Annotated in this window: 40 protein-coding genes; 16 read left to right on the top strand and 24 right to left on the bottom strand. The window is 40.3% G+C overall.

Annotated features, from left to right (window positions below; all coding sequences use genetic code 11):
- Positions 1–88 precede the first annotated feature (88 nt).
- Positions 89–2,674, bottom strand: a complete 2,586-nt coding sequence (gene cphA / locus ACKPEB_RS06200; RefSeq protein ID WP_408963964.1) for a cyanophycin synthetase — start codon at positions 2,672–2,674, stop codon at positions 89–91.
- A 704-nt stretch (positions 2,675–3,378) separates the two neighbouring features.
- Between cphA and ACKPEB_RS06195 the strand changes: the two genes are divergently transcribed.
- The 4 genes from ACKPEB_RS06195 to ACKPEB_RS06180 all read left to right on the top strand — a co-directional run bounded on the left by ACKPEB_RS06195 (position 3,379) and on the right by ACKPEB_RS06180 (position 6,392).
- Entirely contained in the window at positions 3,379–4,563 is a 1,185-nt protein-coding gene (locus ACKPEB_RS06195) for a hypothetical protein (protein WP_408963963.1), read from the top strand.
- A gap of 104 nt (positions 4,564–4,667) precedes the next feature.
- Positions 4,668–5,261, top strand: coding sequence for a TIGR04376 family protein (locus ACKPEB_RS06190; protein WP_408963962.1), 594 nt, complete (start codon positions 4,668–4,670; stop codon positions 5,259–5,261).
- 405 nt (positions 5,262–5,666) lie between these two features.
- On the top strand, positions 5,667–5,975 hold the full coding sequence (locus ACKPEB_RS06185; RefSeq protein ID WP_408963961.1) for a BMC domain-containing protein: 309 nt from the start codon (positions 5,667–5,669) through the stop codon (positions 5,973–5,975).
- Between the two features lie 72 nt (positions 5,976–6,047).
- Positions 6,048–6,392: a carbon dioxide-concentrating mechanism protein CcmK gene (locus tag ACKPEB_RS06180; RefSeq protein WP_408963960.1), complete on the top strand. Its 345-nt coding sequence runs from the start codon at positions 6,048–6,050 to the stop codon at positions 6,390–6,392.
- Between the two features lie 179 nt (positions 6,393–6,571).
- Here ACKPEB_RS06180 and ACKPEB_RS06175 read toward each other — a convergent pair whose 3' ends face one another.
- From ACKPEB_RS06175 to petC, 3 genes are all read right to left on the bottom strand, one after another.
- Positions 6,572–7,417: an alpha/beta fold hydrolase gene (locus tag ACKPEB_RS06175; protein WP_408963970.1), complete on the bottom strand. Its 846-nt coding sequence runs from the start codon at positions 7,415–7,417 to the stop codon at positions 6,572–6,574.
- Positions 7,418–7,571: 154 nt separating this feature from the next.
- Positions 7,572–8,531, bottom strand: a complete 960-nt coding sequence (gene petA, locus ACKPEB_RS06170; protein WP_408963969.1) for a cytochrome f — start codon at positions 8,529–8,531, stop codon at positions 7,572–7,574.
- Positions 8,532–8,660: 129 nt separating this feature from the next.
- Positions 8,661–9,200 carry a cytochrome b6-f complex iron-sulfur subunit gene (petC, locus tag ACKPEB_RS06165; protein WP_408963959.1) on the bottom strand — a complete coding sequence of 180 codons (540 nt, stop codon included), beginning with the start codon at positions 9,198–9,200 and terminating at the stop codon, positions 8,661–8,663.
- Between the two features lie 301 nt (positions 9,201–9,501).
- On the opposite strand from petC, the gene ACKPEB_RS06160 reads away from it, so the two are divergent.
- Positions 9,502–10,377 carry an ABC transporter permease gene (locus ACKPEB_RS06160; protein ID WP_408963958.1) on the top strand — a complete coding sequence of 292 codons (876 nt, stop codon included), beginning with the start codon at positions 9,502–9,504 and terminating at the stop codon, positions 10,375–10,377.
- Between the two features lie 86 nt (positions 10,378–10,463).
- Here the strand turns inward: ACKPEB_RS06160 and ACKPEB_RS06155 are convergent, their stop codons facing one another.
- The 6 genes from ACKPEB_RS06155 to ACKPEB_RS06130 all read right to left on the bottom strand — a co-directional run bounded on the left by ACKPEB_RS06155 (position 10,464) and on the right by ACKPEB_RS06130 (position 15,953).
- A complete protein-coding gene (locus ACKPEB_RS06155) occupies positions 10,464–10,661 on the bottom strand; it encodes a hypothetical protein (RefSeq protein WP_408963957.1) in 198 nt (65 codons plus the stop codon).
- Positions 10,662–10,944: 283 nt separating this feature from the next.
- Positions 10,945–11,364: a tetratricopeptide repeat protein gene (locus ACKPEB_RS06150; RefSeq protein ID WP_408963967.1), complete on the bottom strand. Its 420-nt coding sequence runs from the start codon at positions 11,362–11,364 to the stop codon at positions 10,945–10,947.
- Between the two features lie 327 nt (positions 11,365–11,691).
- Entirely contained in the window at positions 11,692–12,015 is a 324-nt protein-coding gene (locus tag ACKPEB_RS06145) for a hypothetical protein (RefSeq protein ID WP_408963971.1), read from the bottom strand.
- A 331-nt stretch (positions 12,016–12,346) separates the two neighbouring features.
- A complete protein-coding gene (locus tag ACKPEB_RS06140) occupies positions 12,347–13,117 on the bottom strand; it encodes a PP2C family serine/threonine-protein phosphatase (RefSeq protein WP_408963956.1) in 771 nt (256 codons plus the stop codon).
- A 79-nt stretch (positions 13,118–13,196) separates the two neighbouring features.
- Positions 13,197–13,859, bottom strand: coding sequence for a vWA domain-containing protein (locus ACKPEB_RS06135; protein ID WP_408963955.1), 663 nt, complete (start codon positions 13,857–13,859; stop codon positions 13,197–13,199).
- A gap of 84 nt (positions 13,860–13,943) precedes the next feature.
- The gene (locus ACKPEB_RS06130) at positions 13,944–15,953 is read right to left on the bottom strand and encodes an FAD-dependent oxidoreductase (protein ID WP_408963954.1); all 2,010 of its coding nucleotides are present in this window, start codon (positions 15,951–15,953) and stop codon (positions 13,944–13,946) included.
- Positions 15,954–16,145: 192 nt separating this feature from the next.
- On the opposite strand from ACKPEB_RS06130, the gene ACKPEB_RS06125 reads away from it, so the two are divergent.
- A complete protein-coding gene (locus ACKPEB_RS06125; RefSeq protein WP_408963953.1) occupies positions 16,146–16,736 on the top strand; it encodes a DUF4126 domain-containing protein in 591 nt (196 codons plus the stop codon).
- A gap of 112 nt (positions 16,737–16,848) precedes the next feature.
- Here ACKPEB_RS06125 and hemH read toward each other — a convergent pair whose 3' ends face one another.
- On the bottom strand, positions 16,849–18,012 hold the full coding sequence (gene hemH, locus ACKPEB_RS06120) for a ferrochelatase (RefSeq protein WP_408963966.1): 1,164 nt from the start codon (positions 18,010–18,012) through the stop codon (positions 16,849–16,851).
- A gap of 102 nt (positions 18,013–18,114) precedes the next feature.
- On the opposite strand from hemH, the gene ACKPEB_RS06115 reads away from it, so the two are divergent.
- On the top strand, positions 18,115–18,762 hold the full coding sequence (locus ACKPEB_RS06115; RefSeq protein WP_408963952.1) for a class I SAM-dependent methyltransferase: 648 nt from the start codon (positions 18,115–18,117) through the stop codon (positions 18,760–18,762).
- On the opposite strand, the gene ACKPEB_RS06110 is transcribed toward ACKPEB_RS06115, so the two are convergent.
- From ACKPEB_RS06110 to aroF, 5 genes are all read right to left on the bottom strand, one after another.
- Positions 18,759–21,518: a family 10 glycosylhydrolase gene (locus ACKPEB_RS06110; RefSeq protein ID WP_408963951.1), complete on the bottom strand. Its 2,760-nt coding sequence runs from the start codon at positions 21,516–21,518 to the stop codon at positions 18,759–18,761. The genes ACKPEB_RS06115 and ACKPEB_RS06110 overlap by 4 nt on opposite strands.
- Positions 21,519–22,039: 521 nt before the next feature.
- On the bottom strand, positions 22,040–22,969 hold the full coding sequence (gene thrB / locus ACKPEB_RS06105) for a homoserine kinase (RefSeq protein WP_408963950.1): 930 nt from the start codon (positions 22,967–22,969) through the stop codon (positions 22,040–22,042).
- A 69-nt stretch (positions 22,970–23,038) separates the two neighbouring features.
- The gene (locus tag ACKPEB_RS06100; protein ID WP_408963949.1) at positions 23,039–23,293 is read right to left on the bottom strand and encodes a hypothetical protein; all 255 of its coding nucleotides are present in this window, start codon (positions 23,291–23,293) and stop codon (positions 23,039–23,041) included.
- 283 nt (positions 23,294–23,576) lie between these two features.
- A complete protein-coding gene (locus ACKPEB_RS06095) occupies positions 23,577–23,774 on the bottom strand; it encodes a heavy-metal-associated domain-containing protein (RefSeq protein ID WP_408963948.1) in 198 nt (65 codons plus the stop codon).
- A gap of 78 nt (positions 23,775–23,852) precedes the next feature.
- Positions 23,853–24,707: a 3-deoxy-7-phosphoheptulonate synthase gene (gene aroF / locus ACKPEB_RS06090; protein ID WP_408963947.1), complete on the bottom strand. Its 855-nt coding sequence runs from the start codon at positions 24,705–24,707 to the stop codon at positions 23,853–23,855.
- A gap of 521 nt (positions 24,708–25,228) precedes the next feature.
- On the opposite strand from aroF, the gene def reads away from it, so the two are divergent.
- The 5 genes from def (at position 25,229) to ACKPEB_RS06065 (ending at position 29,641) form a co-directional block, all read left to right on the top strand.
- Positions 25,229–25,792: a peptide deformylase gene (gene def / locus ACKPEB_RS06085; RefSeq protein WP_408963946.1), complete on the top strand. Its 564-nt coding sequence runs from the start codon at positions 25,229–25,231 to the stop codon at positions 25,790–25,792.
- Between the two features lie 15 nt (positions 25,793–25,807).
- Positions 25,808–26,011 carry a hypothetical protein gene (locus ACKPEB_RS06080; RefSeq protein ID WP_193867600.1) on the top strand — a complete coding sequence of 68 codons (204 nt, stop codon included), beginning with the start codon at positions 25,808–25,810 and terminating at the stop codon, positions 26,009–26,011.
- Between the two features lie 484 nt (positions 26,012–26,495).
- Entirely contained in the window at positions 26,496–27,713 is a 1,218-nt protein-coding gene (ispG, locus tag ACKPEB_RS06075) for a (E)-4-hydroxy-3-methylbut-2-enyl-diphosphate synthase (RefSeq protein WP_408963945.1), read from the top strand.
- 142 nt (positions 27,714–27,855) lie between these two features.
- Positions 27,856–29,142, top strand: a complete 1,287-nt coding sequence (ctpC, locus tag ACKPEB_RS06070; protein WP_408963944.1) for a carboxyl-terminal processing protease CtpC — start codon at positions 27,856–27,858, stop codon at positions 29,140–29,142.
- 124 nt (positions 29,143–29,266) lie between these two features.
- Positions 29,267–29,641 carry a diacylglycerol kinase gene (locus tag ACKPEB_RS06065; RefSeq protein ID WP_408963943.1) on the top strand — a complete coding sequence of 125 codons (375 nt, stop codon included), beginning with the start codon at positions 29,267–29,269 and terminating at the stop codon, positions 29,639–29,641.
- On the opposite strand, the gene ACKPEB_RS06060 is transcribed toward ACKPEB_RS06065, so the two are convergent.
- The 4 genes from ACKPEB_RS06060 to ACKPEB_RS06045 form a co-directional block, all read right to left on the bottom strand.
- Entirely contained in the window at positions 29,620–31,035 is a 1,416-nt protein-coding gene (locus tag ACKPEB_RS06060; protein ID WP_408963942.1) for a DUF2079 domain-containing protein, read from the bottom strand. The genes ACKPEB_RS06065 and ACKPEB_RS06060 overlap by 22 nt on opposite strands.
- Positions 31,036–31,039: 4 nt before the next feature.
- Positions 31,040–31,795: a polysaccharide deacetylase family protein gene (locus ACKPEB_RS06055; RefSeq protein ID WP_408963941.1), complete on the bottom strand. Its 756-nt coding sequence runs from the start codon at positions 31,793–31,795 to the stop codon at positions 31,040–31,042.
- A 15-nt stretch (positions 31,796–31,810) separates the two neighbouring features.
- On the bottom strand, positions 31,811–32,572 hold the full coding sequence (locus ACKPEB_RS06050) for a YbaY family lipoprotein (RefSeq protein WP_408963940.1): 762 nt from the start codon (positions 32,570–32,572) through the stop codon (positions 31,811–31,813).
- 61 nt (positions 32,573–32,633) lie between these two features.
- Positions 32,634–33,959: a mannosyltransferase family protein gene (locus ACKPEB_RS06045; protein WP_408963939.1), complete on the bottom strand. Its 1,326-nt coding sequence runs from the start codon at positions 33,957–33,959 to the stop codon at positions 32,634–32,636.
- A 57-nt stretch (positions 33,960–34,016) separates the two neighbouring features.
- Here ACKPEB_RS06045 and ACKPEB_RS06040 point away from each other — a divergent pair, with 57 nt between their 5' ends.
- Together ACKPEB_RS06040 and ACKPEB_RS06035 are read left to right on the top strand one after the other, a co-directional pair.
- Complete coding sequence (locus ACKPEB_RS06040) at positions 34,017–35,138, top strand: AI-2E family transporter (protein ID WP_408963938.1); 1,122 nt, start codon at positions 34,017–34,019, stop codon at positions 35,136–35,138.
- An 82-nt stretch (positions 35,139–35,220) separates the two neighbouring features.
- Entirely contained in the window at positions 35,221–36,288 is a 1,068-nt protein-coding gene (locus ACKPEB_RS06035; RefSeq protein WP_408963937.1) for an ABC transporter permease, read from the top strand.
- 95 nt (positions 36,289–36,383) lie between these two features.
- On the opposite strand, the gene ACKPEB_RS06030 is transcribed toward ACKPEB_RS06035, so the two are convergent.
- Positions 36,384–36,578: a twin-arginine translocase TatA/TatE family subunit gene (locus tag ACKPEB_RS06030; RefSeq protein WP_408963936.1), complete on the bottom strand. Its 195-nt coding sequence runs from the start codon at positions 36,576–36,578 to the stop codon at positions 36,384–36,386.
- Between the two features lie 94 nt (positions 36,579–36,672).
- On the opposite strand from ACKPEB_RS06030, the gene ACKPEB_RS06025 reads away from it, so the two are divergent.
- Positions 36,673–37,413, top strand: a complete 741-nt coding sequence (locus tag ACKPEB_RS06025; protein ID WP_408963934.1) for a phycocyanobilin:ferredoxin oxidoreductase — start codon at positions 36,673–36,675, stop codon at positions 37,411–37,413.
- Positions 37,414–37,427: 14 nt separating this feature from the next.
- Here the strand turns inward: ACKPEB_RS06025 and ACKPEB_RS06020 are convergent, their stop codons facing one another.
- A complete protein-coding gene (locus ACKPEB_RS06020) occupies positions 37,428–38,285 on the bottom strand; it encodes a hypothetical protein (RefSeq protein ID WP_408963933.1) in 858 nt (285 codons plus the stop codon).
- Between the two features lie 517 nt (positions 38,286–38,802).
- On the opposite strand from ACKPEB_RS06020, the gene ACKPEB_RS06015 reads away from it, so the two are divergent.
- Entirely contained in the window at positions 38,803–40,791 is a 1,989-nt protein-coding gene (locus ACKPEB_RS06015; protein WP_408963932.1) for a DNA polymerase III subunit gamma/tau, read from the top strand.
- Positions 40,792–40,836: 45 nt separating this feature from the next.
- Here the strand turns inward: ACKPEB_RS06015 and glyQ are convergent, their stop codons facing one another.
- The gene (gene glyQ / locus ACKPEB_RS06010; protein WP_408963965.1) at positions 40,837–41,703 is read right to left on the bottom strand and encodes a glycine--tRNA ligase subunit alpha; all 867 of its coding nucleotides are present in this window, start codon (positions 41,701–41,703) and stop codon (positions 40,837–40,839) included.
- 211 nt (positions 41,704–41,914) lie between these two features.
- Positions 41,915–42,331, bottom strand: coding sequence for a DUF29 domain-containing protein (locus ACKPEB_RS06005; RefSeq protein ID WP_408963931.1), 417 nt, complete (start codon positions 42,329–42,331; stop codon positions 41,915–41,917).
- Positions 42,332–42,521 lie beyond the last annotated feature (190 nt).

Below are 42,521 nucleotides of genomic sequence, written 5' to 3'. Positions count from 1 at the left end.
GGGGAATGAACCAGGATATAGAGTTTAAATCCCTAATTAGCCTTCATCTCGTCAACCCTATATCCTTTTTTTCTTCTGTTTCCGTCTTCTATTGCTTCAACAAAGCCAGGACTTGTTTAACACTTTCAGGGAAAATTACGACTAAACTCCCTGAAGTTGCTTCTTTCAAAGCGGTTTCAATAGCTATTGGTTCTTTGAGAATAATTTCATAGTCAAACTTAGGATTTTCTTGGGTAACTCCAATCTCAATATATTTAGCGACATCTCCCCGTTCTCGCCCTCGATTATCCTCATCTTCTTTAATAATAATGCGCTCAAACATTTGGGCAGCTAATCGTCCTAATTCAATAAAATCTTCATTGCGGCGATCGCCTGGAGCACAAACGACCCCAATGCGTTTACCATCGGGCCAATTGCGAACAAATTCTAAAATGGCTTGAAAACTCGCGCGATTATGGGCATAATCTAATAACACATGGAAGGATTCATAAGGAATTAAATTCATCCGTCCAGGGGTTTGTTTCACCGACATTTCAAAGGTTCGTAACCCTTGAGTAATTTCACCAATGGTGACACCTTGGACATAAGCCGCTAAACTCGCCGCCAGCGCATTCGCAATCATAAACGGAGCTAATCCCCTTAAAGTGAGAGGAACATTCGCCATTTGTTCAACGCGGATGATTTGATCTCCTTTTAAAAAGGATAAATAACCTGATTCATAAATAGCAGCAACGCCTCCCTGGGCAACGTGCTGATTGACAATAGGATTATCGCTGTTGAGGGAAAAATAAGCGACTTGTGCTTTCACTTGGGATGCCATCGCGGCTACTAAGGGATCATCGGCATTTAACACCGCATACTTTTGGGCGACTTTTGCCACCACACTTTTAACTTCTGCCATTTCTTCAACGGTGTTAATATCCTGTAACCCAAGATGGTCTTCAGACACATTCAACACCACTCCAACATCACAGCGATTAAATCCTAAGCCAGACCGGAGAATTCCCCCCCGTGCGGCTTCTAATACGGCGATTTCAACCGTTGGGTCATTTAAAATTAAGGCTGCGCTTTGTGGCCCGGTATTATCTCCGGCTTCAGCCATAAAATCTCCGATATAAGTCCCGTCTGTCGTTGTATAACCCACAACTTTTTTAGTTTGTTTCATGATATGGGCAATTAAACGGGTTGTGGTGGTTTTGCCGTTGGTTCCGGTAATGGCGGTAATGGGAATTTGGGGGGAGGTTCCAGGGGGAAACAGCATATCCACAATGGGGGCGGCGACGTTACGAGGTTTACCTTCGTTGGGTTGAATGTGCATCCGTAACCCTGGCGCGGCGTTCACTTCCACAATCACTCCATCCACTTCCCGCAGGGGGCGACTAATATCGGGGGCGGTAATATCAATTCCGGCAATATCTAAACCAATAATTTGAGCCGCTCGTTCTGCAATCCAAATATTTTCCGGGTGAATTTCATCGGTGCGGTCAATGGCAATACCTCCGGTGCTTAAGTTTGCCGTTGCTTTAAGATAACAAATTTGCCCGGATTTAGGAATACTATCTAAACGATAGCCTTGTTGTTCTAAAAGATCAATACTTTGGCGATCAATTTCAATACGAGTTAACATATTTTCGTGACCCATTCCTCGACGGGGATCACGGTTTGTTTCTTCTACTAATTCTACTAAAGTTGAACGACCATTCCCCACAACATGAGCCGGAACTCGTTGGGCAACAGCCACAACTTTTCCTTGTACGACTAATACGCGATAATCATTGCCTTTATAGTAACGTTCAACAATAATACTTCCCATTTTAGATTCTTGTTTGGCAAATTCATAGGCATTTTCTGCTTCATGCCACGTTTGAATATCCAGGGTAATTCCTCGACCATGATTACCATCGAGGGGTTTTAAAACAATCGGAAATCCTCCAATATCATCGATAGCTGGTTCTAAATCATCTAAACTTTGAATAACGGTTCCTTTAGGAACAGGTAAACGGGCTGCATCTAAAAGGGTTTTTGTTCCTTCTTTATCGCAAGCAAATTCAATGGCTAAAACATTACTACCATCGGTTTGTGAAGCTTGAATGCGTCGTTGATTTTTACCATAACCGAGTTGAATGACATGGCGGGCGGGTAATTCTTTCCAAGCAATACCGCGAGATTCGGCTTCTCGGACAATGGCCTCCGTTGTGGGGCCCAGTTGAGCGTCTAAGAAGATTTCTTGTAAATCTTGTAAATCTTTTTGGAGTTCTGTTTCTCGATAATATCCATCATCAATCAAACGATGGCATAACCTCACGGCGGCACGGGCGGCATAGCGTCCGGCTTCGGCGATTTTATATTCAAAAATGACTCGATAGACACCAGGTTGAGAACTCGGACGAGTACACCCAAATTCTACGGGCATTCCGGCTAAGGTTTGCAATTCTAAAGCAATGTGTAACACCACATCACTCATCAAGATTCCGTTTTTTACTTTTGTCATGAAATCTTGATATTTTGGCTGCGTTAAGTTGGGTAAGATTTCCCGTAATCCTTCGTAGAAGTCTGGAATTTCATCGCTATAGCGATTATCCTTTTCTAAATCGAGATGAATAATAATCAGGTGAGGATGATCAATACTCCAATAATTCGGCCCGCATAAGGTCTGGGTTTTTAGAATTTTCATTGTTATTACCTCCTAAACGTTTGAATCTGTCAGGTGCATTCTTTTTATAAAGGGATTTTAGGCAACTCAGATTCACAATTTCAGCTTCGGGTAAATTATCTCACAATTTCAGAAAGTAGGAGCAGCAAATCCTTGAAAAATTAGTGAATAATCTAAAAATTTAAGAAAAATATTAGATTCTGTCCTTGCTTCAGAATCAGCCGTAAAACGTTCTGAAGCAAGGAGGAACTATTATGGGCTTCTGTCCAGCCTGATATTAACTTTTTTCTGGAGAGAATTGCTCACGATGATAGATTTTTTGACTACAATTGATCAAGATTTATGGATCTATAATCGGTTTGTTTCATTAACGGTTAAACTCTGGATTGATGGGGCACAAAGCCAGCCAATTCATATCCGGGTTTCAACTTCAAAGGGAAATCAGTTGTCCGGCTTTTAAATTTATTATTGATATCGGGTCTGTAAAACCCCAGAGTTTCTCAGTTTTTTTGATCATCTGAGGTTGACAAAAATCAAAATTTGTGTAGATCAATGAAGATCAAAACGAATGCAGCAAACCAGACTGTGAGGAATAATCTAAAATTGACCTAAAATTTCTGAGGATAGAGATCAGATTTCTGGCAACGAATGATATAAAAATATCTATAAAATAGCTGTATCATCAATAAATCGAGGTTAACGATTGATAGGGAGAGGAGCGATTAATGGCTCAAGAAACCATGAATAAAACCCGATTGGAATTCTCGGAAATCCCAATCGCCAAAGAACCGATCTCGGTAGAAGCCTATGCTGATGAACTCATGGACGACATTTTTTCCGATGTCGAACGAGTCATTCAGGGGGAATCTCGGCTACCGAAAGAACCTGTCCAAGCGGAATTTATTTCCCTAAAATCGATTAAAGTTCCTCAAATTATTTTACCTCCAATGCCCGGTCAGGAGGAAGAAGAGGACAAAGAAAAATTACGGGATGCTAGTGCAGAAAAATCCTCTCTATCTTTGGATCGGATTCTGTTAATCGCTGCATTTTCATCGTTATTAATTACGGTATTATTATGGTTAGCAACCCGGGGCGGTTTAGGGCGCTTATTTGCCCCAGAACCTGTCGCTGTTTATCCCGAACCGGTTTTAGATGCAAAAACAAAAGCAGATATTCAATTTTCCAATTATATTGAGCGATCGCTCACCAATATTGAACAACAAAATCAACAAACGCCGTTAGGGTTGCCTTTATTGCCTCCTCCGGTTCCTAATGCTGCATTACCGATTCTTCCAGTTCCTGGGACTCCTACGGTAGCTCCAGTAGCTCCATCAACTCCAGTGATGGATACTAATAATTTGGTTGCGGCGATTAACCGAGTGGCAGGGGCCATTCAAGATGCCTCTAATCAAACGGCATCCCTGTCTCAACAAGTGATGAATAGTTTGGCGAAGGTACAACCCACATCTCCCCCTTCAACGGCGGTTCCTGACGGTCGGAATTCGGGTTCTGTACCCGCACCTACACCCAAAACAACATCCCAAACACCCCAAACCCCAGCGCAACCTCAATCTGCCATCCCTCCGGTTGCGGTTCCATCTGCACCCCAAACTCAGGGAGTTGTACCTGAAAACACTTCCGTACCTCCTGCGCCTGCGGAAAATACGGCTCCTCCAGAACAGTCCACCGCCACCAACCCACTTCCAGCCACAAACCATACGTTAGTGGGGATTTTGGAATTAGGAGATCGCTCGGCGGCACTGTTTGAAATTAACGGAGTGGCTCGTCGGATTTATGTCGGTGAAACCATCGGTGCCAGTGGTTGGTCACTGGTAGAAGTGGCGAACCAAGAAGCGGTCATTCGTCGCAATGGAGAAGTTCGCACGATCTTCGTCGGACAACAATTCTAAAGACTGAGGCAGAAACCGGGTTTTTCAATTGATAAGAGTTAGAAATCCGGTTTCTTAAATTTTGTAAAATTGTTATTTTTATCGTTTAAATTTCATCAAAAATCATGGGTTTATTTGAAGATTTTAGTCGGTTTTTAGAAACTCGTTTAGAGGAATTTATCAAAGATAATCCTCATTTAGAATTACAAGCTTTAGAAGAACAATTGCGGGAACAAGAAGAAGATACTTTACGGTTAATTGCTGAGTTAAACCAAGAAGAAAAAAAGCTGGAAACGGAAATTCTTAATATTGCTCAGGATATTCAAAAATGGCATACTTGGGTACAAAAAGCTCAAGCAGCTAATCGATTAGATTTAGCCGCACAAGCGCAAGAACGAGAAGCGACGTTACTGCGTCAAGGAAATCAACGTTGGGGACAAATGCAAGGGGTTAAAGAACGGATTCAAAAATCTAAAGAACTTTATTATCAAGTACAGCAGCGCCATCAAGAAGTTAAAGCAAAAGCCGCTGAATTGGAAGCAAACCGCGCGAAAGCCAAATCTCAACCCACCCCTCAGAATTCTTGGGAAACTCAAGGTTGGAATCAAAGTCAATTCTATAGCAGTTCGGATTCCTTTAATGACTCGTTAGAAGCAAAATTTAGACAATGGGAAATGGATGATGAATTAAACCAGTTAAAGCGGAATATGGGGCGTTAATCCATTATTCTTCTGAGGGATCAAAATTCACGTACTCGTAAAGAGCGGCTAAATTCATCTGAAATTCAACGGTACTTAAGGTTAAAATCGACTCAGCAGACTCATGAAAATGGACTGCTCAACACACCATCGAACCTAGCACACCATTTTTGACTCGCAGGGTGGCATAGCAGAGGGAGTGTCAACGAAGCCTCTCAACGTAGAATACTTACCCTGTTGCAATTATAGCCGTTTTATTTCTATTTTTTTTGTTGAAGTCTCGTTAATCCAGTGATTGACAAAGACGGATGCAGCCAACCCAGACAGTAACTTTATATTCCCTATTCCTAGTTCTGTGTTGTTTCTTGGTATACCATTGAGTCGTACAATGGGTTTGATGCGTTCCGTTCTTACTAGGAGACTTCAATGCCAGAGGCAGTTGGTGTCATACAAACCCTGGGTTTTCCAGGGGTTTTAGCCGCAGCAGATGCGATGGTCAAGGCTGCGCGAGTCACCCTTGTTTACTATGATTTAGCAGAACGGGGTGAATTTATTGTCGCAGTTCGTGGCCCGACATCGGAGGTGGTTCCTGCTGTCCAAGCTGGTGTTGAAGCGGCGGAAAAGACGTTTGGTTGTTCAATTATTACTTACTACATCGTTCCTAACCCCCCTGAGAACATTGTAGATGTTATGTCAATTGGCTACACAGAACTCAGTGAACGCTTTCGCACTTAACATAACTTCTAATTTTGCGAATACGATTCAATCGCAACAGTTTTAGAGTCTAATAAATTCAGGAGAAATTAAATGTCACAGCAAGCTGTTGGAGCTTTAGAAACCAAAGGTTTTCCGGGTGTTTTAGCCGCCGCCGATGCCATGGTTAAAGCCGGTCGGGTAACCTTAGTGGGCTATATTCGCGCAGGAAGTGCACGGTTTACCATTATGATTCGGGGAGATGTTTCCGAAGTCAAAACCGCAATGGATGCCGGAATTGCAGCCGTCGAAAAAGCCTATGGCGCAGCATTAGAAACTTGGGTGATTATTCCTCGTCCCCATGAAAATGTGGTCGCGGTTTTACCAATTGATTTTAATGATAATGTAGAACAATATCGGGCTGCAGCAGAAGGCTTAACTTTACCCGGAAGTCGTTAATTGAGTTAGGCATTATCGGTTGGGTTTAGTCTGGACTCAACCCAACATTGTTTCTATTAATATATAAATCTCCAGTTTAAACCTAATATTTGAACCTGAAAAAAGCCCTCCATGTTTTTAACTTGGAGAGCCGTTTTTTAGGTTAATTTTGATGAAAGTTGCCTGTTATTGCTCTAAATTTAAACAACTTTTTTCCTTAAAAATAATAGCAAGGCTTCACTAATTTCTTGGGGCCAATGTTCTTGGGGGTAATGTCCGGCTTGTTCTAAGGTGACAATTTCTGCCCCAGAAATGCCTTTAGCAAACGCTTCAACCTCGGCAAAATCTAACCAAGGATCGATTAATCCCCAAATAATTTGAGTCGGTTGATGCCAATTTTTAAACCCAGATTCAATTTCAGTCATGGCATCTTTTAAGCGTAAATTTTTTAAGGTGGCTAAGAGCGATCTCCCCGCAGCAGAAGTCTTTAAAAACGGACTCCGATACACTTCTAAAACTTTATCTTCAATCACATATTTACTTCCCCCTTCTAAGGTTCGATCCACTAATAACGGATCTTGAGTCATCATATCGCCGACAAACGGTAACGCCATTTGTTGTAATTTCCAGGGAAGTTTAGCGGAGGTGGAAATAGGGGTATTGAGAATTATTAATTTTTCAATTTGTTCAGGATGACGCAGGGCATATTGTAACCCGGTTGAACCTAAAAACCCTTGCACCACTAAATAAAATTTTTCCAAGTTTAACTGTTCAAAAAAACCTGCTAACCCTTGAATAAACCCATCAGGAGTATAGGAAAAATCCCGTTGATCGGGTTTTCCTGAATATCCCGATCCAATCCAATCCGGTGCGATCGCTTTATATCCCTGTTTTTCCAACTCCTCCATAATCACCAACCAACTATAACTTTGAGACACTAACCCATGCAAAAACACCACAGGAAGTTTATCAGTCGTTTCCGGGTTATTTTCCCGATAAAACCAATTTAAAGAACCAACTTTAATCTCGTTTTTCGTAATTGACATGATAGTTTTAAACCCTAAATAAATTGCCGATTCCCCATTCGTAATTCGTAATTCGTGATTCGTAATTCGTAATTCGTAATTCCCTAAAAACAGTTGTAGAGACGCTGCATTCAACGTCTCTACAAAAGTTGATATCATGAAAATGACTCAAAATTTAGAAGTTCATTTCAGCCGCTTGAACTTTCTCAATTTGTTTCTTCTTCATCACCAGCATGACTTGAGCTAACATCACCAAAGCGATAAAGGCAATTAACCCGGTCACACGAGTAGAGCTTTGCAGAACAATTTCTGTATCATGCTGACCAAACCCACCGACATTGGGGTTATTGGTTAAAGCATCACCAGCAGCAACAGTTTGACCTTCAGAAACAATCAAAGAAGGGCCAAGGGGGATTTCATCCACAACGGTTTGACCATCGGCCGTTTGAATGGTGACTTGAGAACCTGATTCCTCTTGGGTTGTAATCTGGGTAATGGTTCCAGCAACAGAAGCTTTATAAACAGTATTATTGCTAGAATTTCCTGCCGGATAAACTTGGCCACGACCCCGGTTTCCACCGACATGAATCGCAAATTTTCCATAGTGAATGGATTTATCCGTTTCTGGGTTCGGAGACAACACAGGGAAGACGATTTCTTGATGCTCTTCACCCGGTAACGGCCCGACAATCACCACATTTTCTTGATCTTCCCGATAAGGTTGGAAGAACAGATCGCCAATTTCTTCTTTCCATTCTTCAGGAATGCGATCTTCAGGAGCAATTTTAAAGCCTTCGGGCAGCATTAACACTGCACCGACGTTTAAACCGCCTTTGCTACCATCTCCCAGAACTTGCTGAACGCTGGTATCGTAAGGAACTTTAACAACCGCTTTAAAAACTGTATCCGGTAGAACAGAATGGGGAACCTCAATTTCTGTCGGCTTGGACGCTAAGTGACAGTTGGCACAAACAATTCGTCCTGTCGGTTCACGGGGAGTCAGAGGTGCCGTTTCTTGCGCCCAAAATGGATAAGCCGCAGCAGACTGGGGGAGTGCAAAATCACTGGTTAGGAAGAAAGCAACCGTTGCTACGGCAACCCAAACGATCTTCCAAGTCGCCCGGAAACGAGGCATTTTTACTAATTGATCAATTGGTTGCATTACTAATGTTCTATTTCGGGTCAAAATCAACAGAATCAATCATCAGAGAATTTAGATTTCAGAGATTGATCTAAAATCCAAAATCTTTGTATCTAAAATTTATTAAGCCCACCAGGGATTTTCGCCTGTGCGGAAGTCAGTTTCTGTCCAAGGTGTAAAGCTTAGTTTGTCATCCACAACGGTGGCGTGAACCAATGCTAAGGATAGAGGTGCTGGCCCCCGAACAACTTTACCTGTCGCGTTATATTGAGAACCGTGACAGGGACACATAAATTTGTTTTCGCTGGCGTTCCAAGGCACAACGCAACCTAAGTGGGTACAAACGGCATTGATGCCATAGTCCGCTAAGGTAGAATCGTTTTCAACCACCATATAGGTTGGATCGCCTTTTAAACCTTGGGCTAAAACCCGGTCGCCCGGTTTATGGGTGGATAAAAATTCACTGACGATAACATCGTTACCCAGAGCATCTTTAGCCGTAACGCCACCGCCAGCCGCACCACTAGCAGGGGGCAGAAAATATTTGACCACCGGATACAGCGCACCGACGGCAACGCCTGTGACACTACCGAAGGTGAGTAAGTTCATGAATTGACGACGCCCCATACTGGGAGCATCAGCGTTAGAAGAAATTTGAGTCATAATTGACGCAGCTTGTCTGTGTGATTTTTACTTTACTGGGCAAAGAAGCCGTCAATCTAGGGATATCAATCGCTGAACCGATTGCATCTGATTTACAGGGAAAATCTGACTCACTCCGTCTGGCAACGGCAAGCCCGATATGAGTTCACTAAGCATTATCACATTATTTGCACCCTTGTTTATTATCCATTGAGGGTTGGTTGTTGACTCTCAGCCAGGGTTCTTTTGGCACTCTTCCTGTTCCCCTGCTTTCCTAGCCCTGTTTTTGGTAATCTAATCTACATACAATATCCAAATTTTCATGAGTGTTACATCTTTTAAGCCTTTGGGGAGATTTCGGGTTCCTTCAGTGTCAACGGCAATGACCTTTTGTGGGTTAGTGATCACCGTTTTATTCTTATTAATTGCCCTATTATCACCTTTATTTTTAAATTGGGGATGGATACAAAGTCCTACGGAATTTCTGTCTAATCCTATTCATCAACCCCCTTCTCCTCAACATTGGTTCGGAACCAGTCGCTTAGGATATGATGTCTTTTCTCGGACATTATTTGGAACTCAAGTGGCTTGGCAAGTGGTTTTATTAGCCACCCTTTTGAGTGTAGGAATTGGGGTTCCTTTGGGAATGCTGAGTGGATATTTAGGGGGAAAAATAGATCGGGTTTTATTATTTTTAATGGATACGATTTATACCTTACCCGGATTATTACTTTCTATTACTTTAGCGTTTGTAGTAGGTAAAGGAGTTTTGAATGCTGCAATCGCCTTAAGTGTGGCTTATGTTCCCCAATATTATCGAGTGGTTCGTAACCATACCACGTCTGTTAAAACTGAGTTATTTATTGAAGCGGCTCAAGCTTTAGGAGCTAATACTGGGAGGATTTTAACTCGGTATTTATTTTTAAATGTTATCCAAAGTGTTCCTGTTTTATTTACATTAAATGCGGCGGATGCCATTTTAACGTTAGGGGGATTAGGATTTTTAGGTTTAGGTTTACCGGATGAAGTGCCCGAATGGGGTCATGATTTAAGAATTGCTTTAGAAGCATTACCGACCGGAATTTGGTGGACAACCTTATTCCCCGGTTTAGCATTAACTATTATGGTCGTCGGTTTATCTTTATTAGGAGAAGGATTAAACGATTTTCTCAATCCTCGCCTTCGCAATCAACGTTAACTTGTGTTGACTCTAACTACAAAGCCCCCCTGTCAAGGTTGTTAGGGGGGATTATTTGTAGCACGGATCATTGATGTCATATTAGATTAGGATTCGGTTGTTTCCTCCGAATCTTGTGTATCTAAGTTATCTGGATCAACGTAATAACAAACGGTATCATCAACACAGATCAAAGCCCAGCCTGATTCATCAATATTTTTCAGTTTGTAGGCTCCTTGTTTCACAAAAAAGCCTTTGTGATTGCGGGTTTCGGGTTTGACAAAAACTTGGCTATCCATAGTCATCTCATCTCCTGGGTTTAATGATTCAGTTTTTTGGGAACGGCTGATTATGATTGTTAATGACTGAAGTTTCCAAATCTTATCACTATTTTTTGGATTTGTTTGTTAATTTATGTAATTTTTTGTTGCGTTTTCTCAATAATTTCTCTGAGATCGTCGATTTTCAGTCATTAACAGCCATTTTTAGTTGATCCCCGGAAACCCTACTTACTCAAATATCTCTTGAGTGTCTGTGAACAATTACCTATTTTATCCGATCTGATTAACAAAAATAGGTAAATATTCTCTAACCTTCAAACAACCATTTTTGAACTTTTGTTAAGGATTTCCAATCGGGTTTACGAGTTAATCCCTCTTCAAAATTTTTGACAATTTCCTTTTGCCAATCTGCATCAACTAACACCAGTTGACTCGCGAGTTCAACGTGGGAACGCACCCCCGGTTTCCCTAACTCTAACATTGCGGTTGCTAGATTGACTCTAGCTTGGGGATCATGAGGGTTGAGTTTAACGGCTGATTTCGCGGCGTTATAAGCTGATTTGGGTTTATCGGCTAACAAATATAACCAGGCTAAACTTGTCCAAGCGTTACTATTTTTCGGGGCGCGATCGCAAATTTCTTTAAACACTGGAATCAGTGTTTCTGGATCTTCACCTGCTTGATACCGTTCATAACCGTCCTTAAATAATTCTTCAGGAGTTGCCATAAGTTGTTGTACATTCAAAAGAGCGCGATCAGTTATAAACTCATGTATTTCTACCGGGTTTATGACTGATCGCCAATTGCCAACCTTTAATTATAGCAGGAAACGGGGAGCAAACACAGAAAACGATTCATTCCCCGTAGGGGCGGGGTCTTCCCGCCCAAAATAATTTTATAAGAATAGGATGGGAGTTTGAAAACGAGCGTGTCTTCAGACCTGAGATGAAAAACGACACTTCTACAAGACAGATTACCTTGACCGATAAAAACGGGATTAGGAAACTAAAATTATTGGGTAAATGGGGTATCCATACTTACAATCTTAAAGATATCAAACGGGTGCGTTTAATTCATCTCTCTCTGGTTTTTTCACGAATACACTCGCTGTAAAAAATAACGGATATTTTAAAAATATAAACCCTCTCTCGTTACTTTGCTGCGCTTTATATTCGGTTAATATCTTTTCATTACTCACCTCTTTATCTTCTAATCCTGGGCTTACGGCTTCTTTTGATCTTAATCCCACTTTTTTATTCACTTCTTCTACTAATTCCATCTCATCTATTACGCCTGCTACTATAGTGCTACGCGCAAGGGAACAGGGAACAGTAAGAATTGAAAGGGTTTTAGAGTTTAAAAATGTCCTAACCGTCATGGGTAGCGCTATATTCCTAAATGGTCTAAATTTACGATTTCTATCGCTTCTAAAGGGTTTTTCATATTTTTATTTGTTCAGCTACTCTAATTATTATTCTACATTAAAAACGTCCGAAATGATTACACGGCAATGATTTTGGCTTTGATTTAAGCTAATTTAATTAGAAATTAAATTGGCTTAAATATTTGCGGAATGTGGGTTTGAGGGGATCTTTCAAAATTAATGCGTATTTTCACTGATGTAGTTTAACTTCAATTGTGCATCACAGCTAATTTGCAACTTTCATGTAACTTTCAGTCATTAACCCTGATGAATTAGATTAACATAATTAAGAGTTAAAACTAGCTAAAATTAAGGTTAAATCATCATCGGTTCGTTCAGTAACGCGAGGCGATCGCAAAAACCCCATTAATTGTTTTTTAGCATCCGTTTCATCCGTGATACTTTCAACAAATTTAAACAAAGGAGAAAAGAAAGGATGATGGGGTTTTCCTTCCGGCATTTTTAACGCTAACATTTGTAACCCATCGGAAAAAGCCGCTAAATATTTCGGTTGTCCTTTCCAGAGGTTAATTTGTGCTGTTTCAATCGCATTTGGAGCAATTAAAAATACTGTTTCATTCAAATATTCTCCACTGGTAGGAATCGTTAATTCCAGAATATTTCCGGTTTTATCCTCCACAACAATGGCTCCATCTCCCACTTGAGCAACGGCGACTAATTCCGGTGTTGCAATTCCTAGAATTAAAGTCGTTGCTAACTCTCGGATTTCCGTTTCTTGGGTCACAGCTTCAGCTTCAATGGCCGTTTTAGCAGCCGTTAAAGCGGCTTTGAGATAATCTTGCCAAGGCAGAATTTCAGCATCCTGAACACCCATTGTTATTTTTTCTTCCAAGGTTATCAATGCCATTTTGACCGCAAGATTTGCTCCTAAATCTGATAATTTTGATGAACCTGCGCCATCTGCTACGGCAAAAATTAACTGATGATCAGATAACCGCTTATAACCCTGAGCATCCTGACAGGGAATATTTTGTTTTTCATGGCTTTTTCCGGTAACTGATGCTGAGATCACCTGCCAAAAACCGATTGAATTCATGGTTATATTTTACATTAATTTAGGATTAAAAGCTCACCCATTCCCGATTAAGGGTTGCCTAGGTTTGATGATTTTTTCCTTAAACAGTTCCCCACCCTGGAGGCGGTAAAGCCACCTGTTCATCGATTTTAGAATGAGAAACGGTTTGCATACTTGCTGATAACCAAATAAACATTTCTCGAAAGTCTAAACCCTTCAATTTTAACGGCGTTCTTTGAACAATTTGAGCTAATCGATCTAAATTTGCTCCTTCTACACCAACAGCAAAAAATGCGACTTGTTTTTTCAATTCTTCTTCTTGAATACGTCTAGCAGCTTGTTCTGTCACCCGGTCAGCTTCTCCTTGAGGTTCACCATCAGTAATCATAAACACCCAAGGACGATAATAGGTAATGCCATTATTTCGATATTCCGATTTTCTAGCCGCAATTAAATCTAACGCTTGACTAATAGCAGTTCCCATAAAAGTTTGACCTTGTGCGGTTAAAACCGGAGGTTCAAACTGATCAGCCGTGACAAAATCTTGTACAATTTTGACTTGATTATCAAAGGAAATAATCGCCACTTCCACTCGTTTTTTAGCGAGTTCATCCCGAATTAAATCATTTCTAAAGGTCATTAGTCCATCGTTTAAGGCTTCAATGGGCACTCCTTGCATCGATGCGGAGGTATCCAACAACAGCACGCAGGGACAGCGAGGTTCAGGATTTTCTGCAAATTCAACGGCTTCTTCTAGTCTCATGATCAGGCTCAAATTTCGTTATAACTACTAGGATACTAGATAGATGAATAATTTATGATTGAGAACGGGACAACCTGTAAAATCTTATTTCCAATCTTCCCAAGATTGATTAAAAATCGACATTCCGGGGAATAAAATCGGATTGTTATTTTTTTCTAATAATCGTTGTAACTCTTCTAATAAAGGTTCACGATAAGGTAAATTATCCACTAATTCATAGGGAAAAACTTGTTTTTCTAAGCTAAAAATTGCGGTGGTTCCTGCTGCTGCACCGACTGACCATTCAAAGGAATGAACCCGATAAGCAGCGGCTGCAATATGGCTGGTGGCGATACTTTTTCCGGCGACTAATAGATTATCAATTTGTTGAGGAATGAGTGCTCTTAAAGGAATTTGAAACGGGTAAGCTTGTCCTTGTCCTCGACGTTCTCCCTCTCGTTCTGTATTCCCTGGAAGTTCCGGGGGACTGTTGGTTAAACAGGGATGAAAATCGATGGCATAATGACCTATTCCGACGGTATCAGGATAAATGGTTGCCCTAGAACGAGGTTGAATATCAGCAATGGTTTCTTGTCCTGAAAGTACAGGTAAACTATCTAACCCGCCTAAGTTTAACCACAGTAAACGATATTCTTCTGGCGTTAAATTATCTGCATACCAATCTTGACGAAAGTTATTTCGAGAAATATCAATTTCTGATACAACAAATCCGTTTTTATATCCGTAGGAAGGTCGGCCAATAATTCGCCTACCTTCTCGCATATAGGGATATTTAGATAAGCCGTGAACGGTTCCCATCGCAGAGTTTAAACCGGATAAATAGCGATAATTGGGATGTTTTTCTTTAACGCCTTCACCGAGTTGGGAGTCGGTGGTTCCTGCCACTAACCAATAGAAAAACCCTAACGCATTTTCTTCACCTTTGCGTAAAGTTTCAGTTCTTAATCCTCCTTTCCATCCTCCGGGTTGCAGTTGACCTGTTGCTTCTAATTGCCCTGGTGTTAAAATTAAATTATCTTCAGAGGTTCCCGGTCGATAATCATTCCCCCATGTCCAGTTTTGCATAGAAATATCCCCCGGATAAATCGGCCACTCACGAGGATTTGGGGAGCGTTTTTCTCTGGGTTTCATGCTATGAATTCGCCGATAAGTATACACTAAATTAAAATTAGCTAATCGGGGTAATTCATAACTATAATAAGGTGCATATTGTTCATAGAATAAAGGTTTTTGATGGGTTTGGAGGGTGCGGGTTGCTTCCATGGCAAAGGTATAGGTAAACCCTTGGGTACAATAGGGATCTCTGGTAAGACTAGATGATGTGGGTTCTTGAGGAGAACGGGGATCAATACCGAGTTGATGGGGAATATTCGTTAAGCCAATAATTTCTCCCGTTTCTGTTGCTTCAATAATATACCAATCGGCTCCTTGATCAGTTTTTCTTTTAGGTGTAAATCGAATAATTGTTTTATTAAAGCGTTGGGAATTGTTATAATGATAAGCATCCTCAATCATTTGAGATAAGGGTTCTGTATTTAATGGAGGTGTTCCGGGTACAGGTTGATGTTGAATCGCAATCGCTTCAGTAATTTGATTCCCTATAATTGTCATATCTTTAATCACCGTTGAGGGAAACCAATGTAACTTTCCTTTGCCTTTCCTTTCAGCTTTTTTAAACATTTTGGATAAAATTTCATCCCCTGCTTCTGGCATAAAACACGCTTCACTGACCCAACAAGCACCGGGGTTTAAAAGTCCATATTTATTTTGAATTCCCTCTCGTAATTCTAAATAGCCTCTAGGATATAATAATAAAGAACGTTGAGTGGGTCGTTCATCTAATGCAGAGGTTCCTTGGGCGGAAATTTGACCTCCTACCCAGTCGGTAATTTCAGTTAAACAAACGTTTTTTCCGGCGAGTAATCCTTCATAGGCTGCGGCACTTCCTGCCAGTCCTCCCCCAACAATTAATAGATCACATTCTACATTTTTATCAATTCGCGGTGGGTTGGCGACAGCAAGAGATAAACTGGGAGGAAAATAAATCAAGCTGAGGATGAAACTGATGATCAATTGAGAGGATTTTTTTACCATATTTATTTGATTCAATGATAATAGACTTTCAAGGAAGTGATTGTTATTGAATTTTCAAAAATCTGGATCTACGGAATGGATATTTTTAACATAACTTCAATTAAAACCTATAGAATATAAGATAGCACGCTGAACCGGGCGAAAATCCCTGTTTAATTTTCGGTATCAAATGCTCTGTCCCTCACCTTAATTATGATTGAACTCCTTGCGGTGTTATCAGCATCGGCGGCAGCAGGATTAAGAATTGCATTACCTTTATTGGTCATTGGTTTATTACAAACTGATTTATGGTCGCGTGTGCCTTTTTTGTCTGGATTTTCACCCCAAATTGTGATCGGGGTTCTCGTGAGTTGGTCATTATTTGAAATTTTTGCTTCTCAAAAAATACTAGGACAGCGCATTTTACAATTAATTCAATTATTATTTAGTCCCTTTGTAGGTGCTATGATGGGTTTAGCGATCGCAGAAGCAACTCACGTTGAACCCCACTTATTTTGGATTATTGCTATTGTTAGCGGTTTACTAGCGCTGGTTTTGCAATTAGTTCAAACAGGATTATTTTATCGTTTACGAGGTTTACCCATCTGGGTGATTTTAGGACAGGATATTCTCTGTGTTTTCCTGGTGATTTTTGCCTTTGATGCGCCGCAACAAGGAGGGTTAATTGCATTATTATTATTGTGGCTTGCCATTCGCATTTCCAAAGAATGGTATCGTTGGTACGCCCAACAAGGTCAACGGGGAGAACGCAACCCTCGACGTTATAAACGGGAACCGGATTGAGAGCAGGGGGAGGTAGGGGGAGAAGAGGAGGAGGGGGAGAGGAGAAAGGATGAATTCCTATGTCTTTTTCTACAGATTGGGCTCCAGACTCCGCACTCCGCACTCCACACCCCTACAGCAACCCTACGAAATGTAAAGGGCCTTGTCCGGTGATGATTTCTAATAAAATTGCCATCATTCCTAACATGGCTAACCGACCATTCCAAACTTCAGCCGTTGTTGTCAGTCCCCATTCCCAACGTTCTTGAGGATACATCTTCGTTTGTTTACCGGGATGGGCTACATCAGAGAATTTAATATTAGGAGCATCTAACGCTTCTATGACCATCTCGGCTAAATCATTAATAAATACGGGATGGGTATTTAAAGCAGGAACTCGATGAAATTTTTCAATCCCAGATTCTTCCGCGAGTTCTCGATATTCCATATCAATTTCTTCTAACGTTTCGATATGTTCTGAGACAAAACTAATGGGAACTACTACTAATTCTTTAACGCCTTGTTCGGCTAATTCAGGAATGGCTTCTTCTGTATAAGGTTTCAACCATTCCACCGGGCCAACGCGACTTTGATACGCTAAAACATGGGGGTTAGGACGATTTAACGTCTGCATAATTGCCGCTGTACAGCCTTCGATTTCATCTCGGTAGGGGTCGCCTGCTTCTTCAACATAACTCACCGGAACCCCGTGAGCACTAAAGAAAATGGGGACTTGTTCTGGGTGTTCACAATGTTCAATTTCTTGATGAATTAATTCCGCCATTGCTTTTAAGTAACCGGGGCGATTATACCAAGAGGGAATCACTGTATATTCAATTTTTTGTAAACTGGGATCTTGTTGCCAAAGTTTTTCTAAAACTCGAAAACTGGAACCACTGGTACTAATTGAAAATTGCGGATATAAAGGTAAAATAACTAATTTTTCAATTTGGTCACGTTTAATTTTAGCAATCGCTTCTTCGGTGAACGGGTTCCAATAGCGCATCCCCACATACACCCGAATATCTTGACCTTTTTCCTGTAAAGTCGCTTGTAACGCCAGAGCTTGTTCTTCTGTAATCCGCCGCAAGGGAGAACCGCCCCCAATGGCTTTATAATTTTCTTGGGATTTCTTATAACGCATTGTGGAAATCATCCAAGCCAGAGGTTTCTGCATCCAAGCAAAGGGCAAACGGATAATTTCTGGGTCTGAAAATAGATTATACAAAAAGGGGCGAACATCTTGCAGTTGCTCTGGCCCGCCCAGATTTAGCAGTAAGACTCCGACTCGTCCCATAGCGGTCACAGGTTTCCTATCCTAAGATTTATTAACTATTTTAATAATATCTTGTCCTTGTGGGTTAAGTCGATCTTTTCACTTATAAAAATTTTTCTCAATATGGCAACCATCCTCAGAAGCTTAAGTTACCGTTATCAATGGCTGTATGATACGATTTCTCGACTCGCCGCCTTGAGTGTTGGAGGAGAAAGTCGGTTTCGGGAGTTAGCGCTAACCGGGTTAACTCTCAACCCCCAAACCCAGGTTTTAGACGTATGTTGTGGAAGTGGACAAGCCACCTCGGTGTTAGTGAAATATTCTCAGAATGTTACGGGTTTGGATGCCTCGCCCCTCTCCCTCAAACGCGCCCAAAATAATGTTCCTCAAGCCCAATATGTAGAAGCGTTTGCGGAAAATATGCCTTTTGCAGATCACAGCTTTGATGTCGTTCACACCAGTGCGGCACTGCATGAGATGAACCCTGAACAATTGCAACAAATTCTCAATGAAGTTTATCGCGTTCTCAAACCGGGGGGGATTTTTACCCTGGTTGACTTTCATTCCCCAACTAATCCCCTGTTCTGGCCAGGGGTGGCGTTATTTCTCTGGTTGTTTGAAACGGAAACGGCTTGGCAACTGTTAAAAACAGATGTCCATAATTTATTATCACAAATCGGCTTTAATGTCAATCCCCCTCAACTTTATGCCGGAGGCAGTTTACAAGTGATTCAGGGGATTAAACCGGAGAAAAAAGGATTAAACAGTTAATCCTTCATGCGACGTTCTCCATAACGTAATAACATCTCAATACTTGCCAAACGATTTCCCCAACTTGATACTTGATAGGGGTGTTCTAAGGCTTGTAAACGCATAGAAGTTTGGAATTGTTTTTGGAAAGTTACTAACTTTTGTTGAGTCATTCCTAAAGTCTGTGAAGAAGGATTTTCCTCTAACTGTTTTAAGCTTTGTAGTAAATCTTCCGCTTGGGTACTCAAGGCTTGAAGTTCAGCATCTCGAATCCAAAGTTGATCATGAGATAACAGAAAACTCCATTCTCGTTTCAAGGCTAAATACCGATCATGAGCGGCTGCAAAAGGTTGACGATAAGGAATCGGCGGTTTATTTTCTGATGAATAATTTTGAGTTTTACGGAAATAGTTTTGTAAATTATTCCCTAGAGTTTCTACTGCAAAAATTGAATAACCACCTGTGGATAAATCCCGCAAGGATTGTAATTGATCAATTGCCACAATTTCAGGAAGATTCAATAACTTAATCGCAGGACTAATTAACGCTGAACCTAACCGTTGTTCCTGGGTTAAAGGCTGAGTAATGCGCTTCAAACGGTTAGTATCCATCGCATAGGTCATGGGTACAATTAAATCCACATAACCTTGTTTTGCCCAGACTTCCCAATGTTGTTGAATTTTCATGATCCGTTCCTGTTCAGGATGGGCAAATACAGCAACGGATAAAATCACATTCGGTTTTTGTTGCTTTAAAAATTGCGACACTTCAGCGACAAATGAGGTAACTTGATTGGCTTTAAATTGTGTCCATTGATTCCATAATTGACTATTTTTCGGAGTAATATTAACCGGGTCAACTCCGGTTAATTGTTGAAATTGTTCCCGTCCAGCTTTGCCATAACCATAGGTGTAACTTCCCGATGGATCTTGAAACGGATAACGAATATAATCTAACTGCAACCCATCCACCTTATAGGTAGTTACAATTTCATTAATTAAACGCAGGAGATAGGCTCTGGCTTCTCGGTTAGCCGGATCAAGATAAACTTTGCGATCGCGAGGATTTCTTAACTGTCCATAATTATTAATATTCACCCAATCAGGATGGGCTTCTATTACCGGACTTAAAAAACTACTCGGTTGTCCTAAAATTTCATTATGGCGGTCATTTCCTACGGCAAACGTCCACATCCAGGCGTGTAATTCCATCCCCCGTTCATGGGCTAATTTTACGGCCGATTCTAACGGGTTCCAGCCCCGAATTAAGGGGTTTTGTTGCGGCGCAATGCGGCTGGGATAAATCGGATAACCCGCATTAATAGTTTCAAAATAAACCGTATTAATTCCGGCGGAAGCTAAGCGATCAAAAACTTGAGCTAGACCCGCTTCTCCTGCGGCTTTAACAATGGTTCCTCGGTCTAACCAAACGGCTCGAATTTCCGCTCCTAACCGTTCTCCTTCCGTCGGATAATGTTGCCATAATTGTTGCCGAATTTCTAACCATTGACGACGAGCTTCCGCCCAATTTTGATGGGCAACTAATTCAGGAAAATCCTTAATAACTTGTCGAGCTTTTGTAATAATGGCATCAGATTCTTTAAAATTAGAACCCGCTAAACTTCCTCCTGTTCCAGCCATTAATTGAGTTGAAGCAACCTGTAAATTAATCGGAACATTTCCCGAATTAGAAGCAATTAAAGCATTTTCAAAACGTCCCAATAAATCCATCAATTCCTGACGCATGGCAATGGCGGTTAATTCCTCAATGGGTTCATTTCCGGGTTGTACCACTAACCCCGCAGGAGCCGTTTGTTCAGAAGGGTCAAGCAAACTGCTGGGGACTGGGGGAGTATTCGGTAACGTGCGAGTCGCGGTGACGGTGGGGGGTGGGGGTGTTATTGAACGGGGAGGGGAAGGAGGTACCTGGGGAACAACGGGAGGAGTCACCGGACGGGGGGACGCAACGGCTTGTATCGTTGGTGTAGGGGGTTGGGGCGAAGGTGTGGGGTTCAAAGCAGGAACAGGAACACTGGCCGGGGGAGTCGTCGGCGTTACCGCTAAACCATGACGACTGACGGCGGCTTGTAACCAAGCAATATCTACATCCGTTGAAGATGGAGTTCCCCAGCGCCAGCCTAAATAGGTGGCTTTTTGGGTAGTAATGACGGCTGGAGAACTGCCGCTGGCTTCCCAAATTCCGGCGGTATAACTTTCTAAGGTCGTTGGGATAAGTACCCCTCCGGCTACGGGGGTGGGGTTTTGTTGGGTTGGCCCCCAAGTAGTGAGGGACGGACAGATGGGATCTCGACTGCGACAGCGATTTTTAACGGCTTGGGGTAGACCGGGAACGGTGAGGGGAAAAGCCCAATAGGAACCTAAAATTGAGCGCAACAGTTGACGAACTAACGGGGTAGACTGTTCTCCAACCGGGCCACTGGCAATGACCTGTCCTCCTTGTTTGGCCCATTCTTGCAAAATTTTGGCTTGTTCGGTTTTAATAACGGTTAGATTGGGTAAGAATAATATCCGAATTCCTTGCAAATCGGCAACGCTTTTAATGGTGTTTAAATCTAAGGTTTGATAGAGAATTCTACTGGCTTTTAAGCGTTGTTCAATATGATTCCATTCACTAAGTTGTTCTGTGTCTCGAATCACCCCTAACGTTACATTAGCTTGACTGATGGCGGTTAGCGGAATGAATAATTGTAAAATTGTGCTGGCAAGAGTTCCAAGGATAATTTGTTTAAAAAAGGTTTGCGCTGGCCGTTGAACCATTGGTTTTTATTAATTTTAATAGTGATCAAATCAATTGAAGTGCGTTATCATACATTAACAGAATTGTCAAGCCCATTTATCCAGGCTTAACTTGAGATTCTGCCCAATTTTCTCTGATTCCAATTTCACACCCCTAAAATTGGAAGAGTTTTATACAAATCTTTATTATTTTACAAGTTTCTGTGATCAGATTTGCGAGAAACCGGGTTTCTGTCCTAACTTTTGCTAGAAATCAAAAGATAACCCAAGAAACCCGGTTTCTGAACCTCAGCAGCGTAGGGAGAAACCCGGTTTCTGTCCTAACTTTTGCTAGAAACCCGAAAGATAACCCAAGAAACCCGGTTTCTGAACCTCAGCAGCGTAGGGAGAAACCCGGTTTCTGTCCTAACTTTTGCTAGAAATCGAAAGATAACCCAAGAAACCCGGTTTCTGAACCTCAGCAGCGTAGGGAGAAACCCGGTTTCTGTCCTAACTTTTGCTAGAAACCCGAAAGATAACCCAAGAAACCCGGTTTCTGAGAATTAACGCCCGATTTTTGCCCCCTGAGTATCTAGTTGTAGAACCTTAACCTCTGGGTTAACCCCGACTTGTTGCCAAGCTTGGGTCATCGCTTCCGCCACCTGAGAAGCGGATGTTTCATCCGTTAACGCCAATAATGTTGGGCCAGCACCACTAATGACTAATTCGCAAGCACCCGCCTGTAACGCCGCCGCCCGAACTTGATCAAAACCTCGAATTAACGATTTCCGATAGGGTTGGTGAATTTTATCTTGTAGCGCAACCCTTAACCATTTCGGGTTTCCCGTTTCTAAACCTCGAATGAGTAGTCCGAGATGAGCCGTGTTAAAAATCGCATCGGCGCGACTGTAGGTTGGGGGTAAAACACGCCGAGCTTCTGCGGTTGATAACTCAAAATCAGGAATTGCCAAAACAGGTACAATCTTAGAATTCCAAGGAATATCGCAAATTTCCCACCCGGTGCCCGTTTCTCCCTTGGATACCGATAACTGACAATTTCCTAATAACGCAGGAACTACATTGTCTGGGTGTCCTTCCATTTCAACCGCCAGTTGCAGGATATCCTGTGAACTTAAGGGATGTCCAGCTAAGGCATTCGCACCCACCAGTCCCCCAACAATAGCTGTAGCGGAACTTCCTAAACCTCTGGCTAGAGGAACGCCTAAATGAATCTGCATTTCAACTGGGGGAGGCGTTTGACCGAGATGCTGATAGACCTTAACAAAAGCTTGATAAGCTAAGTTACTTTCATCTGTTTGCACTCCAGCCGCTTCTGTACCTTGGACGGTAATTTTAAGGGTTTCATCCGAGGCGGTTTCCAGGTGGGAAAATTGTAGGGTATTGTATAAGGTGAGAGCCGCTCCGATACAATCAAATCCAGGCCCTAAGTTGGCGGTGGTTGCGGGAACGGTGACAGTAACAGTGTTAGGCATTTTATCGCTCTAAGATAACAAACAGCCAATTTGTGATCTTAGCCGACAATGGCTCCCCATCATTAGAAATTAGCTATTTTCTGGCGGCTGATCCGAAGATTTCCCAATGCCTAAGCTTTTTTTCGATGAGCGTAATTTTTTCCAAAGTTGTTTAATTTGTTGATAAGCTTCCTCTGAGGTTACTTTTCCATTAGTCTCTAATCCACAGATATAGTTAACTCGCTGGGCAAATTCCTGCAAGTTGGAATTGAAAACCAACTTCTCTGGCGTAAATTCTCCGTGGTAGCGACTGCGGGGAAAGAGGAAATCATCACGTTCTGACATGGCTATCTCCCAAACAATAGGACTGTGGGGTTGAGATGGACGGACAAAGACCAATTGACCACCACTGAGATCATGAAAACGGTTAAGGGCTGATTAATATTCTAATTCTAATGCTCAAAATCCTGATCCTACCTAGCATAGCTTAACCCTGAATGAATTCTCAGGTTTCATTTTAGCGAAATCCGATTCAACCTTGAATTTCAGGAAACTTAAAAATTAAAGCCTAGTGCTTCATCAGCTAGGCTTCTGGGATAACCCACGAAACCCATTCTTGTCTCAACCGTTAACTTTCAACCGTATGACCAACGGAGGCGATCGCTTGTTTAATCTCTGTTTCTGAAGGTTGACCCTGAATATTAACCGTTTTTGTGTCTAAATTAATCTGCACATCAGCCTCAGCATCCAAGGATTTAATTGCCTTTGTCACCGTATTAGCACAGGCTTGACACACCATCGAAGGAACTTTGATTTCAACAGCCATAATTCAGATATTGATAAACGATTCTGATCTTTATTATTACAGTAGAGACGTTTAATCAAACATCTCTACTTCGTAATATTAAACGAATGCCATCACGGAAGATTCAACTTGAAGTATTTCTCGCCCAACAGCCACCGCAACGGGACGTAAACGATTGACTAATTCTGCCATATCTTCTAAAGATAAGGCTTGTCTAGCATCAGAAACAGATTTTTCGGGTTCAGGATGACATTCAATCATTAATCCATCCGCCCCACAAGCAATGGCCGCTTTTGCTAAGGGTTCGACTAATTCTCGTTTTCCCACCGCATGAGAGGGATCAACAATTATGGGTAAATGGGTTAATTGTTTGAGCGCAACAACAGCCCCTAAATCTAAGACATTGCGGGTGAAATGATCGAAACTGCGAATACCCCGTTCACATAAAATAACGTTAGGGTTGCCATGACTTAAAATATATTCAGCCGCCATTACAAATTCTTCTATTGTTGCTGCTAAACCTCGTTTTAATAAAATCGGTTTACCCGCTTTTCCTAACGCTTTTAATAATTCAAAATTCTGCATATTGCGGCTACCAATTTGGAGCATATCCGCATAAGTTACAACAGATTCAATTTGTTCAATAGACATTACCTCGGTCACAACAGGAATATAATGGCGTTGACTAATACCCTTTAAAATTTGAAGTCCTTCCAAAGCTAAACCTTGGAAGGAGTAAGGAGAGGTTCTGGGTTTGAAGACTCCGCCTCGCAACATTTGTACAGAAGTATGGGCGAGATGGCGGGCGACTTGTTCCATTTGTTCTAAACTTTCCACCGCACAGGGGCCACCAATGATTAATAAATCTTGACCTCCGACAGTTACGGTATCGGAAATCTTGATAACAGTTTGATGTTCAGGATGGGTTTTAGAAACAAGTTTAGCGTCTAACATGGGAATTCTCCTTGGAAACGGTAAGCATTTAAAAAGCCCGAAACTGGTTTGAAGTTCCGGGCTTGGCGTTTGTGAAAACAGCAGCAAACTTTACCCAGAACTGATTCGGGGCCAAAAATAAAAGCCATAAAAGTAAGATTGAGTAAAGATTGTCATTGCTGTTTTACTGTAAAAATCCGAAGGTTGACCATTAAAAAACCGCAGCCTTTGTTTCTGCGGTTCACTAGGGAGTTTCCATACACCAATGGATTCACTCTCTGTGAACCGTGCTACACCAAAAATAAAAGTAATAGCAATTCCGAATGGGCATGGGTGTTTTAATTAAACTTATATATTCGTTTCTACGAACCTAGCACAGCGATCGCTTAATGTCAAGAACAGGGCAGGGGGAGCAGGGGAGGCAGGGTAGGGGCGGGGTAATCTCGCCCTTAGCAGTCAACAGTTAACCTCCTTTCAAATTGTTAAAATCCATTAAGATAAAAGAAGAACAAGATTGTTTCAGAAGCTAAGAGTAACCTTCCATGACATCACAAGTTTTAGTTGAAAAGAAAAAGTTAGAAAAACCGCCCTTTGAAATCCATTATTTAGGCGATCGCGCCTTGAGAACGCCTGCCAAACGAGTGTCCCGCGTTGATGATGAAATTCGCAAACTGGTGCGGGAGATGTTACAAACCATGTACAGTGCCGATGGTATTGGTTTAGCCGCGCCTCAAGTGGCGGTGAATAAACAGGTGATTGTGATTGACTGCGAACCGGATAATGCTGCCAACCCACCTTTAGTATTAATTAATCCCACGATTATTAAAAGCAGTACAGAAATTTCACCTTTTCAAGAAGGTTGTTTAAGTATTCCGGGGGTGTATATGGATGTGACTCGCCCGGAAGTGGTGGAAGTGTCATTTAAAGATGAAAATGGCAGACCTCGAACCCTACGCGCGACGGAATTATTATCTCGTGCGATTCAACATGAAATGGATCATTTAAACGGGGTTTTATTTGTGGATCGAGTGGAGAATCAATTGGCTTTAAATGAAGAGTTAGCCAAACATAAATTCTCACCCAAAGCTGTTAAACCCGTTAAATAATCTAGGAAATTAAACATGGTTGGTACTCCAAAAAGCATGGTTTTGTTATTAGGGTCTTGTATCGCTGCGATCGCGGCTGTGGGTTCGGTTTTTGAACTTTCTTCGGGAGTTCCACAACTGGGAAGTTTAACCACCAGTATTATTTTAGCCTTGAGTATTCCGTTAGGTGTGTTTCTATTTTTTGCCGCCGTTAAAGATGCTCAAATGAATCAAGAATAACTTCGTAGTTGTGTTTTAGCACCTCCTAAGAATGGGCGGGAAAACCCCGCCCCTACAAGCGATATTTTATCTACAGTTTTTCTAATCAATTTCTGAAAATAGTTTCATTTTTTAAAAGATTGTCAGGGAATTTTGATATTTGAGTGAAAATCTTTCTCAAGTAGTTGACGAAATTATAGGGGTTCTGGTACAGTTAAGGAAATACCCTCCAAGGGGTTATCATGTCTATCGGTAAAAATGAAGGCTAAAACCCTGATTCTCTCGTCAAATATTTGGATTTCCTGACTCAATTTCGATTCAACGATGACTAATTTTGAGGAGGGTCAAGAAGAAGGGACTTGACAAAAATCATATTTTGTGTTTAAAGCCAAAAAGCGATCGCGATTTCCTAAAAACCGAGTTTCTGAACCTCTTTTATGGCAATCTATTAGTCAATAGGAGACACAATTCTGATCACGATATTGACAGAAATCTATTATTAACCATGCAAACTTTACCTGTTCCAACTCAAACTTCTGGCAGTCAAACCTTTGACACCGTAATTCATCGTCGCCAAACCCGTCCCGTGCAGGTGGGAACCGTGACCATTGGGGGAGGTCATCCGGTTGTTGTGCAATCGATGATTAATGAAGATACGATGGATATTGATGGGGCGACGGCGGCGGTACGTCGTTTGCATGAAATCGGGTGTGAAATTGTGCGGGTGACGGTTCCGAGTGTGGGTCATGCCACCGCCGTTGGTAAAATTAAACAGAAATTAGCCGAAACCTATCAACCCGTTCCCTTAGTGGCGGATGTTCATCATAATGGTATGAAAATCGCCCTGGAAGTAGCAAAATATGTGGATAAAGTGCGAATTAATCCAGGGTTATATGTATTTGAAAAACCCAAAAGCGATCGCACCGAATATACCCAAGCCGAATTTGATGAAATTGGCGATAAAATTAGACAAACCTTAGAACCTTTAGTGGTGTCTTTGCGAGATCAAGGAAAAGCCATGCGAATTGGGGTGAATCATGGTTCCTTAGCCGAACGAATGTTATTTACCTATGGCGATACCCCAGAAGGTATGGTGGAATCAGCGTTAGAATTTATTAGAATTTGTGAATCTTTGGATTTTCAAAATATTGTGATTTCCCTCAAAGCGTCACGGGTTCCGGTGATGGTGGCGGCGAACCGTTTAATGGTGAAACGGATGGATGAATTAGGTATGAATTATCCGTTACATTTAGGGGTGACAGAAGCTGGAGATGGAGAGTATGGTCGGATTAAATCAACGGCTGGAATTGGGACTTTATTAGCCGAAGGAATTGGAGATACCATTCGGGTTTCTTTAACCGAAGCGCCAGAAAAAGAAATCCCGGTTTGTTATAGTATTCTGCAAGCATTAGGACTGCGGAAAACGATGGTGGAATATGTCGCTTGTCCGTCCTGCGGTCGCACGTTATTTAACTTAGAAGAAGTCTTACATCAAGTTCGTGAAGCGACAAAACATTTAACCGGGTTAGATATTGCGGTGATGGGATGTATTGTCAATGGCCCCGGAGAAATGGCCGATGCGGACTATGGTTATGTCGGTAGACAACCGGGCTTTATTTCCCTGTATCGCGGTCGTGAGGAAATTAAAAAAGTTCCTGAAACCCAAGGGGTAGAAGAATTAATTAATCTGATTAAAGCTGACGGTCGTTGGGTTGACCCTTAAACAGAAGGGGAGAACAGTGATAGGGTGCGGGTATGGTAGTTACACGCACTCCTGATGTCAATCCTCAACACCCGAAACCCGAAACCTATGCTAAATTGGGCGTATTGATATTGAAATTTATATTTTCTGGTTCAGCAAACAGATGGTTATTTCAAGAAGTGGGCTTGTTCTTGGCGCAACGGCGGTGATGTTAACGGCTGTGGCAGTTGCGGGAGCGGGAATTCATCTTTCAAGTCAAGCATCCTTTCGGGAAAGTCCCAAGGAATTAATTGACGAAGTATGGCAGGTGATCCATAAAAGTTATGTGGATGGAACTTTTAACCAAGTGGACTGGACGGCGGTGCGGACTGAATATTTAAACCGTAACTACACCAGCGATGAACAAGCCTACACTGCCATTCGGGAAATGCTGAAGAAACTGGATGACCCCTATACTCGCTTCATGAACCCCGAAGAATTCAAAAATATGCAAATTGATACTTCTGGGGAATTAACCGGGGTTGGCATTCAATTAACCCAAGATGAAGAAACGAAAAAATTAGTTGTAATTTCTCCCATTGAAGGATCTCCCGCCTTTACCGCAGGAGTTCAAGCCCAAGATATTATTACCGAAATTGATGGTCGCACAACGGAGGGAATGGATATTAATGAAGCGGTGAGTTTAATTCGCGGGCCAGTGGGAACAAAAGTTAATATTAAAATATTACGGGGAGATAAACCGTTAGATTTTAATATTACTCGCGATCGCATTGAAATTCATCCAGTTCGTGCCTCTAAAAATCCCAGTTCGGCGGGGGAAATTGGTTATATTCGCTTAAATACTTTTAGTGCGAATGCGGCGGAAGAAATGCGGGAAGCAATTCAGGATTTAGAGAAACAAAATGTAGCGGGTTATATCCTTGATGTGCGTTCCAATCCGGGGGGATTGCTTTATTCTAGCATTGAAATTGCCCGGATGTGGTTAAATCAAGGTGATATTGTTTCCACCGTTGATCGTCAAGGAGAAACCGACCGTCAAAAGGCAAATAATCGCGCGTTAACTAATAAACCGTTAGTGGTTTTAGTGGATGGCGGTTCAGCAAGTGCGAGTGAAATTTTATCCGGTGCTTTACAAGATAATAAACGGGCGGTTTTAGTCGGAACAAAAACCTTTGGGAAGGGGTTAGTTCAATCTGTGCGAGGGGTAGGAAATGGTTCAGGTTTAGCCGTAACTATTGCGAAATATTTTACCCCCAGTGGTCGAGATATTAACCATGAAGGCATTCAACCGGATGTTAAAGTTGAACTCACTGAAGAACAACGGGATGAGTTAAGAAAAGATCGAACAAAAGTGGGAACAACGGCTGATCCTCAATATGTTAAAGGGTTAGAAATTCTGACAGGAGAAATTGCTAAAGCCAAACAAGGAACCCAAGCTCAATCTAAATAATTAGAAACCAGAATATAGGGGCGGGAATACTCGCCCCTGATGCTTCAGGAGTTCGTAAAATTGTCAGAATCATGATAACATTTCCTGTGAAAATTTTGAGAAAGGTGTGCTACAGATAACATTTATGACTAGCAAGTTCCGTCAATCCGGTTATCATCCGATTCGCAAGCTAAAAGTGATCTTAGCAGGTCTTCATATTGCGATCGCAACGGAGTTTAGTGTTGCTTACAAAGTCATTTTATCTGTCATCGTCTTAGTTTTTGCTCTAATTTTTCGACAATGGCGGGATTTAATGTTGATTGTTTTAGCGACGGGGCTAATGTTGATCGCTGAATTATTCAATAGTAGTATTGAAGGTTTATGTGATTTTTTGGAAAAAGAGTATGATGAGAGAATTCGCGCTATAAAAGACATTTCTGCTGCGGCTGTTGGTATCAGTATTTTAATTTGGGCGGTGGCTTTAATTTTTGAAATTAGTTATCTGTGGTCGTTATTTTGATAAAATTTTTCAAACAACCACACATCATCTCGATCATATTTTAATTGAAAATCAGGATGATTTTGTAAACGTTTAACTAACCCAATGACTAATTCAGGAGAACTCGGCCATCCGGGGTGACGTTGGTTTAATAAGACGTATTGAAAGGGTTGTAAATCGAGGTTTTCTCGTCCTTGAATAGCGAGTTCTAAACGAGGACGATGGGTGAGATGGGGGGCAATTTTATCAGTTGTTAATACGTTATCCTGGGTTTTAATATAGCTGAGGGCTTCCCGTGTTGCTTGCCAATTATCCAGGGTTGTTAAATATTTAGAGGTAAAATAACCATATTTTGCTAAGGAGAAAAAGGCAATTAACGACCATAAAATCATCCATTTTCGCGGTTTAAACAATCCTTCACCATGAGCTAAATTATCAATGACTGCTAATATCAGAAAGGGTAAAATCGCTAAGGAATATTGTTGCGTTAAGTTCTTCATTTGTGGATTTTCGGCTAACAAATTTAAAAATAAAATCGGTGCGGCACAAATTAGGGGGGTTAAATGTCGCCCCCACAGCCCCCAAATTAAAGGAATTAAGAGTAAAATTAAATATTCTAAATTAGCTAAAGTTAAAATTTTACTTAAAACTAACCCCGGTTTTAAGATAATATTTAAGGTAATTTCGGGTAAAGAATTCCCCAGAAAACTATAAACTCCAACGGCGATGGGGGGTGCTTGGGAAAAGTGGGGGATAATGAATTCTGTAGAGAGGAAAAACCACAAAAATCCTAAAATGATTGAAACAAGAGCATAACGGGGTTTTTTCTCAAAGATGAATAACCAAACTCCCATGGAAATTAAAACTAAAGATAAAACTTCTTTACAGCCTAAAATAATAATAATTGAGAGAATAAACCCTAAAAAATTCTGATTTCTAGCATATAAAATCGCATATAAAATAGCGGGTAAGGCGATGACTTCTGGGTGAAAATCAAATAAATTAACATTAAAAATTAATGGATATAACAGATAAACAAAAGCTAAGGTTTGAGCTTGAGTTTCCTTTAATCCCGCTTGTAACGATAGCTGATAAGTTGGTAACGCACCCAAGGATAGGGAAATGGCTTGAATGGCAAATAACCAATGAACATCAGGATAAATTTTATAAAATAAGGCAATAACATACAGAATATAAGCGGCATGATCTCCTAAAATATGTAATCCTCGAAAGGTAACAAAGGGTTTTTGTCCTTGACTAATTAAGTAAATACCATTATCAAAAATCCCTAAATCATAAGCATTTGATTGAAATAAAGCATGACGTAAACTACTAGAAATAAATAAAATCAAACTACTAATAATAATTGCTATTACAACTGGATTATTTTTTATATTTTTAAATATAATATTCATATTTTTAAGATTTTATTTTGTTCATCCAGTCAGAAATAGTTGTAAATTCGGCTTGCTTTTTCAGCCAAATTAGATATTTTTCTAATCGATTTAATAAATGAATTCCTGATAAACGTTTCATGGAATTCGGAAGTTTAAATTTAGAAATATCGGTAAATTCCCAAGGATGAAAATTAAGATTGAGATAGCGATCGCTATCGAGGGTAATTTGAGAGGCGAATTGAATTAAAGGAAAGGGAAGGTTTTTGAAACTTAACCCGAAGAGGGGAAACCGGACAAAGGGTGTTACAGATAGGGGAAGATTGAGTAAATGATTATAATAATGAACGGTGCGACGTTTCCCTTGATAATAATTAGAATTAAAGGAAGAATGGTATTGATATCCTGATGCTAAAATTGCTTGTTCATCAATGATTTGCTGTTCTCCCATACGGAACCCAGAAACCGTTTGTCCAGAGATTTCTTCTAACACTTGTTTAGATTTCCACAAATCTTCCGGGGAGAATTGGGAATGATAAAAACCGTGAGAGGCGATTTCATGGGTTCTTGCGATCGCTTCTATTAATTCAGGATAATGTAAGGCAAAATTTGCTGTTACAAAAAAGGTCGCCCGAATCTTCAAATGTTCCAGTAACGATAGAATATTGCTTAATCCCATTAACGAGATATCAAACTGGACAGAAGGTTTTATTTTCTCCCCATATTTCAGGGGAGCATCAAATTCTTCTACATCAAAATTCAGGAGAATATACTTCGTCATAACACCCTAAAAAATCTAATTAAGCTGTTGTACAATCACTTCAATATTATTTGGATTTCCTCCCGTAATTACCCGATCTTGTCCCATATTTGCCCACGTTAATCGACCCTCAACATAAATTTCTGCTCGAATTCTATAAACCCCATTTTGTTGAATTTGGGCGGGATTATACATCAAAGAAAAGGGAACTGGAACCTGTTGACCCCTTAACGGAATAGTTTGTTGAGCAATATTTCGAGGTGCACGATTTGGATTGGTTGTATCTTGTAACGTTACCACAACTGTTGAATTAGGAGGTAAGGCAATGCGTTGACGATAGGTAACTGTTCCGGTTACTTGTGATTGTTGGGGTCTTTGATTTCCTTGATTTCCTTGATTTCCTGACATTCTCATCACCCGTTCTGAAATGGGTGCTTGATTATTATTAGGTTGAATGGTGAATAACCGAGAGTTCACTTGATAGAATGCTCTTTGAGAATTGCCTGCATAACCATCTCCCTGTCTTTGCACAGAAAAACGGTCAAAAAGTTGACCATTAATATAGCTAACTGCCATGAATAAACCGGATTGTCCTTGACAAATATTAATATGATAATTCTCGGTTCTAAAATAAGCTTCTTGGGGAACGCCTCGACAACCTTGGGTTGCAAAATCTAATTCCCGTTGTGCGAAAGCCGGAGGAATAATATTAATCGCTGATGTTAAAGTTAATAACGTGGACGTCAAGAATAAACGGGCAAGAAATAAACTTCTAGGCTGATTTTGAGTGTGTCTCATTATTTCCCTTTGATTGATCTACCCTTAAGATTATATCATTAGTGTTGAACTTCATTAAATTTTAAGCGACCCAAAGATGTTGAGCAAAGCGAACTGAAAAACTAATGAGTAATACAGTAAAAAATCCCAAGGTGACATAACCCCAACGGCGATGATGAGAAAGCATAACTCCTAAGCCTAGACTAACAGAAACAATGCCATAAGCTAAACGGCTCAGAGAAATTGTTCCTCCAGAGGCTAATAATAAACCTAATGCACAAAAGCCATAATTAACAGCTAATAAGCTGAGTTCATGGCGTAAATACCACAGTAAGTAACCCCCGCCTAAAATAATAGATGTATTCAGGAATGGATCACCTGCAATTAGCCACAAAATAATCAGTAAAACACAAAAACTATAGTCAAATTTTGTCTCTCCTAATTGATGACGATATCGCCATAATAGATAACCTATTATCGCAATTGTTAGCACCAGAAGTGGATGCCAAGGATCAACAATTGTGCCTTGTTTCCAATTTTGAGATCCGATTAAAATTTGCATAATCATTTTTAACCAGCCTTGACTATCAAATCCGGTTTGGCGTTGCCATTGGGTATGTTGAACCGTAATAAAAGCAATCGGATTATTAAATTTTATCCAACAATAAAGACTATAAAAAAGTAAACCTAAACCACTGAATAAGCCGGATAAATAGGCGATCGCAGATTTTTGTTTTTGCCAAGATGTAATTAAAAAAGCGGGAATTAAAGCTAGTCCCGTAATACGAGTTGCCGTCGCTAAACTTCCCCATAAAATTACTTGAGGATATTTTTCTAAATCAAACGCTCTTAAGGCAGCAATACTCAAGCATAAAAACAACCCTTCAGTATAAATAACTGTTCCAAAAATCGATAAAGGACACCAAGCTAAAACCGCCGTAGCCCAACGAGCCGCTTTAGAATTATTAGTGGTTTCAACCCAATTATATAGTAAAACTAAAGCTCCTAAAAATGCTAAATTATTAATTAAAAATCCTGCGATTTCAAAGGGTAAGCCTAAATTCATTAACCCGCGAATTAATAATGGAAATAAGGGAAAAAATGCCACATTTCCACCGGGTTCAGTTTGATTGATCACTTCATATCCAGACGTTGCAATGATTTGATAGAGGGGACTATCCCAAGCGGAAAAAACACCCCAACCCCATTCAGCTTTGACCGCTTGCGGTTGAGAAGGAACCGCAGAAAACCAGGAAACGGCAAACAATGTCAACAGAATGATTGTGCGACTCACTATCCCCATTGTTAAGGCAAAAATTACCCCATTCGATTGACAAAATTTCACCAGAGGCGTTAAAAACTTCATAAATTTTTCAGAACGTTGCTTAAGTTCATGACCAAGATTCATCTCATCTATCCTAAAATAAGGTAAACTATTTTAGATTTTAAATTTTCTCTGATTTCCATGACAAATTCTATTCTTTCGCCTTTACAAAGCCGTTTACTCACAGGGTTACTGATTTTAGTTGTGAGTTGGTTAAGCTTTCAATTTTTGGGCTATGTAGGTGAATTAATCAGTATATTAGTCACCTCTGGATTAATTGCCTTTCTGCTTAACTATGCCGTTGCTAAACTCGAACGCTTGATTCCGCGAGGTTTAGCCGCAGCTTTAGTGTATTTAATTGCCATTTTAACCTTTATTATTGTTGCGTTAACGTTGGTTCCACCTGTTTTCAATCAAGGACGACAATTAATCACCCGATTACCCGAATTAATCGAATCAGGACGACAACAGTTAGCCGAATTTCAAGTTTGGAGTGCTGAACGAAATTTACCCTTTGATGTGGGAATTTTGCAACAGCAAATTTTATCTCGAATTCAAGGAACAATTGAACCGATTATAACCGGAAGTTTAGGCTTAGTTCTAGGAACTTTTAATTGGTTTTTTGATTTAATTTTTATTGTGGTCATTTCCTTTTATATGTTATTAGATGGGGAACGATTATGGAATCTATTAATTACGATTTTATCCCCCCAAATTCGAGAATTTTTAACCGTTTCCTTAGAACGAAATTTGAAAAAATTTGTTTTAGGACAAACCTTACAAGGAATTTTTATGGCGGCTACTTTAACCGTTGCATTTTTAATGCTAAAAGTTCCCTATTTTCTGTTATTTGCGGTTGTGATTGGATTGTTAGAAATTATTCCTTTTGTCGGAGCAACATTAGGCATTGGAGCCGTTACGATTATTGTAGCATTTATTGATTGGTGGATGGCATTACAGGTTGTTACGGTTTCCGTTGCCGTTCAACAAGTCAAGGATAATATTGTTGCTCCTCGAATTATGGGGGATTTAACCGGATTAAGCCCCGTTATTATTTTTAGTGCGTTATTATTAGGAGGAAAAATCGGAGGATTATTAGGATTTATTCTCGCAATTCCTATGGCTGGGGTGATTAAAAGTATTATTGAAGTGGTGGTTGATCCAACTTTACCGCCTCAAACGGGTTCATTCTTTTATAATCCCTTAGATCCAAAAGAAAATATCGCCCCAACGGAAACCTTAGCGTTAAAGGAACAGAAATAGTTAAAAGGGTCAAATTAAATCCCGTAAAATTTCCTAAAATCAACATCTTTTTTTCTGTATTTTTGAGTGAAATAACTGAACTATGAAATGGTGGCAACGACTAAAAACCAATCCTTTAGCTCAATTTGGAGCCGGAATTTTATTGTTATTTTATTTAGTAGTAATTGCAGCAGATTTTATTGCTCCTTATAGTCCTTATGAATCTCAACTGAACGCTTCTTTATTGCCCCCAACTCAAATTTATTGGTATAACCAACAAGGACAATGGATCGGCCCCCACGTCTATCCGACAACCCAAGGCCCGGTAGATATTGAAACTGGAATTCGTCAACTGAATGTGGATAAAACTCAGCCGAGTCCTGTCCGATTTTTTGTTAAGGGAGAACCTTATAAAATATTAGGAATTATTCCCTTTGATCGTCATTTATTTGGAACAATTGGAGCCGCAAAAATTAATCTTTTGGGAACCGATGAACAAGCCAGAGATCAATTTAGTCGGATTGCTTTTGGCGGTCGAATTAGTCTGAGTATTGGATTAGTTGGGATTTTAGTTTCATTTCCCATCGGAATGATGATCGGAGGAATGTCCGGTTATTTTGGGGGGTGGTTGGATACTTTCACGATGCGACTTGTAGAAGTTTTAATGACTATTCCAGGGTTATATTTATTAGTGGCTTTAGCGGGAATTTTACCTCCCCAACTCAGCAGTAGCCAGCGTTTTTTATTAATTGTGGTGATTATTTCTTTTATTAGTTGGGCTGGGTTAGCACGAGTGATTCGAGGGCAAGTTTTATCGATTAAAGAACAACAATTTGTGCAAGCGTCAAAAGCAATTGGGGCAAATTCTTTTTATATTATTATTCGTCATGTTCTCCCCCAAACCGCAACCTATTTGATTATTTCTGCGACCTTATCAATTCCTAGTTTTATCATTGCAGAATCAGTTTTAAGCTTCTTAGGTTTAGGCATTCAACAACCTGATCCGTCCTGGGGAAATTTATTATCCTCAGCAACAAATGCCTCTATTTTAGTGTTACAACCTTGGTTAATTTGGCCCCCAGCGATTTTAATTATTTTAACAGTATTAGCGTTTAATTTATTAGGAGATAGCTTAAGAGATGCCCTTGATCCGCGTAGTATTCAACGATAATTAATTTAACTTTATTCGCCGTATTATTGGGGCTAGGATTGAGAAACTGATTATAAATTTCTCAACCTAAAACCTAACACCCAACCCCAAACGTCTTAAGATTTATGGGAATTTTGTTCTGTGTCTTCTGAAATCGACTGAGATTCATCGGGAGGGTTAGAGAGTTCATCTTTAAACCCCCGGAGACTTTGACCTAAACTTTTTCCAATTTCCGGTATTTTTTTAGGGCCAAAAATTAATAAGGCTACCACCAAAATAATTGTAATTTCCGGCCATCCTAAACCAAACATAATGTTAAGCTCCTTGTCTTGTTTGCCAACTGAGTCACCCTTTATCCTAAACTGATATGCTGAAATATAAACTTGTCATGAGAAAAATCCTACAATGGTGAATAGCGTTTCTGTTTCTATTCGAGAACAACAACACTCCCTAATTCGCCGACTGGCTGACCAAATTGAAAGCAGTTGGAATCAATATCTACAGTTAGAGCCCTACCATCTCCCAGAGGATTTAGGTTATGTAGAAGGTCGCTTAGAAGGGGAAAAACTGATCATTGAAAATAAATGTTATCAAACCCAACACTTTCGTAAACTGCATTTAGAATTAGCTAGAGTCGGTGAAACCCTCGATATTCTTCATTGTGTCATGTTTCCCAGAGTGGAATATGATATTCCTATGTTTGGAGCAGATTTAGTGGGAGGACGAGGACAAATTAGTGCCGCCATTGTAGATTTATCTCCCACCCATTTAGATCATCATTTACCCTTGGCGTATCAACAACAATTACAACCCCAACCGCAACAACAGTTTTCTCAACCCCGTGAAATTCCGACTTGGGGGGATATTTTTTCAGAATTTTGTTTATTTATTCGACCCGCAACACCGCCAGAAGAAACTCAATTTTTAGAGGTAGTCACGCAATATTTAAAAGTTCATTGTGAATACGCAGTGACTCAAACTAAACTTTCAGAAGCACAACAAGCAGAAATGATAGCAGGTCAAAAGAATTATTGTACACAACAACAAAAAAATGATAAAACTCGCCGGGTTTTAGAAAAAGCATTTGGTCAAGAATGGGCACATTATTATATGACAACGGTGTTATTTGATTGGGTAGAAAACTAAAGTTTGAGATCTTCCTAAGTCAATTTTGTAACTTCAGATTGACTGCGTTTTTTACCTTGAGTTTTCCCTTGACTGATATCGTCGGAATAGGTATCGTGGTGTGACGCTTTAGCTCCTCCCGGTCGAGTGGTACGGAAGGTAACATTCACCCCTTCATTAGATTGTTCTAAGACTAACAAAGGAGTGGGTTTTGCCTTTTGATCCCATTCAATATGAACAATTCGTCCTTGGATGGTGGGTTGCCAATTATCATTATCATCCGACGGACTTAAATAGGTTTCTAAACAATCAATAATTTCATTAATGGTTGTTGATGTTGATTGAGTGGGTAATTTCATCAGGCGAATTTGAATGCGGAATAAAACTCGTTTTCTATGATCTCCCGCAATTCCGGTTTCATATTCTACATCAAAGATAGAATCGACTTGACGGGCTGTTCCTGCATTGCTTTGTTCCCCAACAGCCGCTTGAGTCGGACGCAGGGCGATAGAAATTTGTTGTTTAACTTTCATCTTAATTTGCACAATAATCGCGTAGTGAAATACATCTTCCGCCATCCGCATTCTTAAGTAATCTAAGTTAAACTCCCGTGAGTGAATTAAGTCGGGATTTTTCTCCATTTTAGCAATTGTCCCAACCGCTAATTTATATTTTTTTTGTAACTCTTTATTTCTAAAAACCTCTGTCTTGATTTGTTTGTTAAGTGAACGCAGTTTAAGTTGAAAAAAAACGGTAGTGGCTAATAGCAAAATCAACAAAATACCGCTCGCACCCATCCAAATGACATCACTTCCCAGTTTGGCATTTTTAGCGGGAGGTTTTGGCGGTGCGGCTGCGAGCCACGATTGAACCAGGATAATTTGATTAGACATACGTTATAATAACTAAACTGTAAACTCAACTTCTAAAATTCGGGTAAAAACACTCTGAACGGGTTCAGAATGCGTTAAAATAAAAACAGTGCAACAAGTGTGCCTCTGTTGTCTTCTAAGTTTCTGATTGATTGTTTTGAAACTGACCGTGTTTTTTTCCTTTAATGACCGTCAGAAATTCCATCCTTTTGAGAGTGATCAATTTCCGAGCAGGCTATTAAAAGAAACCTTAATAACTCCTGATTTTGTCACAATGCCCCTACTTAACTCTAAGTTATCAAAAATTCTCTTACATTGCCTAGTCTTGAGGCAAAATAAGTGAACAGATCAGGTCAGTTTAATCGGGAAAATTATACTGATTCTATCCTAAACAGTTATGCTGGACAATTCCCAGTCAACAACAAGCTTATCCTTTAGCCTTTAGTTTTGCTCCCCAGTGCAAACCTAATCGATCTTTATACTCTACTGCTATTCTAGCTAAGAGTGTTTCCTGTTCCCTAAATTTCAGTGTTGCGTTGTGACCTACGAACCCTTACACCACAAATATCGTCCCCAAACCTTTGCCCATTTAGTCGGACAAGAAGCGATCGCAACCACCCTCACCAATGCGATCGAGTCTCAACGCATCGCTCCCGCCTATCTCTTCACCGGGCCAAGAGGAACGGGAAAAACCTCTAGCGCGAGAATTTTAGCCAAATCTTTAAATTGTTTAACTACTGGAAAACCCACCGCCACTCCTTGCGGTGTTTGTGATGTTTGTAAAGGCATTACTAATGGATCAACTTTAGATGTGATTGAAATTGATGCTGCTAGTAATACCGGGGTTGATAATATTCGAGAATTAATTGAGCGATCGCAATTTGCCCCCGTTCAATGTCGGTATAAAGTGTATGTAATTGATGAATGCCATATGTTAAGTACGGCAGCATTTAACGCTTTATTAAAAACCTTAGAAGAACCTCCAGATCGAGTTGTATTTGTCTTAGCAACTACCGACCCACAACGGGTATTAGCTACCATTATTTCCCGATGTCAACGGTTTGATTTTCGACGAATTCCGTTAGAATCAATGGTGAAACATTTACAGTATATTGCCCAACAGGAAAATATTAATATTGCTGATGATGCTATTTTTATGGTAGCTCAAATTGCCCAAGGAGGGTTACGAGATGCGGAAAGTTTACTCGATCAACTCAGTTTATTATCCGGTGAAATTACCGTTGAAAAAGTTTGGGATTTAGTCGGGGCGGTTCCTGAACGGGACTTAATGAGTTTATTAGAAGCCATTGATTCAGGAGATACAGCGATTATTTTAGACTGTATTCGTCATCTATTAAACCGAGGACGAGAACCCTTAATTGTTCTGCAAAATTTAGCCGGATTTTATCGAGATTTATTAATTGCTAAAAGTGCTCCTGACCGTCCTGATTTAGTCGCATTAACTCAACCGACTTGGGAAAAATTATGTCAATTTTCTCAGCGTTGGGATAATACGACGATCTTAGCAGGTCAGAAACATTTACGAGAAAGTGAAGCTCAAATTAAACATACCACTCAACCCCGTTTATGGTTAGAAATTACCTTATTAGGGTTACTTCCTGCCGCGTTACAAAAATCCGTTGTTACACAAACGGTTTCTGTTGTCCAAACACCTCAAACAACGGTTCAAACTCCACCTCAATATGTACCTCGTTCAGAACCTCCACAACCGCCACAAACCCCGGTTCATGTTCCTGTTTCCCAACCTCAAGTTCAAGCTGAAATTCCAGCAACTCCCGCAGAACCTCCCATTGTTACTGATACTAATTTAGAACAAATTTGGCAACAGGTGTTAGGGTATGTTCAACCCTTTGGAACCCAACAAATGTTTCGTCAACAAGGTCGTTTAATTCAATATAATGCTGGAGTTGCTATGATTAAAATGGCTTCTTCAACCTTATTAAAAATGGCGCAAACGAAGCAAAAATTATCCAGTTTAGAAAAGGCTTTTCAACAGGTTTTTGGTCATCCGGTTAAAATTAATTTTGATACTGGAAGTGGAATATCTTCTGATCGCATACAAAAAGTTACTTCCCCGTCTCCCTCTTATAGTCCTGTTGAGAATTCTAGGGTTCCTTCTCCAGAAATCTTACCAAATTCTTCAATTAATAATCAAGAACAACAACAAATTTCTTCTTCTGTTGATCAGGATATTCGAGAATCTGATCAAATAGATCGGGTGAAACCGGAAATGGAAACAGGCAAGATGTCTGTTCCACTTGAAAAAGTTGAAAAAGTTAAAGAAAAAGTTGAATTAACTCCTGAAGAAATGGATGCTCAAGCTGTTCTGAAGGCTTCTCAGAAATTAGCTGAGTTTTTCCAAGGTCAAATGATTGATTTAGGAGAAAAACAAACTTCTAAAACCGCTATTTTAATAGACCAAAAAGTTGATATTGTTGACAAAACTGAGGATGATAATTTTATAGAACCTGATGAGATCGAGGAAGATAATTACGATGATTTTTAATAAATGAAGCGGTGCGTACTCAGAGCTTACGCACCCGACTTGAGGCTATTTTTTTAACGGGTAATTTAAGAGTTCTCGCTGTTCTAAATAGCGTTGGGCGACTCGTCTGGCTAAATTACGAATTCGACCAATATAACGAGTGCGTTCTGTTACTGCAATTACCCCCCTAGCATCCAATAAATTGAAACTATGGGAACATTTGAGAACATAATCTAAACTGGGTAAAACTAACCCTTTTTCAATTAATTGTTCGGCTTCCTGTTCATATAAGCCAAATAAGGTAAACAAGAATTCTGGGTTAGACGCTTCAAAATTATAGGTGCATTGTTCAATTTCTCCCTGTAAGTGAACGTCCCCATAATTGATGGTATCTGTCCAAGAAATTTTAGTCATGGCATCAACATTTTGCAGATACATTGCCAAACGTTCTAAGCCATAAGTAATCTCAATGGAAACAGGACGACAATCAAGACTACCACATTGTTGAAAATAGGTAAATTGAGTAATTTCCATCCCATCTAACCAGACTTCCCAACCCACACCCCAAGCACCTAATGTGGGAGATTCCCAATTATCTTCTACAAAACGAATATCATGATCTTCCGGGTGAATTCCTAACAGTCTCAAGGAGTCTAAATACATCTCTTGAATATTATCAGGAGACGGTTTTATTAAGACTTGATATTGATAATAATGTTGAAAACGGTTGGGGTTTTCTCCATAACGGCCATCGGTGGGGCGGCGACAAGGTTCAACATAGGCGACAGACCAAGGTTCGGGGCCAATGGCACGTAAAAAGGTATGGGGATTCATCGTTCCCGCCCCTTTTTCGGTATCATAGGGTTGAGCAATCAAACAGCCGCGATCGCTCCAAAATTGATTCAGGGTGGCAATAATTGATTGAAAATTCACAGGACGCAATATTTTTCTAATGGGTTTAACATTAATCAATTTTACCATAAGTTTTTGGGCATCGATGAAATGCCTTTAAATAGCATAATTAACCCTCCGATCACAATGGCGATCGCTATTCCTCCCATGACTGCATCTAATACCCCTGTATTTTCCATTAACTATTAATCTCCTCCTATTTTCCTAATTTATTTTATCACAATATTAAATCTTAGAAACCGGGTTTCTTTTTGAGATTAATGATTACAAACCTAGATAGTTTCAGAAACCCGGTTTCTGGTACTGCGGCTGCTAAATCTCGACCATTTTCATAAGTTTCTGGTAAAATTTCAGGCAAATAAGGTTTAAGGCTAGGATTATCTTTGAGCAACCTTAAAATATCGCGTCTTTGCACCCGAATGGTTGCTAACCCACTACGACTGCGTTTTGTCGGTTGATATTCCCATTTTAATAAATGAGCCATTAAAATACTGAGTCTGTTTCTTAATTGTTGGCGTTCTTGTCTTCCCAAAGATTCTATTTCCTCAATTAAATTATTGAGATCCAAGTGATGCCATTTTTGTTCACGGAGTAACTGAGTTTGCTTTTTTGTCCAGCCATAGAAATCCTGTTCATATAAACTTTGCATGATTGGTTTTTCCTTAATTTAAGGATATAATAAATTAGCGATCGCTAACTTTAATATATATTTGTATCAAGTAAAATTAATCGACTCATAGCAACCCTTATCAAATTTTAACTGAATCTTCTTCCAGCGCTTGGCGCAAATATTCCCAGGTTTCTGTTTGTTCTGTTTCGTCTCCTTCTTCCATCCATTG

The organism is Planktothrix sp., assembly GCF_046067725.1.
Classification (GTDB): Bacteria; Cyanobacteriota; Cyanobacteriia; order Cyanobacteriales; family Microcoleaceae; genus Planktothrix.
This window is presented reverse-complemented; position numbering and strand designations above follow the sequence as displayed.

Bases quoted from the DNA above. Each gene is read 5' to 3' on its own strand.
- ACKPEB_RS06020 (WP_408963933.1), bottom strand. From the start codon at position 38,285: ATGTCTAATCAAATTATCCTGGTTCAATCGTGGCTCGCAGCCGCACCG.
- ACKPEB_RS06185 (WP_408963961.1), top strand. From the start codon at position 5,667: ATGCCAGAGGCAGTTGGTGTCATACAAACCCTGGGTTTTCCAGGGGTT.
- ACKPEB_RS06040 (WP_408963938.1), top strand. From the start codon at position 34,017: ATGACAAATTCTATTCTTTCGCCTTTACAAAGCCGTTTACTCACAGGG.
- ACKPEB_RS06155 (WP_408963957.1), bottom strand. From the start codon at position 10,661: ATGACTATGGATAGCCAAGTTTTTGTCAAACCCGAAACCCGCAATCAC.
- ctpC (WP_408963944.1), top strand. From the start codon at position 27,856: ATGGTTATTTCAAGAAGTGGGCTTGTTCTTGGCGCAACGGCGGTGATG.
- ACKPEB_RS06180 (WP_408963960.1), top strand. From the start codon at position 6,048: ATGTCACAGCAAGCTGTTGGAGCTTTAGAAACCAAAGGTTTTCCGGGT.
- ACKPEB_RS06175 (WP_408963970.1), bottom strand. From the start codon at position 7,417: ATGTCAATTACGAAAAACGAGATTAAAGTTGGTTCTTTAAATTGGTTT.
- ACKPEB_RS06140 (WP_408963956.1), bottom strand. From the start codon at position 13,117: ATGAATTCAATCGGTTTTTGGCAGGTGATCTCAGCATCAGTTACCGGA.
- ACKPEB_RS06115 (WP_408963952.1), top strand. From the start codon at position 18,115: ATGGCAACCATCCTCAGAAGCTTAAGTTACCGTTATCAATGGCTGTAT.
- ACKPEB_RS06065 (WP_408963943.1), top strand. From the start codon at position 29,267: ATGACTAGCAAGTTCCGTCAATCCGGTTATCATCCGATTCGCAAGCTA.
- ACKPEB_RS06025 (WP_408963934.1), top strand. From the start codon at position 36,673: ATGGTGAATAGCGTTTCTGTTTCTATTCGAGAACAACAACACTCCCTA.
- ACKPEB_RS06055 (WP_408963941.1), bottom strand. From the start codon at position 31,795: ATGACGAAGTATATTCTCCTGAATTTTGATGTAGAAGAATTTGATGCT.
- ACKPEB_RS06190 (WP_408963962.1), top strand. From the start codon at position 4,668: ATGGGTTTATTTGAAGATTTTAGTCGGTTTTTAGAAACTCGTTTAGAG.
- ACKPEB_RS06195 (WP_408963963.1), top strand. From the start codon at position 3,379: ATGGCTCAAGAAACCATGAATAAAACCCGATTGGAATTCTCGGAAATC.
- ACKPEB_RS06080 (WP_193867600.1), top strand. From the start codon at position 25,808: ATGGTTGGTACTCCAAAAAGCATGGTTTTGTTATTAGGGTCTTGTATC.
- ACKPEB_RS06045 (WP_408963939.1), bottom strand. From the start codon at position 33,959: ATGAATCTTGGTCATGAACTTAAGCAACGTTCTGAAAAATTTATGAAG.
- ACKPEB_RS06095 (WP_408963948.1), bottom strand. From the start codon at position 23,774: ATGGCTGTTGAAATCAAAGTTCCTTCGATGGTGTGTCAAGCCTGTGCT.
- cphA (WP_408963964.1), bottom strand. From the start codon at position 2,674: ATGAAAATTCTAAAAACCCAGACCTTATGCGGGCCGAATTATTGGAGT.
- ACKPEB_RS06030 (WP_408963936.1), bottom strand. From the start codon at position 36,578: ATGTTTGGTTTAGGATGGCCGGAAATTACAATTATTTTGGTGGTAGCC.
- ACKPEB_RS06145 (WP_408963971.1), bottom strand. From the start codon at position 12,015: ATGACGGTTAGGACATTTTTAAACTCTAAAACCCTTTCAATTCTTACT.
- ACKPEB_RS06035 (WP_408963937.1), top strand. From the start codon at position 35,221: ATGAAATGGTGGCAACGACTAAAAACCAATCCTTTAGCTCAATTTGGA.
- petC (WP_408963959.1), bottom strand. From the start codon at position 9,200: ATGACTCAAATTTCTTCTAACGCTGATGCTCCCAGTATGGGGCGTCGT.
- ispG (WP_408963945.1), top strand. From the start codon at position 26,496: ATGCAAACTTTACCTGTTCCAACTCAAACTTCTGGCAGTCAAACCTTT.
- aroF (WP_408963947.1), bottom strand. From the start codon at position 24,707: ATGTTAGACGCTAAACTTGTTTCTAAAACCCATCCTGAACATCAAACT.
- ACKPEB_RS06135 (WP_408963955.1), bottom strand. From the start codon at position 13,859: ATGAGACTAGAAGAAGCCGTTGAATTTGCAGAAAATCCTGAACCTCGC.
- ACKPEB_RS06125 (WP_408963953.1), top strand. From the start codon at position 16,146: ATGATTGAACTCCTTGCGGTGTTATCAGCATCGGCGGCAGCAGGATTA.
- ACKPEB_RS06150 (WP_408963967.1), bottom strand. From the start codon at position 11,364: ATGGCAACTCCTGAAGAATTATTTAAGGACGGTTATGAACGGTATCAA.
- hemH (WP_408963966.1), bottom strand. From the start codon at position 18,012: ATGGGACGAGTCGGAGTCTTACTGCTAAATCTGGGCGGGCCAGAGCAA.
- ACKPEB_RS06130 (WP_408963954.1), bottom strand. From the start codon at position 15,953: ATGGTAAAAAAATCCTCTCAATTGATCATCAGTTTCATCCTCAGCTTG.
- ACKPEB_RS06005 (WP_408963931.1), bottom strand. From the start codon at position 42,331: ATGCAAAGTTTATATGAACAGGATTTCTATGGCTGGACAAAAAAGCAA.
- def (WP_408963946.1), top strand. From the start codon at position 25,229: ATGACATCACAAGTTTTAGTTGAAAAGAAAAAGTTAGAAAAACCGCCC.
- ACKPEB_RS06060 (WP_408963942.1), bottom strand. From the start codon at position 31,035: ATGAATATTATATTTAAAAATATAAAAAATAATCCAGTTGTAATAGCA.
- ACKPEB_RS06100 (WP_408963949.1), bottom strand. From the start codon at position 23,293: ATGTCAGAACGTGATGATTTCCTCTTTCCCCGCAGTCGCTACCACGGA.
- ACKPEB_RS06110 (WP_408963951.1), bottom strand. From the start codon at position 21,518: ATGGTTCAACGGCCAGCGCAAACCTTTTTTAAACAAATTATCCTTGGA.
- ACKPEB_RS06050 (WP_408963940.1), bottom strand. From the start codon at position 32,572: ATGAGACACACTCAAAATCAGCCTAGAAGTTTATTTCTTGCCCGTTTA.
- thrB (WP_408963950.1), bottom strand. From the start codon at position 22,969: ATGCCTAACACTGTTACTGTCACCGTTCCCGCAACCACCGCCAACTTA.
- ACKPEB_RS06160 (WP_408963958.1), top strand. From the start codon at position 9,502: ATGAGTGTTACATCTTTTAAGCCTTTGGGGAGATTTCGGGTTCCTTCA.
- petA (WP_408963969.1), bottom strand. From the start codon at position 8,531: ATGCCTCGTTTCCGGGCGACTTGGAAGATCGTTTGGGTTGCCGTAGCA.